The organism is Streptomyces sp. NBC_01003, assembly GCF_045162695.1.
GTDB lineage: Bacteria > Actinomycetota > Actinomycetes > Streptomycetales > Streptomycetaceae > Streptomyces.
Genome location: NZ_CP108708.1, coordinates 113,771 through 169,507, shown reverse-complemented (window position 1 = coordinate 169,507; position 55,737 = coordinate 113,771). Strand labels below are relative to the sequence as shown.

Sequence of the window (55,737 nt, the reverse complement as noted above, 5' to 3'; positions counted from 1 at the left end):
GGGACAGCACGGCGGTCAGGGGTACCGAGGAGCGGGCGAACTCCTCGAGCACGGTGTGCAGTTGCTGCATCTTGTCGGCCAACGGCACGACCAGGCTGGTGCGGTCGATGCCGGTGGACAGTGAACCCGCCTTGGGCCGGGCGACCTTCACGAAGCGGGTCACCGCGTCCTGCCTGTCTCCGATGTCGGACGCGACGATGTCCAGCCCGTAGCGCCGGAGTGTGTTCGGTGCGGCGATGGCGGCACGACCGGGCACGGCTGTGGCGCCGACGTCCCGGGCGGCCTGTGCGGTGGAGGCGGCGGTGACCACTTCGGCCTGCGGCAGGTTGTCGTTGAGCCAGGTGCGGCACTGCGCGTGCGCGACCGGATGCGTCAGCACCTGCCGGATGGAGGCGAGGGCGCCGGTCGGGGGAACGGCGAGCGCGAATTCCACCCGCAGCAGCGTCTCGCCGGTGATGCACAGGTCCCTTCCGGCGGCGAGCGAGTCGACGGACTCGGTGACAGACCCTTCGACCGAGTTCTCCCACGGGACGACGCCGGCCGCTGCCTCGCCACGGCGAACGGCGTCGAGCGCCTGTCGGACCGTCGGATACGGCACCGCTGAGTCGTGCGGTACGTCCAGCCCGCTCAGAGCTGCTTCGGTGAACGAGCCCGGTGGGCCCAGATAGGCGATGGACATCAGGGAATACCTCCGGGCTCGACCGGTCAGACGGCGCTCCAGGCCCCGGCGACGGCGACGGCCTGTCGGGGGTTGAGCCGCGGGTCGCACAGCGTGGTGTAGCGCCTGCCGACGTCGGCCGACTGGACCTGGCTCCAGGCGCATTCGGTCACGTCGTCCGGCGTGGTCTCGAGGTGGAGTCCGGCCGCGATCCCACCGGCTCCGGCGACCGCCTGCTCGAAGGCCACCACCTCCTCGATGATGGTCTCCACCGACCGGGTCTTCAGCCCGATGGGCGTCTTGATCGTGTTGCCGTGCATCGGGTCGCACAGCCAGGACACCGGATGTCCGGCCTCGCGCACTGCCGTGACCAGGGCCGGTAGCCGTGCGGCGACGTGGTCGACTCCCATGCGTGCGATCAGCGTGAGACGGCCGGGCTCCCTGCCCGGATCGAGCCTGGCGCACAGATCCACCAGTTCCGCGGGGGGCATGGTGGGACCGACCTTGCAGGCAACGGGGTTGGCGACCTGAGCGAGCAGCCTGACGTGGGAGCCCTCCGGATTCCGGGTGCGTTCGCCGATCCAGGGCAGGTGGGTGGAGGCCAGGTAGCTCTGATCGCCCGCCGTGCGGCGCAGCAACGGCCGCTCGTAGTCCAGGACCAGCGCCTCGTGACTGGTCCACACGGGTGCTCCGGTCGGCGGCATCCAGGCGCCGGTGCGCTGGCGCAGGAGCGTGGTGGCCCGGTCCGCTGCCGCGTAGCAGGCGAGCATGCGCTCGGGATCGGCACGGCGCGCCTCGGGTGTGGCGGCGGGTCCGTTGACCAGATGGCCGCGGTAGACCGGCAGTTCGCGCCCGTCGACGACCTCGGTGGGGGAGCTGCGCGGCTTGGCGAACTGGCCGGCTATGCGGCCGATCCGGATGACCGGCCTGCCGGTGTTGATCTTCATGACGCCCGCCAGCGCGTCGATCAGACCGATCTTGCGGTTCACCGCCTGCGGTCCGCACTCGGCAGGGTCCTCCGCGCAGTCCCCGGCCTGGATGATCTGGTAAGTGCCGCCGGCCGCCTCTGCCATCAGCATGCGCAGCATCTGCACCTCCTCCCAGCCCACCAGGCCGGGCAGGGCGGCGAGTTCGGCCCGCACGGCGGCCGCACGCTCCGGGTCTGCCCACACGGGTTGCTGTTCCGGAGCGACGAGCCGGCCCGGGTCGACGCCGGTGGCTGCCGGCGGCCGGAGATCGCGGTCGCGAACGGGTGATGCGAGAGGCATCGCGGACATGATCAGGCTCCTTGGGGCAGAGGGGAGTCAGTTCCCCGGGCCGGGGCACTCAGGTCGGGGCGCAGCGCCGCCGCGGCACCGAGATAGACGTGGTGCATGGCGTCGCGGGGCCGCGGGCTGTGCACATGCGCCAGAATCCGGATGACGCGATTCAGGGAGCCCGGGACCGCGATCTCGGCGGTGCACAACAGCGGCACATCGGTCAGGCCCAGCTTCCTGGCCGCGGCCGCCGGAAAGGCGGAGCGCAGGTCGTGGGTGGTGGTGAAGACGATGCTGATCAGGTCCGCATCGCTCAGTTCGTTGCGCCGCAGGATCTCGCCGAGGAGTTCGCTGGTGGCCTGTTCGATGAGTGCGGGGTCGTCGGAGGCGACCTGAGTGGCACCGCGCACGGCACGCACGGCGAGAGCGCGCGGCTCGTTCGCCTGGCTGGTCGGGGTCGTCACTGGCTGGCTCCTGTGTCTCCGGAAAGGGCCGATTGGGCCGGGTGATCAGGCCGCCTGCCGGCTCAGCAGGTCGTACAAGGCGGAGATGGTGCGCGCCTGCGGCAGTTCGTCCAGGGGCAGCACCACCTGGTACTGCTTCTCCACCTGCGCGACGATCTCGATGAGGTTGAGCGAGTCGGCCTCGTAATGGTTGAAGAGGTCCGCGGTGTCGTCGATCTCGTCCGGACTCAGCACCAGGATCTCCGCCACGATCGCGCGGAGCTTCGAGGCCGAGTTGTCGGTGTCGTTCATCTGCCGTCCTTCTCTTGAAGTGGTGCCGGTGCGGTGGGGAGCAGACTCGCGGCAGGGCGCGAGACGACGAGGATCGAGCCCACGGTGAGGACCGTTCGGTCGGCCGTCCGCGTCTCGCCGGTGAACTCACCGACCGCGCCGGAATGGTGGCTGAGCCGTACGTGGTGTTCCAGGACGTCGCCGGGCACGGCCGGCGCGGCGTACGCCAGGTCGCGGATGCCGACCATCAGCGGGACCTCGTCCGGCGGGCTGAGCCCGGCGAGCGACCACAGGAGGGAGACGGCCTGGCCGAACGATTCGAGCAGGAGCACCGACGGGTAGGCGAAGCCGTCGATGCCGGTTCCGTCCGCCATGTCCCGGTAGCAGTCCTCCCCGCCGGTGATCGCCTTGGTGGCGACGAGCGAGTCGGGCGGCGAGAACTCCCGCACCGTGTCGAGCAGGAGCATGGGAGGGCGCTGGCGGAGCCGGCCGCGTACCTGGCTGTGGTCAAGCATCGGCCACCACCGGTTCGAGCGTGACGGACAGCTCCGCCGCCATCTGGCCGTCGGCACGCGCGCCTCGAGCCCGGACTCCGACCAGGCTGTTCGTCCCGGGAGTCACCAGCAGGGAGAGCTCCAGTTCGTCGCCCGGAAGCAACGGGCGGGCGAAGCGAGCGCGGTCGATGCGGCGCAGCCGAAGCTCGGTACCGAGGGCGGCACCGGCAGCCTGGCGCACACAGTCGATCAGGAGAACCCCCGGCAGGATCGGGAAGCCCGGATAGTGGCCGGCCATCTGCGTGGTGGCCCGCTCCACGGGCAGCCGCACCGTGACCCGGGTGCCCTCGGGGGTCTGCTCGGTCTGCGGTGGGCGGTGCAGCGCGTCGAACACCTTCGCTGTTCGGGACGAGGCAGGCACGGCGCTCCTCAGCCCAGGCCCGGCTCGGAGAGGAGACGCTTGGCGAGCTCTTCCACGTAGTCGGTGATCGTCACGTCGTGGTCGAGGTACGGGACCACCTCGCGCGTCGCCTCGTACAGCCGCCGGGTCGCGGGTGACAGACCCTCCGTGCCCCGGATGTCGACGGCCTGGGCGGCGCAGAGCAGCTCGAAGGCGACCACGTAGGCGACGTTCTCCAGGACCTCCGCGGCGCGCCTGGCCGCGACGAAGCCGAAGGACACGATGTCCTGGAAGTCCCCGGTCGAAGTCAGCGACTGGATGGACATGGGCATGCACTTCGCCCTGGTCTCCGCGGTCAGCGAGGCGGTCATGAACTGGCCGCCCATCAGCCCCAGGCGCAGGCCCGGGTTCTCCTGGCACAGGAACGCCGGAAGCCCCTCGCTGTTGCTCTTGTCGAGGAACCGGTCGATGCGGCGGTTGGACAGGTTCATCAGTGTGGTCATCGCGATCGCCAGGTGGTCCATCGCCATGGCGACGTACTGCCCGTGGAAGTGCCCGTTGTGGAACACCTCGGCCTCGTCGGGGTCGATCAGCGGGTTGTCGTTGGACGAGTTGAGCTCGTCCTCGACGACCTGCGTGAGCGAGGCGAGGCTGTCCACGACCGGCCCGAGGATCTGCGGTGTGCACCGGACCGAGTAGGCGTCCTCGATGGACTGGGATCCCGCCTTCGCGGTGTCGCCCATCTCGCCCGACAGGAGGTGCTCGGTGTTGAGCTCGTCGACCGCCAGAGTGGACTCGGCCAGCGTCTCCCACAGGAACTTGGCGACCGCCTGCTGTCCCTTGTGCGGCTTGAGCGCGTGGACCCGCGGGTCGAACGGCTTGGTCTTGCCGGCGAGGCCTTCCACGGACAGCGCCGAGACCAGCAGGTACGTCTGCAGCAGCCGCTGGGCCTTCGCGATGTTGAGGCTGCCCAGACCCACCATGCCGGAGGTGCCGTTGATCAGCGCCAGGCCCTCCTTGAAACTGAGTTCCATCGGCTCGATGCCGACCCGTCGCAGTGCCTCGGCACCCGGGAGGACCTCACCGTTCAGCCGCGCCTTCCACTGGCCGATGCAGACCAGGGCGATCGCGGCCAGCGGCCCGAGGTCGCCGCTGGTGCCCAGCGACCCCTTCTCCGGCACGCACGGTATGACCCCCGAGTTGCGTACCGCGATCAGCTTGTCCAGGTTCGTCAGGGAGATGGCCGAGTTGCCGCGGGACAGTGACACGATGCGGGACGTCATGATCGCGCGGACCGTGACGTCGTCGAGGTGGTCGCCGACGTTGGTCGCCACGGCGTTGAGCAGATTCTCCTGGAGCTGCCGGGCCATGGTGACCGGCACCAGGTAGTTGACGAACCCGCCCATGCTGGTGTTGACGCCGTAGATGACCCGCTCCTCGGCGACGAACTTCTCCAGCGTTCGCCGAGAGGCCTGTACGCGTGCGCGAACCGTGTCGTCGATGGCCACGGGGTCGGCTGAGACCGCGGTCGACTCGACGTCGGTCAGCCGCACCCGCTGGCCGATGGACAAGGTGTAAGTCACGTGTGGCTCCTAAGCGTTCGTAGCGTGTCGTAGATGCGATGTCCCCCGGGGGGAGGCCAGCTTCTGCGTGAGCAAAGTGCGATCGACCTTGCCGTTCTCGGTCAGGGGAAGCTCCGGCAAGGTGTGGACCGACCGAGGCACCATGTAGGCGGGCAGTTCTCGCGCGCAGAACGCGAGTGCCGCACCGACGTCGAGGTCTCCCGGGCCGTCCAGGACGACGGCCGCCATCAGCACGTGGTCCCCCGATCGCGGAACCAGGGTGGCCGCGGCCGCCGTCACGCCGGGAAGGCGGGTCAGGGTGCCCTCGATCTCGCCCAGCTCCACCCGGTTCCCGCGGATCTGCACCTGGTAGTCGGACCGGCCCACGAAGGAGAGGTCGCCCCCTGTGCCCAGGCGGGCCAGGTCGCCCGTGCGGAGCACCTTCTGCCCGTGCCGCGGCTCGACCGGGTCGGGCACCAGCACGGCGGCCGTCGCCTCGGGGTCGTTCCAGTAGCCGGTGAACAGCGCCGGGCTGCGCAGGTAGATCTCCCCGATCCGGCCCGGCTGGGTGACCACTTCGCCCCGGTGGTCCACGAGGGTCATCTCGGCGCCGGCGTGGGCGTGACCGATCGACAGTCGTTCCTGCTCGGCCGGCAGCGGATTGGGGACGTCGGTGAACGAGGCGGCCATCGACTCCGTCGCCCCGTACCCGTTGACGACGCGGGCGCCGGGAAGCATCTCCTGCAGCCGGCGAAGTTCGGGGATCGGGAATTCCTCTCCCGCGAAGACGACCGAGCGCAGACGCTCCAACTCCTTGAGCAGGTCCGGGTCGTGGCGCAGGACCGGGCGCCACAGCGACGGGACGCCGTGCACCTGGGTGACCTCGGCATCGCGCAGGAAACCGATCATGCGCCGCGGCGAGGTGAGATCCTCCCGCCGAACCGGGACGAGGGTGGCGCCGCTGCTGAGGGCCACACCGATCCCGAACAGCGCGAAGTCGAACTGGAGCGGTGACGTGCTGGCCACCCGGTCGTCGGGTCCGGCCAATCCGTCCTCCAGCATCGCGCGGAGGAACGTCACGATCGCCCGGTGGCTCATCACCACGCCCTTGGGACGGCCGGTCGACCCGGAGGTGAAGACGATGTACGCGGTGTCGGTGGCGAGCACGTTCTGTCGTCGGCGCACCCGGGGCGTCGGCGGGCGCTCGACCACCAGGCCGCCCGGGCCGAAGTGCGCGCTGCCGTCCGCTTCCACCAGCTCCCTGCGCGCGAGGCCGTCGGCCCGGGCGTGGAGTGCGGGTTCGACCGAACGCAGGATCGACAGCAGACGGGTGTCCGGCGTCTGCGGGCTCACCGTCACGAACGGCAGGCCCAGCATGGAGCAGGCGAGCAGCATGGCCACCGCCGGCGCCGAGGTGTCCGCCTCGACCACCACGCGGTCACCGACATCGAGGCCGAGGCCGTCCAGAACGGCCGCGTACTCCTGGGTCAGGAGGTCGAGGCGGTGGTAGGAGATCTCGTGGAGGACTCCGTGCGCGTCCGCCTCCACCACCGCGGGCTTGTCCGGTGTGACGGCCGCGGGCCCCATGAGCAGCCGATAGAGGTTGTCCGCCGAAGGCCGCGGGCGTTCCATAGCGTCTCCCTTGTCAGTTGAGTGACGGCGGCGAGCGGAGCCGCCGGTGCCGCCGTGTCGCTTCGGGGCCTTGGCACCAACCCTGGGACACCGCGATGGGCGTGGGACTGGAGCGTGTCTTGAGCGGCGGTGTACAGGCAGGTCGGCGCCCTTGTACGGACAGCTGCACGAAGGGAACGGGCTTCCACGCCGACCGCCGGTCGCGCACCGGCGGTGCTCGGCTCCAGCGGGGTGCGAGGGACAGGCGAGGGGAGACGCCTAGCGTCGCCTCCCGAACCGAACCAGCCGATGTCTAAAGGAGCCCCGCATGTCCACCGAGGAGCACGAGTTCAAGCTGCCCGGCGCGGATCTTCCGCAGCCCGACGCCGAACTGCGCAAGCGGCGCGAGGCGGTCGTCGCGGAACACACCATCGCCGAGTCCGCCTGGGACATCGACGGGGTGCTCGCCACGTTCCCGCGCGGCGGCGTCTACCGGGTCATGGCGTACGAGGAGAGCCCCTTCATCGGTGAACAGGCCATCAAGCAGGGCTACTTCGCCGAACTGCAGAAGGCCTTCCCGAACCCCGAGCACGACCTGTTCCACGTCCACCACACGCCGACCGCGGTGATCCTGGAGGCGCAGATGCGCGCCAAGCAGGAGGCGGACTGGCGCGGCATACCCAACCGTGGCAAGACCGTCGAGGCCCCCGTGGCCGTCTTCTTCCACTTCGACGGCGATGTCCTGATCGACGAGACCCTCTACTTCGACATGGCCACCTTCGCCCGTCAGCTCGCCTGAGCCCGAAGTGCCGGGGCGCGCGGATCCGGGCACCCCGGCAGCCGGCTCAGTCCACCGCGACCGACAAGGACCACCACTCATGAGCGTGTCCAGGACGGGCCGGAAGGCGCCGTCGCAGACCTACTCGGCCGGGGTGCGCCCGATCCTCCTCGAGTCCGCGGGCTTCACCTTGTCCGGTCTGCTGGCGGAGCCGCCCGACGGGCCGCCTCGGGCGACCGTCGTGGCCGTGCACGGCGGCGGCATGCGGGCGGGTTACTTCGACGGGCAGGCCGATGCCGATCTGTCTCTGCTCACGCTGGGCGCGCGGCTCGGTTTCACGGTGCTGGCGCTGGACCGGCCCGGCTACGGCCGGTCCGCGGCGCAGGTGCCCGCCGGCCTGACCCTCGAGGAGCAGTCCGCCGTCCTGTCCGGGGCGCTCGACGCCTTCGCCGACCGGCACACCGTCGGCAGGGGGTTTTTGCTGCTGGCCCATTCCTACGGCGGCAAGCTCGCCCTCACGACCGTCGCGCGTACCCCCGGCCTGCTCGCCCTGGACGCCTCCGGTGTCGGTCACCGTTACGCCGTGGAGTCGGCCGAACGGCCGCGCTTGCGCCGTCACTTGGAGTGGGAGCGTAACTGGGGTCCGTTGGGGCTTTACCCGCCGGGCACGTTCCGCGCGGCCGAGGCTCTGGTCGCCCCCATCCCTGCCCGTGAGGCCGCCGAGGTGCCTCTGTGGCCGGAGATGTTCGAGGAGCTGGCGCCGCGGATCGACATCCCGCTGCGGCTGACCTTCGCCGAGCACGAGGCCTGGTGGCTGCACGAGGAGCCGGACATCGCCGATATGACCTCCCGGCTGGCCAAGGCACCCGTCCTCCGGGTCGAGCGCCAGTCCGGCGCGGGCCACAACATCAGCCTCGGCCGGGCCGCCCGCTCCTATCACCTGCGCGCGCTCGCCTTCTTCGAGGAATGCCTGCAATCCGCCGAGGCCGACTCGGCCGGTGTGCGTCCCACGCCCTCTCGCGGCTGAAGAACGGGAAGGTCCCGTGGGACTGCCGGGCTCAAGAGCAACGGCGGTTACCGGGCCACGTTCGGCATCGCCCGGCTCCGCAGCCCGGCCCTCACCGGACAACTCACACCCCCGTACGGGACAACCTCCACGACGCTCCCCTCGCCCGTCCTTCGCACCCCGCCGGTGCGCGAGCGGCGGACGGCGGGAGGTTCGTTCCCTTCGTGCGGCCGTCCGTACAAGGGCGCCGACCTGCCTGTACACCGCCGCTCAAGACACGCTCCAGTCCCACGCCCATCCCGGTGTCCCACGGTTGGTCCCGAAGCGACACGGCGGTAGCGGCGGCGTCGCACGCCGCCGTCGCTCGACCGACAAGGGAGACGCTATGGAACGCCCGTGTCCTTCGGCGGACCACCTCTACGCCATCGCGAGCCGCGGCGAAGCCGGGATCGTCACCGTGTGCCCGGACGCCACCGGTGAGTTGCCGGCGAGGCTTCGGAGGTGCGCTGGATTCGCGATCTTCAGAGTCAATGCCCGGGTGTGAGGACTTCTACGGCCTCGGGCGTTCAGAACGAGGATCCCGTCCAGGAGTTCACGGCGTACAGCCACCCAGCGTTCCACGATCGCGTTCATCCGTGGAGCCTGCGGACCGGTGAGCACGAACTCGCCATACGGACGCGGCGCCTGGCCTGCTCGACGACAGCGAAGCAGTACAGCCGGGCCAGGGTGGTGTGAGCAGTGCCTGCATTCCGCCGCGCAGACCACGACTCGGCCGACGTGCACCCCGGGAGAGGCAACATGACCAAGCCGTACGAACCGATGCCGGAGGACTGGCAGCGTGCGCTGTGCGTCGTCGCGCATCCCGACGACCTGGAGTACGGGCCCGCTTGCGCGGTCGCCGAATGGACCGCGCGGGGCAAGTTCGTCGCCTACGCCGTCGCGAGCCGCGGCGAAGCCGGGATCGCCACCATGCACCCGGACGCCACCGGTGAGTTGCGTGCCGAGGAGCAACTGCGGGCCGCGGCCGCGGTCGGGGTGCGGGACGTGGACTTCCTCGGCCACCCGGACGGCATCATCGAGTACGGCTTGCCGCTGCGCCGTGACATCGCGCGTTCGATCCGCAAGTACCGCCCGGACATACTCGTCACCATCAACTTCTACGACCGGTGGCGCAGCGGAGACTGGAACACCCCCGACCACCGCAACGTCGGCGTCGCACTGCTCGACGCGGCAAGCGACGCCGGCAACCCCTGGATCTTCCCCGAACTCCTCGACGAGGGTTTCGAGCCGTGGGCCGGCGTGCGCTGTCTTGCGGTCGGCGGTTCCCCGGAGTCCGGGCACGCCGTCGATTGCACCGATGGCATCGCCGCCGGTATCGAGGCGCTGGCCGCGCACGACGGCTATCTGGCGTCGCTGCCGCCGGACAACCCGATGTCCGATGCCGCCGGCTACCTCACCACCAAGCTCACGCGCTTCGGCGTGCGCTTCGACAACGTGCCGACCATGCCGTTCGAGATCATCGGCGTCTGACCCGAATCCGCCGGCGTGCCGCTTGCGTGACTGACCAGCGGATCCCAGGCGCCCCGGACCGGCCAGGCCCGGGGCGTCCGGTGTTTCCGCCGTCGTGCCTGAAGGCTCCGCGGTCAACTCAGATCCTCAAGGAGACACGTACGCCTTTTCCGTTCGGCTGTTCAGGAGATGCTTATGGAGCATGCTGTGGAACAGGCCGTACGGATCATCCGGGAGCGATACGCGGAACCGCTCAGCCTCGACGCCATCGCCTGTGCGGTCCTGGTGAGCAAATTTCATCTTCTGCGTGTGTTCAGGCAGGTCACCGGAGTGACCCCGGGGCGCTTTCTCAGTGCGGTGCGCATCAGTGAAGCCAAGCGCCTGCTACAGAATTCCGATCTCGCTGTGGCCGTCATATCCGCCATGGTCGGATACGACAGTACAGGTAGCTTCACCAGTCGCTTCACCGAATCTGTGGGAATCCCGCCCACGCGATACCGACAGCTGAGCCGGGGCGAGGGCGAGTTCACCGCGCGCTCCTCGGCCGAGGGTCAGGTCGAGTTGACGCGCTGCCAGTTGCGCGGTGTGGTCCGGGCCGTGGCGAAGCCCGTCTCCTCGATCTACATCGGTGCCTTCGGCGGCCCCATACTCCAGGGGCATCCGTCCAGTTGGACCACGGCCGAGCACCTCGGCCCCTTTGTGCTGCAGCAGGTGCCGCGTGGGATCTGCTACCTGCACGCGACGATGCTCGCGGCGCGGGAGAAGTCGCTGGAGACCATGCTGCTGACGGCCACGCTGGGGCCCATGCGTATCGACCCGTACGTCAGCTCCGAGGTGGAACTGGTGCTGTGTCCGCAGGTCTGGTCCGATCCGCCCGTCCTGTTCGTGGCCCCCGGTTTCGAGATGCTCACCGAGGGGGCTCCTCAGCCCGGATTCAAGCGATTGTCGAGCGGGTTCAAGTAATTTTTCCGCGACTTCAATCGGATTTCAAGGACTAGATCTCCACGCTCCTTCGGAAGGTTAGCAATTAGGGAGAAGACAGGTCGTGACTCCGGCTGCAACGCTCCTTGATGAGCGCGGTGAGGGCCGCGTCTCGGCGGTCCTACGGATCGCCTTCTGTGCACCTCCCGAAGGGATATCGCATGAGCGATGTAGAGGTAATCCGAGTGGAGTCGGCCGACGAGTCCCGGGTGTGGGACCTGGCGGTCTGGGACCGGGCCGGCGAGGACCTGTCCGTGTGGGACCGGGCCGGCGAGGACCTGTCCGTGTGGGACCGGGCTGTGTGGGACCAGGCGCCGGTCTGGGACCGGGCTGTGTGGGACCAGGCGCCGGTCTGGGACCGGGCCGTGTGGGACCAGGCACCGGTCTGGGACCGAGTGATGGAACCACAGGCGGCCTGACGATCGTTCGACAGCCCCTTCGGCCCGGTAGCCGCGTGCACTGCCGGGCCGGACGGGCTTCGTGCATGTCCGGAAGGGAGTTGCCGTGACGACATACCGCCCCGAACCGGCGCTGGGCGCCGCCGGGTTGCTGGTGCGCACCGATATCCCCGAGAGCTGGGACGGCTGGGTCGGCAGGGCGCCGGTCACCCTGCGCCGGCGCTGGATCTCTCTCGCCGAGGGCAGGATCCCCGGCGGCGTCCGCACCTTCGGGCTGCCGGGGCCCCAGGGGGAGCAAGTGGCCCTGGTCGGCGGCGTGATGGAGGCCCCCACGGGACATGTGCGGTTCGACCCGCAGCGGGTGCTGTCGGGCGGATCGGTCGCGGACGGCGTGGCCGCCGAAGGACCGCACCCGTGGAAGGGGCGCTCCGCCGACGAACTGTTCCCGACCTGTCTCCTGATGGGCCCCAACTACGAGTCGGCGCCGGTCGGTCCGGGTGCCCGCGATCCGCGGCTGCTGGGGGAGTATCTGGACGCCCTGCTCGACTGGTGCCGTGACCAGGGGATGCGCAGTGTCTCGGCGCTGTTCCTGCGCCCCGACCACCCCGAGTTCCTGGACGTGCTGCGCGGCGCGGGCTTCGATGTGGTCCCCATGGTGGACCGCAGCGACATGGAGGTCACCTGGGACGATCTGGACGGCTACATAGCCGGGCTGCGGCGCAACCAGCGCTTCACGGTGCGGCGCGAGCTGCGCGAGATCGCGGCCCGCGGAATCGAGATCAGCGAACGCCCGATCGGCGACGAAGAGCCCGAACTTCTCCCGCTGCGGGGCCAACTGATGACCAAGTACGGCGCCGTACCCGATGCGCAGCGCGAGGCGGCCTCGTTCCGGCATCTGCGCGAGCACTTCGGTCCGGAGAACGTCTGGATCGTCGAGGCCCGCCAGCGAGGTGCTCTGCTCTCCTTCACGATGCTGGTGCGGGACGGCGACCAGTGGACCGCGCTGATGAGCGGCACCGACTACGAGCATCCCGACGCCTCGTTCACGTACTTCGCCACGATGTTCTACCGCCCTGCCGAGCTGGCTCCGGGGCAGGGGATCACCACGATCTCCTACGGGCTCGGGACCATGCAGGCCAAGAAGCTGCGTGGCTGCACCGTCAGCACGCTGTCCGCCGCGGGCCTGGTGCTCGACTGATCTGACAGAACCCGACCGAACCGGCTCAAGGAGTATGCCCATGTCGCCCGACACAGCCACCCCGGCCCCCCGGCACGACGGGAAGGTACTTCTTGTCGCCGACCAGGGCCTGCAGTCCGGCGAGCGGATGAGTGCCGCCCAGGTCGACCGGAAGGTCTCCGACTTCTGGACCGGCATCGGCGGCGCCGAGTTCTTCCAGGCGCTCACCACCCGCTTCTACGAGCTCGTCGCGCAGGACGAGCTGCTGTCGCCCCTCTTCGCCGTCCCCGACTGGAGCCGCCACGCCGCACGGCTGAACGAACACTTCTGCCGGATCTACGGCGAGAACGACCTGACCGCGGCATGGGACCCGAAAATGCACCAGGCGCACGCGCACTTCCTGATCTCGCGTGAGCAACGGCTGCGGTGGCTCGCTCTGATGAAGGAGGCGGGCACCCAACTCGACGCGCCCGAACCGCACTTCACCGAGTTCCTCACCATCATGAAGATAGCGAGCGGTGAGATGACCGCGGTGTCCCGGGGCGCCGCGCTGGCCCGCGGTGAGCGGTTCCACTGGGACGGGACCCCGGCATGAGCGGCACCCCTGTCCGTTCGGTGGCCGTGGTGGGCGGAGGCCCCGCCGGAGCCTTCTGCGCGCTGGAGCTGGCCCGGCTGCTGCCCGACACGGCCATCGAGCTCTACGACCGTGACGACCGGGGGCCGGGGGCCGGCATCGTGCTGACGGACGAGTTCGCCGCGCGCCTCCGGGCCGACCACCCCGACGCGTTGCGGCTGCCGGAGTCCGCGTACGCCTCATGGGACAAGACGGTCACGGTGATCGACGGCGAACGGATCCCGTCCGGTGCCTTCGGCATGTCGGGGATCTCCCGGCAGGTGTTCCACGCGCATGTCCGCGAGCTGGCCGCGCGGAACGCCAATGTGCGGCTGATCAGACGCACCGTCACGGACCTGCCGGAGCAGGCCGATCTGGTGGTGCTGGCGGACGGTGCGGGCAGCGAGCTGCGCCGGGGACGGGCCGACCGGTTCGGCACGTCCGTCTCCGCGGGCCGCACCCGCTATCTGTGGATGAGCACGCCCTCGGTTCTCGAACCGTGCTTCCTCCTCAAGGACCTGGGACCGGGCCCCCTGGTGGTGCACGCCTATCCGCATGCGGCCGACGAGAGCACCTTCATCGTCGAGGCCGATCCGGACACCCTGTCCGCTCTCGGCCTGCTCGACCTGTCGGCGGCCGAGGCGGAGCAGAGGCTCGCCGCGGTGTTCCGCAGCGAGCTGGGCGGTGCTCCCTTGAGGGCCCGGACCGCGGGCTGGCAGCCGTTCCGTACCGTCGTCAACCGTCACTGGTCCGACGGGCGGACGGTGCTGGCCGGGGACGCCGCCCACACGGTTCACTTCTCGACCGGCTCGGGCACCGCGCTGGCCATCGACGACGCACTGTGTCTCGCCCGATGTATCGCCGGACACGACGATCCGCTCCGGGCGGTGGCCGAGTACGAGAGCGTCCGGCGGCCGGTCGCCGAGCAGGCACAGGCGGAGGCGGCGGAGAGCACCGCGTGGTTCGAGCAACTGTGCAGCGGTGGGCGGCTGGAGGGGCACCAGACGGTGTTCGCGCTGCGCAGCCGCCGGGCGATGAACACCTACAGCCGACTGCGGGAACGTGACCCGGAGTTCGTCGCGCGCACCGTGGCGCGGCTGGCCGGGCGTCCCACCGACGCGGAGCCCGTCGACGTGCCGCTGACAGTGGGCCGGGTGCGCCTGGACCACCGGCTGGTCAAGGTGGAACGCCGGGACGGCCGGTGTGTGCTGCGCGGCGCGGACGGCACGCGGGCGGTGGGGCTGGTCGTCGACCAAGTCCCCGATCGGCCGCTGCCGGGGATCGATTTCCTCGCGGTGCGGGCCCGGCCGGAGGGCGGCCGGGTGACCAGGTGTGCTGCCGCCGCGCGGATCCGCAGCGCGGCGACGCTCCCGGTCGCGCTGCTGGTCGACGAGGAGTTGTCCCGGGACGAGGCCAACACCCTGATCGCCTCCGCGCGTACGGACCTGGTGGCCGTGCCATGAGCCGCGGCGGCCCGACGGACTCAGAAGTAGGCGCGCATCAGCTCGCTGGACCAGGCCGGCCCCCGCACCTCACCGCGCGGGGCGAACTCGGGCAGATACGGTTTGACGTCGAGTACCGGGGAGCCGTCGATGGCGTCGAGGCCGTGCACGGTGAGCGTCAGCCCGTCGACGGCCGCAAGGCCGCACACGGACACCCCGAGGTGGTTGGGCCGGTTGGGGGCGCGCTGCGCCAGGATGCCGGAGAGCGGCCAGTCGGTGTTGCCCCGGGGGTGCTGGACCGCGGTGCAGGTCCGCGTCGCCAGATGAAACGCGAAGATCACTTCGATGTGTGAGTAGTCGTCGAGACCGGAGGTCGCCGACTCGTCGAACACGGCCGGGTCCAGTTCGATGCGCGAGACCACCGCCCCCCATCCGTCCTCGTGCACCTGGCTGCGTCCGCCGCGTACCACCCCGATCGGGCTGATCGGATTCATTCCACCCCCGCTTCCCGTCCACTGGGTCCAGTTCGTCCGGAACCCACGCAGCATGTCCGCCCGCCCACCGTGGCGTCAACCGCCACCCACCGAGTGAGGTGCCCACCATGGCCCGTGTGATGTCCCGCCTGCTTCCCGAACCCGGCGCCGGTCGGCTGCTGGTCCTGTGCACCGCCGTGGCCAGCCTCGGGAACGGCCTCTATGTCACCGGCGGTGCCGTGTACTTCGTTCATGTCGTGGGGCTGTCGCCGGGCCAGGTGGGCCTGGGCATGTCGCTCGCCGGGGTCCTGGCGCTGGCTCTGGGGGTGCCGACCGGGCAGCTCGCCGACCGGTTCGGGCCGCGGGGAACCACCGCGGTGTTCGCCCTGGGGAAGGCGGCGGCGCTGGTCGCTGCGACCTTCGTGCATTCCTTCCCGACCTACCTGGCGATGGCCGTGGCCCTGGGGCTGGCCGAGCAGAGCGGTCATATAGCCCGGGGCGCACTGGTGTCGGGGGTGATGGGCAGGGAGGGCCGGGTCCGGCTCTCGGCGTACATGCGCAGCGTGTTCAACGGCGGATTCTCGCTGGCCTCGCTGGCGGCCGGCCTGGTCATCGCCGCCGACTCGAAGACCGCCTACCTCTCGCTGTTCTGGGGCAATGCCCTTGCCATGGTGCTGGTGGCCGCGCTGTACATGCGGCTGCCCAAGGTCCCGGGCACCCCGCGCGAACCCCGGGGCGAGCGACCGCGCGGCGCCGTGCGCGACGTCCCCTATCTGGTGGTCGCCCAGGTTTCCGGGATCGTCAGGATCGGGCCGACCGCGCTGGCGGTGGGACTGCCGCTCTGGTTGGTGGTGCACACCGACGCCCCTCGTGCGCTGGCGGCATGGATCATGCTGGTCAACACGCTGATGGTGGTGTTCCTGCAGGTGCGCCTGGCACGCGACGCGGACACCGTGCGTGGGGCGGCACGACTTCAGCGGGTCACCGCTGTGGTCCTGGCGGTCGCCTGTGCTGTCACCGCTCTGACCGGTTGGATGCCCACCTGGGCGGCCGCCACCGTCCTCCTGGCCGTCGCGGTGATCTTCACGTTGGGTGAGATCTGGGGGGAGGCCGCCCGATGGGGGCTGCGGTACGAGCTGGCGCCCGCGAACGCGCAGGGACAGTACGGGGGCGTCTTCGCGACCGGCGACGCCCTCGCGCTGATCGCCGGGCCGACCCTGGTCACCGCGGTGCCCGACCGGTTCGGCGCCCTCGGCTGGCTGCTGATCTCCGTCCTGTTCCTCGGCGTTCTGTGCGCCGGCGGCCCCGCCGTCCGCTGGGCGGAACGGACCCGGGTGCCGGAGCGGGAGGCCGCGGGCGTTCCGGGGGATGCGGTGAAGGCCCCATGATTTCCTCATGTTTTCGGTGTGAGTCCCTCGCTGCTGAAACGCAGTACGCGGTTTCATACTGAAGGGAGCGTGTCAACGGGGGAGGAGCACGGGGGAGGAGCCGCCCTTCGGCCGGCTCCAGTAGCCCGAGGAGGTCTGCTGTTCGTGATTCCAGCCGCGGAAGACTCCCCCCTGCGCCTGCACCACCTGTGGTCCCTGCGAGAGGACACGGCGGTCGGGTGGGACGAGGAGGGCCAGGCGCTCGTGCTCAGCGGTCCGCAGGGTACCGAGCGGATCGAGGCTCCCACGACCGTCGTGGCCGAGGCGCTGCACCGGATGGAACTGGGTCCCGTCCGGCTCGCGAACCTGTTGCAGCCGAAGGACGAAGCCGCCGGGCAGGACAGCTACATGGTGGTGCTGTCGGTGCTCCGCGCGATCTCCCACTTGGTGATCAGGACGCTGGCCCTGGAAGACCTCAAGGGGCCGGTGCTGTCGGTGGTGCCGGCGGGTCGAACCGCCCGCTTCGCCCTGGCCCGGGTGCCGTCGCAGCGCAGGGTGCGGCTGAGGCCCAACGTGACGATCACGGTGCAAGGGAACGCGTTCCTGTTGGAGTGCGGCGCCCTGGAACACCGGGTGCAGATCCACCGCCCCGAGGCGATGTGGGTGGTGTCTCTGCTGGCCTGGCCCACGACACCGGACGCGTTGGTCGAAGTGGCCCCGCTGCCCGCCGAATTGACCCTGGCGATCCTCGGTCACCTGGCGGGGGCCGGCATGACGGTGGCCGTGGGCTGACCGGTCACAGCAGCCAGCCCGACTCGCGGGCGATGCGTATGGCGTCGACCCGGTTACGCGCGTTCAGCTTGGTCACGACCGTGGTGAGGTAGTTGCGTACTGTGCCCACCGAAAGGTGGAGTTGCGCAGCCATCTCCTGTGGTTCCGAGCCCTGAGCGGCCATGTGCAGTACCTCGGTCTCACGGATGGTCAGCGGGCTCTCGCTGCCGCCCCAGGCGGCCAGGGCCAGTTGCGGGTCGATCACCCGCTGGCCGGTGACGATCCGGCGGACGGCCTGGGCGAGATCGCTGGGTGGTGCGTCCTTGAGAAGGAAACCTGAGACGTGCGCGGACATCGCCCGACGCAGCGTGCCCGGGCGGCCGAGGCTGGTGAGGATCAGGGTCCGGCACTCAGGGAGTCGCTCGTGCAGGAGTTCGGCCGCGCTGAGTCCGTCCAGACCGGGCAGGTCGATGTCGATGATGGCCACGTCCGGCCGGTGTTCGCGTGCCTGGCTCAGGATCTGGTCGCCGCGCTCGAGCTCGGCGACCACTTCCAGGTCGTCCTCCAGATTGAGCAGAGCCACCAGTGCGCCGCGGACCATGTGCATGTCTTCGGCCAGGAGGATCCGAATCATCGTCGCCGTTCACCGTTCTCCCGCATACGGGGATCCTGTTGGATCCTGCCCAGCGCCTCGCCCGTTGGAGTTTCGTCAGCGGGAGAGCTGGTACCAAGGTTGCCTACGCTTCGTTTTCTGTCCGGCCGTACGGCTGGTCTTTGTTCGTGATCACCCTTGTGCGCGGGTGGTCGGCTCGTGTTCCCTCATCGGTGTCTCGGCCATGAGTCGGAAGAGGTCCGTGTCGGAAGCGTCGGGGAGGCGTTGTGCGATCAGCCGGCCACCGATGTCTTCCAGTCGTCGTTCGAGGTTGCCCAGGCCGCTGCCGCTGTGCGGCGACCGGAGATGAGAGCCGAGTACCAGGCCGTCGTTGGCGATCGCGAGACGGACGACATCGCCCTCGATCCGGGCGGAGATCCAGCAGCGCGAGGCCTTGGAGTGCCGCAGCAGGTTGGTGACGCCCTCGCGCAGCACCGTGGCCAGCACGGTGGATGTCGTCAGCCCGAGGCGCTCGATGTCGTCCTGGGTGTCGACGGTGACCGAGACGTCGGCGGCGGTCAGCACCGATTCGGCGGAGGTGAGTTCGGAACTGAGGGACATCTCCCGGTACCCGCTCGCGACGCGGCGCACATCGGCCAGTGCCTGGCGGGAGATGACGAGTACCTCGTCGACCTCTTCGCAGGCCCGGTGCGGATTGGTCGGGATGAGGCGGCGGATCAGCTCGTTCTTCAGGGATACGGCGGAGAGGCTGTACCCGAGCAGGTCGTGCAGATCCCTGGAGAATCGTAACTGCTCGTTGCTGACGGCCAGTCGGGCCAGGTCGGTGCGGGCCTTGTGCAACTGGTCGACCAGGCTGGTCAAGCGGCTCAGACCGTAGACGACGAGACCTGTGAGCGCGGTCGTCTGGGCCAGGTACACCGTGTCGATGGCACCCCGGCCGTCCAGGACGCCGGGGATGATCATGCTGAGCGCCGTCAGTCCGTACAGCGTCCAGCCCACCGCGGGCGGCAGGACAAGCAGGAGGGAGCCGGCGAAGAAGCCGGCCATGGAGCCCCAGAACACCCCGAACCAGATCAACGGCAGGTAGGACAGGAGGCCCTGGGCGGCCAGGGTGAGCATCTTGGTGCGAATCCGCGCCTTGGAGATGCCGGGTGCCGAGTGCACGAGTTGCAGCAGGAACACCAACATCAAGCAGACCACGGCGCGGGTCAGGTCGTACGCGTCGAGCGACAGGGAAAGGATGTTGAGGAAGGTGATGCCCAGATAACAGACCAGCGCGGCCAACAGAATGCCCCGGGCGGTTCTGGTGGCCACGCTCCCGTAGTCCTGCGATTGGCTGGCACGCGATGGGGATCTGTTCGGACCGGTGCAGTCCATCTCTCGTCTCCCAGCTCCCCTCGTGTCTCGATGCCGGCTCGAACAACTGGGCCTCATTCTAAGCAGGTTGGCTGATGTGCGGTGGTCGTCTTTGGAACCGGGCGTCACTGCAGCATCGCCTCGTCGAGGGCGTCGACGCTGGTCTGGAGAGGGCGGGCGCTCCCACGGGACGACCTGTGCGGGGCCGTCGTCGGTGGCCGACGGGGAGGCTGTGGAAGCTGTCGAAGGAGCGGCCTGGCTGGATCTGCCCGAGCGCCGCGGTCCGTGGAAGACGGATCGGGCGCGGCGACAGCGGATGCCGACTCGGCCGGGCGGCCCACTGTCGGCGAGCTGTCGTCGAATGCCGCTTCGACCAGCACATGACCCGGTGCCCGGCGCCGGACCGGCTCGACCCCGACCCGGGCGAGCGGAGGCGAGCGCCCTCGGAGCGGCATCCTCTTCCCGGGTGTCCTGCCGGAAGTCGTCGCGGCGCGGCAGTTCCGCCGGCCGGTGCGCTTCGGGCAGAGCGGCCGACTCGCCCTGCCCGAAGCGCTGGACCGGCACACGCAGTCGCGTCAGACGAACAGCGGGATCGGGTTGAGCTGCTCGTACGGGGTGGGCTGGGAGAGGCGTCCGAGCGTGACAGGTACATCGAACAGTCGGCCTGGCGCGTACCGGGCCCAGAAGTGCCGGAGCCCCGGCACGATCACCTTGACCACCGGCATTCCGACGTCCGGCCGGGTCTGGTCGAGGGCGAGCAGCTCCAGGCCCTTGGCGGCGGTGAGTTCGGTGATGGCCCTGACGTCGTCGAGCAGATCGTTGCGGACCACGTAGTTCCAGTGGCCGGGAGTCCGCGGTCGGGCGGCCGGGTCCGGCGCCAGATAGGGCTGGTTGGCCAGAGTCGCCTGCCGCCACCAGCGGACCGGGAGCGGATCCGTGATGCCGTAGCCGCCGCCGGGGCGGTCCGTGCTCACGGCCGGCAGCAGCTGCCCCGTCTCGGTGAGCGCGCGGCGCAGCGCGATGGCCGGGTCGAAGTGTGCGCCGAAGCCGAAGATGATGTCCTCGGTGGGTCCCTCCGTACGCCGTGACACTGCCACGACCGCGGGGATGCCGAGGTCCGAGGTGAGGTCCAGTGCCCACAGATCCCGGCCCAGCTTCCGGTATCCGTCAAGCAGCCGCCCTATGTACGGCTCGTGGAACGAGTCCAGGTCTATCGCCGGCTGCCGGGTGCGGTTGTACCACCACAGGGCGACGGCGTCCCGTTCCACCAGCTCCAGGAAACCCTGCAGCAGGGCGTCCTCCGGGCTGCTGCCCGCCGCGTTGCCGTTGGAGTCGGCGTACGGCCCTCGCGCACAACGGGTGGAGGAGAAGTAGAGCATCGAGGTGGGCAGCAGCCGCTGGCGCTGCTCGGTCAGGGACCACACGGGTGTCCACTCCACCGGCCGGTTCTCGTCGAAGGGCTCGGGCACATGGTGGAAGGGCGAGCCCGAGCGGTTCCAGCGGTCCCGGTCGCGGAACTGCTGGTCCGCGTACAGCTGGCAACCGTTGGGGTGGACACCCTGGTCGCCGAGGGCCTGCAGGGTGTCCACCACGACCGCTTCGTCGCCGTGCCGGGTGCCGCAGTAGCGCTCCACCGCCTCGCACAGGGCGCTGGTGCGGGCCTCCGTGTCGGTCAGGCCCTTGCCGCCGCTCTGCGAGCGCAATCCGGCAGGACCGCGGTCCCGCATCGCCAGGTTGTGCCCCGATACGTAGGTGGTGGCGAACTCCGGTGCTCCGGGGGAGGGTTCGAGCACCGGAACGATTCCGGTGATCGGGCTCACCAGGTGGGCGTGGCGCTTGAGCAGCTGGTCGGGGCTGAGTGCCCGGTGGTCTCCGTTCCCGGCCTTGGTCCGCGACACCGGGACGAACGGCGCGAGCACGCGCCGGCGCGTCAGGCCGGGTTCGCCGCAGGAGGGGCACTGGGGGATCCGGGACACGGCGTGGACGCGGGTGCGCAGGTTGAGGGTGTCGACCGTGCGGATGGAGCCCTGGTCTGCGTAGCGCAGGCCGGCCAGCCACTTGGCGGCCTCCAGGACCGCGCTCTGCGCGGCCATGACGCGCCCGGCCGAAAGCGAAGCGATCGGCCGGACGAGCGGACGGTCGAGGCCCAGGGCCTGCTGGAGCGATCCTTCGTACCCGCGGTGCTGCTCCAGCCGGTAGGCCAGGCATGACCAGCAGGGTCCCTCGTCCGGCCGGAAGAACGGGCCGATCCAGGGTTCGTAGCCACACAGCCGGGTGAGCAGCCACGGCCTGCCCGCCGCCCGGTGCTCGGCGTCGACCCGCTCCAGCTCGGGGGAGAGGTAGTCGTCGCACAGGACCAGCGTGAGGTCCGTGTCCGAGTCGGTCACACTGAGGCCGGACTCCACGCCCGCCGCGAGCACCGGTCCGGCGTCGACGCCGGCGAGCGGCAGGACCCGCAGCCGGGAGCAGGTCAGGCCCGCCGCGGCCCGGGCGCCGTCCAGGCCGGCCAGGTCCCAGTACGCCTCGGCGACCGGGTCGGTGTCCGTCGCCGCCAGGGCGGGATTGCGGAAGCGGAGCAGCCCGGCTTCGCTGAGCAGGCGCAGCCCGTCCTCGGCCTCCTCGGTGGTGAGGGCGGGCGAGGCAGCGTGCAGGATCTCGGCGAGTGACCGGTTGCCGTCGAGCAGCGGGACCAGCACATCGGCGAGGAGGCCGTGCAGGGTGGTCACGCCCTGGCGGGACACCAGATAGGTCGCCTCGCCGGGGACGGTCGCCGGGCGCAGGTGGTGCCTGAAACCCACGAGGGTCGAGCCGTCCTGTAGGGCGGCCGGTCCGGATCTCCGGGGGACGGACGACTCAGAGGTCATATCCAGGCCCCCGCGACTGCATCACCCTCGACGGCCACGGGGGCCGTGGTGGGGGAGAAGTTCGCGGGGGGCGGACCTGCGCAGAGGGTGAACGCGGCGGCGTTCGGCTCCCCGGGGCCCGCGCAGAGGGTGAACATCACGGTGGAGCTGACGGTGTGGTCAAGGTGTTCGACCACCAGGAGCGGACGTGCGGGAGCTGCCTCGGTGATGCGCGCCGAGAGGGTGGCGGTGACACTGGCGTGGCTCATCGGAGAAGGTCCTCACTTACGTGGTGGGCTGGTGCTCCAATGACCAGGATTCTTCGCGAGTGAGGGATGTGACGGACAGTGTCGCCTTCACCGGTGGAGGGTGAAGTTCTCACTCAACTGGAGGCCCCACCTCCGTCGGCCGCCGCTTTGAGCGGTTCCCACCAACTGCGGTTGTCGCGGTACCACTTGACGGTTTCGGCCAGCCCCTCCTCGAAGTTTCTGCGAGGTTCGTACCCCAGCTCCTTGCGGATCTTCGTGCAGTCGACGGAATAGCGCTGGTCGTGCCCCTTGCGGTCCTCGACGTGTTCGACGCTTACCCCCCAGGTCGCGCCGCACGCCTTCAACAGCATGGCGGTGAGCTCCTTGTTGGAGAGCTCGGTGCCGCCTCCGATGTTGTAGACCTCGCCCGCGCGGCCCTTGGTGCGGACCAGTTCGATGCCCTGCACGTGGTCGTCGATGTGCAGCCAGTCGCGGACGTTGCGGCCGTCGCCGTACAGCGGGACCTTCCCGCCGTCGAGGAGGTTGGTCACGAAAAGCGGGATGACCTTCTCGGGGAAGTGGTGATGACCGTAATTGTTCGAACAACGGGTGACCCGGACGTCCAGGCCGTGGGTGCGGTGGTACGACAGCGCGATCAGGTCGCTCGAGGCCTTGGAGGAGGAGTACGGCGAGTTGGGCCGCAGAGGGTGGCTCTCGGGCCAGGAGCCCTCGTCGATCGAGCCGTACACCTCGTCGGTGGAGATGTGGACGAAGACCCTGATGCCGGCCCGGTGCGCCGCGTCGACGAGCGTGTGCGTGCCGACCACGTTCGTGCGCACGAACTCGGCGCCGCCGTCGATCGAGCGGTCGACGTGCGACTCGGCGGCGAAGTGCACCACCTGGTCGTGCTCGGCCATCAGCTTGCCGACCAGCTCGGGGTCGCAGATGTCGCCCTGCACGAAGGAGAACTGCGGGTGCGCCCGGACCTCGTCGAGGTTGGCGGGATTGCCCGCGTACGTCAGCTTGTCCAGGACGGTGATCGAGACATCGCCGGGACCGTCGGGGCCGAGCACCGTACGGACGTAGTGCGAGCCGATGAATCCGGCCCCGCCGGTCACCAGAACACGGGTGGTCATGACGGACGTTCTCCTTCTCAGGCTACGCGGGCGGTCGGTATCGGGCGTTGGCGGGCGGCGACCTCGGTGACGTAGGCGCCGTAAGCCGTGCCCGCCATTTCCTCGCCGAGGCGCCGGCACTGTTCGGCGGTGATGAAGCCGCGGTTGAGTGCCACCTCCTCGACGCAGGCGATCCAATCGCCCTGTCGCTGCTCGATCAGCTGGACGTACTGCGCCGCCTGCAGCAGCGAGTCGTGGGTGCCCATGTCCAGCCAGGCGAAGCCGCGGCCGAGCTCGGTGAGCCGGGCCCGGCCCTGCGCCAGGTAGGCGAGGTTGACGTCGGTGATCTCCAGCTCGCCCCGCGCCGACGGGGAGAGGTTCTTGGCGATCCCGACCACGTCGCTGTCGTAGAGGTACAGCCCGGTCACCGCGATGTTGGAGCGCGGGTTGGTGGGCTTCTCCTCCAGAGACAGCAGTCGGCCGTCGGCGTCGACCTCCCCGATCCCGTAGCGGTGCGGATCGCTCACCCGGTAGCCGAACAGCGCGGCACCGTCGAGCCGGCGCAGCGCGTCGTCCAGGAGCAGCGAGAACCGCGGCCCGTGGAAGATGTTGTCGCCCAGCACCAGCGCGACCTGGTCGTCCCCGATGAAGTCGGCGCCGATGACCAGGGCTTCGGCTATGCCGCGCGGCTGGTCCTGCTCGGCATACTCGATGTTCAGGCCGAGCCGGGAGCCGTCTCCGAGGAGGGTGCGGAAGCTGTCCGAGTGGTCCCTGGACGAGATCAGCAGGATGTCCCGGATGCCGGCCAGCATCAGCACGGAGAGCGGGTAGTAGATCATGGGCTTGTCGTAGACCGGCAGGATCTGTTTGGACAGCGCGCCGGTCAGCGGGCGCAGCCGGGTGCCGCTGCCGCCGGCGAGGATGATGCCCTTCATCTCAGCTTTCCTTACGTTGTCGGTGGGTTGATTCCGGTCGTTCGGAGGATCGGGAGACCCACCAGGGGCGGTCAGTCGGTTCCGTTGTCATGAGGCTGTCTCTCATGGCGGCGGGTGGATGCGGTGCAGCCGGGACGCGGGGGCGCCTGTGGCGGTGCGGGCCCACGGCCTGCCCGAGTCCCGCTGCCCGATGGTGCTGCGGTCCGATCGAGTGCGGGCCGAGAAGTGCTGGAGGCAGGCGTGGCCCCCAGGGCCGTGGGTCGGGACTCAACCGGCGCTCGAGCACGGCTGCCTAGCCTCGACGTGATGCCCTGCGCCGTCCGCATCGGGTCGGCGCTTCGGCACCGACCGCGCGACCGAAACCGCGGCCCCCCCATGGTGGAATCGGAAGGAAATCCCTGAATGAGTACTGACAAGGTCGCCGCCGGCGGCGGTGCGGCTGGGGCGGGGAAGTCCCCAGGCATGGCCACACTGATCACGGCCCTGGCCACCTTCATGGCGGGGCTCGACAATCTGGTGGTCCTCGTTGCGCTGCCCACCATCAGGGACGAACTCGGTGGCAGCCTGGAGGACCTGGAATGGACGGTGAACGCCTACACGCTGTCGTTCGCCGTGCTGATGATGTTCGGTGCCGCCCTCGGCGACCGGTTCGGGCGCCGCCGGGTGTTCATCGCCGGTCTGCTGGTGTTCACGGCCGCGTCGGCCGGGGCCGCTCTGGCACCGGGCATCGGCGAGCTGATCGCCGCCCGCGTGGTCCAGGGCGCCGGTGCCGCCGTCGTCATGCCGCTCTCCCTCACCTTGCTCACCAGCGCCGTGCCCGCCGCGAAGCGGGGCGCCGCCCTCGGCATTTACAGCGCGGTCGGCGGACTGGCCATCGCGGGCGGCCCGCTGGTGGGCGGAGTCGTAACGGAAAACCTGTCGTGGCACTGGATCTTCTGGATCAATGTGCCGGTGGGCCTGCTGCTCGTCCCGGCCGCCTGGCGCGGTCTGGCCGAGAGCCGTGGTCCGAACAACCGCCTGGACGTGCCGGGTACGCTCCTGGTCAGCCTCGGCCTCCTCGGCTTCGTCTACGGCCTGATCCGGGCCAACGGTCACGACGGCTGGGGCGCCCCGCTGGTCGCGGGCCCCATGGTGGCCGGTGCCCTGCTGGTCGCCGTGTTCGTGCAGTGGGAGCGGCGCAGCAGCGCGCCGATGCTGCCCATGCGCATGTTCCGCAATCGGGCCTTCAGCGCCGTCAACGCCGGCGGCCTGCTGCAGGCCTTCGCCATGTACGGCGTGGTCTTCCTCATCACGCAGTTCATGCAGAACATCCAGCACATGTCGCCGACGGAGGCGGGCGTGCGGATGCTGCCGTGGACGGCGATGCCGCTCCTGATCGCGCCCGTCGCGGGCATCATGTCGGACAAGATCGGCGGACGTCCCGTGGCGGTCTTCGGACTCGCGCTGCTTGCCGCCGGGTTCGCCTACTGGGCGCTGGTGATGAGCCCCGACGCGTCCTACGTCGAGCAACTGCCCGGCTATCTCCTGGGCGGCGTAGGCGTCGCCTGCTTCTTCGCCCCGCTCATCAACCTGACGATGAGCTCCGTCGACGTCTCCGAGCAGGGCATCGCCTCCGGCTCGACGTCGGCCATGCGCGAGCTGGGCGCGGCGCTCGGCGTGGCCGTCCTCACCAGCGTCTTCACCCACAACGGCGGCTACGCATCGGGCCGGAATTTCGTCGACGGCTTCGTACCCGCCCTGTGGGTCGGCGCGGCGGCCATGGCGCTCGCCGCCGTCGTGATGCTCTTCGCCACCCGGCCCGCCGGTGCGGAGAAGCAGCACAGTGCCGGATCGGCCCAGGACGCGGTCGCACCGACCCCCTCGGCCTCCCGCTGACACCTCGTACGCCGACCCGCGGCCCGACACGACGACATCGCGTCGGGCCGCGGGAATTCGGCATCACGCCATCTCTCATCACGCCACCGGCAGAAAGGCCGCGCGCGACATGAAGGTTCTCTTCGCAAGCCTCGGAAACTACGGACACATATTCCCCCTGATGCCGCTCGCCCAGGCGGCACGTGCGGCCGGGCACGAGGTCTGGTTCGCCACCAGCGAGCAGTTCCACCCGATCCTCGAGAAGGCGGAGCTGCGCCCGGTCACCGCCGGGCTCACCGTCCCCGAGGCGTTCATCGAGGCGGCCGGCGGCCAGGCATTCCTGGAGGCCAACGGCGGTGCCGCACAGGCCAGTGACCTTCCGCCCGAGGTGCTGGCGAGCCTGGCCGTGAAGGCGTTCGGCTCGGTGCTGCCACGCAGCGTCTTCACGGACCTCACCCCCGTCCTCGACTCGGTCGAGCCGGACCTGGTCGTCTACGAGATCCTCAACCCGGGCGCCGCCTTCGCGGCCGCGGCGGCGGGCGTACCCGCCGTGTGCCACGGCATCGGCCGGGTCTCGTCCGACCCCACCATGGACCCGCTGATCCAGCAGGAACTGTTCGCCACGGCGAGCGACCTGGCAGTGGCCGACAAGCTCGGCCACAGCCAGACCCTGGGCAACCCGTACATCGACATCTGCCCTCCCTCCCTGCAGAACCAGGAGTTCCTGGCCTCGGGCGTCCAGGTGATCCCGCAGCGGCCCGTCTCCTTCGCCGAACCGGGCGAGCTGCCCGCGCGCGTCACCCAGGGGGAGGGCCCCCTGGTCTACCTGAGCTTCGGCACCGTGGTCACCTCCGCGGAGCTGCTGCGCACCGCGATCGACGGCCTGCTGCCGCTGGACGCGCGGGTCCTCGTCGCGACGAGCGCTGTGGTGGACCCGGCCGCGCTGGGCGACCTGCCGGACCGAGTCGTCGCGCTCCCCTGGGTGCCGCAGCCCGAGGCACTGCGGCACGCCACCGCCGTCGTCCACCACGGCGGCCACGGCACCACGCTGGCCTCGCTGGCCGCGGGACTGCCCCAGCTGATCCTGCCGGCGGAGGGTGACGGCTTCGGCAACGCACCCGCGGTGAGCGCGGCCGGAGCGGGCCGCCTGCTGATCGGCGAGGCCGTGTCCGCCGAGGCGGTGGAGGCCGAGGTGCGCACCCTGCTGACCGACGGCGCATACCGGGAGGCCGCCCGCAAGGTCGCCCACGAGATCGAGGCCATGCCCGAGCCGGCCGAGACGGTCGCGAGGTTCCCCGAGTTCGTCAGCTGACGGGCCCCGGTACGCACCGCGCCCCGCGCTCACCGGTGAGCGCGGGGCCTGCGAGACGCGGGCGCTCCCCCGTCGATGAGCAGACGGCGGGCGGCGGCGATGTCCTGATCGACGAGACCCTCTACTTCGACATGGCCACCTTCGCCCGTCAGCTCGCCTGAGCCACAAGTCGCCGGGGCGCGCGGATCCGGGCACCCCGGCAGCCGGCTCAGTCCACCGCGACCGACAAGGACCACCACTCATGAGCGTGTCCAGGACGGGCCGGAAGGCGCCGTCGCAGACCTACTCGGCCGGGGTGCGCCCGATCCTCCTCGATGTCGCGGGCCTCACCTTGTCCGGTCTGCTGGCGGAGCCGCCCGACGGGCCGCCTCGGGCGACCGTCGTGGCCGTGCACGGCGGCGGCATGCGGGCGGGCTACTTCGACGGGCAGGCCGATGCCGACCTGTCTCTGCTCACGCTGGGCGTCCGGCTCGGGTTCACGGTGCTGGCGCTGGACCGGCCCGGCTACGGCCGGTCCGCGGCGCAGGTGCCCGCCGGCCTGACCCTCGAGGAGCAGTCCGCCGTCCTGTCCGGGGCGCTCGACGCGTTCGCCGACCGGCACACCGTCGGCAGGGGGTTCTTGCTGCTGGCCCACTCCTACGGCGGCATGCTCGCCCTCACGACCGTCGCGCGTACCCCCGGCCTGCTCGCCCTGGACGCCTCTGGTGTCGGTCACCGCTACGCCGTGGAGTCGGCTGAACGGCCGCGCTTGCGCCGTCACTTGGAGTGGGAGCGCAACTGGGGTCCGTTGGGGCTTTACCCGCCGGGCACGTTCCGCGCGGCCGAGGCCCTGGTCGCCCCCATCCCTGCCCGTGAGGCCGCCGAGGTGCCTCTGTGGCCGGAGATGTTCGAGGAGCTGGCGCCGCGGATCGACATCCCGCTGCGGCTGACTTTCGCCGAGCACGAGGCATGGTGGCTGCACGAGGAGCCGGACGTCGCCGATATGACCTCCCGGCTGGCCAAGGCACCCGTCCTCCGGGTCGAGCGCCAGTCCGGCGCGGGCCACAACATCAGCCTCGGCCGGGCCGCCCGTTCCTACCACCTGCGCGCGCTCGCCTTCTTCGAGGAGTGCCTGCATTCCGCCGAGGAGACCACGTCTCGCCCGACGTGCATCCCGGGAGAGGCAACATGACCAAGCCGTACGAACCGATGCCGGAGGACTGGCAGCGTGCGCTGTGCGTCGTCGCGCATCCCGACGACCTGGAGTACGGGCCCGCTTGCGCGGTCGCCGAATGGACCGCGCGGGGCAAGTTCGTCGCCTACGCCGTCGCGAGCCGTGGCGAAGCCGGGATCGCCACCATGCACCCGGACGCCACCGGTGAGTTGCGTGCCGAGGAGCAACTGCGGGCCGCGGCCGCGGTCGGGGTGCGGGACGTGGACTTCCTCGGCCACCCGGACGGCATCATCGAGTACGGCTTGCCGCTGCGCCGTGACATCGCGCGTTCGATCCGCAAGTACCGCCCGGACATTCAAGTCACCGTCAACTTCCACGACCGGTGGCGCAGCGGAGACTGGAACACCCCCGACCACCGCAACGTCGGCAACCCCTGGATCTTCCCCGAACTCCTCGACGAGGGCTTCAAGCCGTGGGCCGGCTGGGGCCTATCACGACGTAGGTGTTTTCCATCCATTTGGTCTGGCGAGCCGCTCGGCTCGGCCGCCGGTGTGGCAGTCATGGCCCATGAAGTTGAAAGGAAGTAGCAGGATGCAGCCTGAGGCGTACGGTGCCGACGACTTCTTGGCGTCGGCGATGGTGTCGAAGTCCCGGCTGACCCCCGACGCAGGCGCCTTCCTCACGGAACGGGAGTTGTCCGCCTCGTACGAGGTCGAGCGGGTGCCACTGGCCACTCTCCCGAACTGGCACCACGGTGACCGGCTCAGCCGCGCGGACGGCAAGTTCTTCACGGTGGAAGGGCTCTCCATACGGACGGATTTCGGCCCCGTGCCGCAGTGGACCCAGCCGATCATCGTCCAGCCGGAGATCGGCATCCTGGGGATCCTCGCCAAGCGGTTCGACGGCGTGCTCCACTTCCTCATGCAGGCGAAGATGGAGCCGGGGAACACCACCTTCGTCCAGTACGCGGCGACCGTCCAGGCGACCCAGAGCAACTACCAGCGCGTCCACGGCGGCAGAGCCACCCCGTATCTGGACTACTTCTTGGAGGGCACGCGGCGACGTGTCCTGTTCGACCAACTCCTCTCCGAGCACGGCTTCTGGTACCTGTACAAGCGGAACCGCAACATGATCGTCGAGGTGCCCGAGGACGAGGAAGTACCTGTCGAGGACGATTTCACCTGGCTCACTCTGGGGCAGGTGCGTCAGCAGCTCACGCAGGGCAACGGCGTCAACATGAATGCCCGTACCGTGCTTTCCGGAATCACCTACGGTGCTGCCGGCAGCGACCGGCTGCTCCACGATGAGCAGCCCGACGGATTCCACGCCGAGCTCGTGGAGTCGCACCGGACGCCGTCTTCGGCGGCCGACCTCTCCGGTGCGCTGACGTGGCTCATCGACCAGAAGGCGAAGTTCAGCCTGGACGTCAGGCGGATCAGCCTGCGGGACATGGACGAATGGATCTGCGATGACGACAGCATCCGCCATCGCGACGGCCGCATCTTCGACATCATCGGCATGTCGGTCCAGGCGACAAGCCGGGAGGTCGGCACGTGGTGGCAGCCCATGCTCGAGCCCCGCCCCGGAAACGTCGTGGCCCTGATCTGCCAACGGCGGGCCGGGGTACTGCAGTTCCTGGTCCAGGCCCAGGTTCAGCCCGGCCTGACGGACCGTCTCGAACTCGCACCCACCGTGCAGTTCTCTCCGGGCTACCACCGCGGCCCTCAGGACTTCCCGCCGCTGACGGAATACCTCGACGCACCCGAATCCTGGATCCGGCTGAAAGCCATCCAGTCGGAGGACGGCGGCCGCTTTTCCAAGGCGGACACACTCCACCAGGTCGTTCAACTCCCCGAGGATCACGAGATCGAGGCGCCGGACAACTACCGGTGGATGACCCTCGCTCAGCTCAACCGCATGACTCGTTTCGGATACCACGTCAACGTCGAGGCTCGGAGCCTGGCCGCATGTCTTCTCTGACAACCGGCGGGTGAGGTGGGGGTGGGTGGCGAGCGGGCCGGCGACGTCGTGCCACGGATCTCTCGCCGGCTCTCGCCCGCCACAGCTGCCCGTTGCCCACGCCACACAAGCCCCGCGCCCGGATGTACGTTCGGTGCGGGCGGCTGAACCCCCGATCGAGAATCCTGAGGGTGATATGGACCTCCTTCTGATAGGCATGTCCAAGTTCGCGCAGCGGCGTATCCTGCCGGCCGCGTCAGCCACGGCCGGGATCGCGGCAGTAGACATCGCCAGCGCCCACGCCGACGCCGAGTCCGTCGGGCCGCTCGCGAAACTGGGCCGCATCCACCGGGACTGGCGAGTGGCGCTGGACACCGTACGCCCCGGCCTGGTCTACGTGTCGCTGGTCAACAGCGAGCACGCGGCTGCGGTACGGCATGCGCTGAATGCGGGACACCACGTCATCGTCGACAAACCGGCCCTGCTGGACGCGGATACGGCGCAGGAGATGGTGTCGCTGGCCCGGTCCTCGTCCCTCGTGCTCGCCGAGGCCGTGTGCTACAGCTTCCACCCGATGTTCGCGGAGGCCCAGGCGATCACTGAGCGTCTCGGCAGCGACATCACCAAGGCGGTCGCGGTCTTCACACCGCCGGTTCCCCGCGACGATTTCCGCTACGACCGCGCCCGCGGCGGTGGCGCGTTCTTCGACACCGGCCCCTACATGGCGTCCTTGGGCAGGGTGCTCTGGCAGGCCGAACCCGAGCAGCTGAGCGTGCTGGTGAGCGAGCGCACTGAGGATGGCCTCGAGACCGCGTACAGCGTGCTGGCAAGTTATCCAGGCGGCAGAACGGCCGTCGGGCACTTCGGGTTCACGACGGTGTACCAGAACACGCTGCGGCTGCTGGGCGAGGGCTGCGCAATCGAGTTCGAGCGCCCCTTCTCGATGCCCCCCGCCCCGGCGCCCGGCATCCGGGTCCAGACCAAAGATCAGCAGTACGTCCATCAGGTAGACCCGGCCGACAGCATGCAGCTGTTCCTGACGCAGGTTCTGAATGCTGTGAAGACGGGATCGCGGGAGTTCGACGCCCCACTGATAAGCGACGCGAGAACGCTCGGCCGCCTCATCGCCGCCGGCGGCCGTGGCAAGCCTTAGGCGTGCGGCCGATCAAGTCCAGGCCGATGGCCACCGGAAATCCAGGGGGACGGCCTGCGGTTCCTGATCGCTCCCTTGTCTGATGAAGACCTCCCTGTCCGGTTTGCTGTGTTTGCGGGCATCAGCAACCGGCCGGAAAGGTCCTGTGACGAAGTACCGGTCGTTCGGGTCGAGAACCAGGACGGTGGCACCGAGGTGAAGCTGACGCCCGACGACCAGGTGACGGACACCGTCGCGGCCTTCGCAGCCGCGGTGCCCGCTGCCGCTCCGCTGGACGAAGCAGCAGTGGAACAGGCGCGCCTGCTGGACGAGATACGCCGAACGGCGCACTGAGCACCGGCCGACCGAACCGGCACACCAGGAACCATGGTTCCTGGACCACACAAACTCTCATGGAGGTATGGGCGTGAAAGGAATCACCCTGGCCGGCGGCCTGCTCCCCGAACTGAACCCCGCCCGGACGCTGGAGGCAGCGCTGTGACCGTGGACTCCCCGCTCGTCGTGGTGCTGGGCGCCGCCGGGTTCGTCGGATCCGCCGTGTTCCGCGAGCTGGCGCAGCACCCGGTCCGGATACGGGCCGTCTCCCGCAGGAAGTTCCCTGTCCCCAAGAACGCCCGTGCCGAGATCGAGGTGCTCTCCGCGGATCTGACCGAGCCCGGCCAGATGGCCGTCGCCGTCGCCGGCGCCGATGTTGTCATCCACTCGCTGGCGTACATCGCAGGGGCATCCACCTGGCGCATAGCGGATGGCGACACAGTCGCCGAACGCGTCAACGTGGGCCTGATGCAAGACTTGCTGCACGCTCTTCGCGACCGATCCGATTCCCAGGCGCCCCCGACCGTCCTGTTCACGGGATCGGTCACGGCGGCCGGCCCCTCGGACAAGGAGGTCCTGGACGGCACCGAACCCGACCGGCCGAAGGGCGAGTACGAACGACAGAAACTTGCGGCGGAGCGACTGCTGCTGGCGGCCGACACAGCGGGAACGGTGCGTGGTGCCTGCCTGCGCCTCACCACGGTGTACGGCTACGGCGCCGCCGGGTCCACCACCCGGGACAAGGGCATCGTCTCCACGATGGCGCGCCGCGCTGTGGCGGGCGAACCCCTGACCATGTGGCACGACGGAACCGTCCGCCGGGACCTGCTCCACGTCGAGGATGTCGCCCGCGCTTTCTGGGCCGCCATCCCCTGCATGGACGTGCTCGCGGGAAAGCGCTGGCTGCTTGGCACTGGCCAAGGGGCCCCGCTCGGGGCCGTGTTCAGCACGGTCTCCGCGCTGGTCGCCGGACAGACGGGCAAGGAACCAGTGCCGGTGGTCTCCGTGGCGCCGCCGGAGTACGCCGAGGTCCGCGACTTTCGGAGTGTGATCATCGACTCCTCCGCGTTCCAGGCCGCCACCGGCTGGAAGCCGCAGGTGTCCCTCGAGGACGGCCTGCGCCTGACGACAGAGTTCTGCTCCAGCGGCCGCGAGGCAGAACTGCCCTGAGCCTGTTGTCGCGTAAGCGTTCAGGAGGAACGCGGTTGACCCGAGCCGCATGGACGTGTTCAAGATCCGGAGTCAAGGCCCCCTCACCGAAACACCACGAGCCAGCGCCCGCACCAGCCACTTCGCAGCACTCGGCCCCGCCGAGCCGATGCTCGGTGGGGCCGAGTAGCGCCACCCCCGAATTGACCAGCGGTGTCGCACCGGTGAGCGCGGGGCGCGGTGTGTGGTGTGTACGGACGTCAGGCCGTGGCGCGGACCTGGCGCAGGGTGCGGGCGTACAGCGACGGACCCAGGACGCGCCACATCAGGCGGATGGGCGCGGGCAGGTTGCCGAGCAGGATCGCGCGCTCGCGCTCGTCGGCCTCCTCCATGACCATGCCGAAGTATTTGAACAGCTTGGTCTTGGGGGTGTTCTGCACGAAGTGCTCGCCCAGTGCGCCGAACTCCTCGGCGGTGAGGAATCGCTCGGCGAGGGGCAGCAGGTGTGCCTCCTCGTCGTCGAGGTGCTCGACGAGTACCGTGCGGTGCTCCTCGAGCGCGGCCACGAGATGGTCGCGGGTCTCCGCGTCCGCGGTGGGCGCCCACCGGGTGACCAGCGCGTCGACTGCGGTGAGGGTCTCGACGACCCGCTCGTGCTGGGCGTGTTCCCTTGCGTGGGGGCTACCGGACTCGAGAACCGGGACTGTCTCCAGCTTGACCAGGAAGCACTCGAACCCCGCTCGAGCCGCCGGCGGTGGGCGTGCTCGAGGGTGGCTCGACCGCCGGCCGCGATGCTCTGACCAAACGTTCCCTCCGACACCCAGCCGAGAGAGGCCAGCATGTCGAATAACCCCCACGCTCTCATCCAGAGCTTCGTGGACATGATCAACAACCATGACGTCAGCACGATGGAGGAGCACACGGCGCCCGGACACATCGACCACAACCCGGGGGTGGCCGACGGCATCGAGGCCAACCGGGCTTTCTGGACCCAGGTGTTCACCGCCTTCCCCGACCTGAAGGCCGTGCTGCACGACGTCATCGCGGAAGGGAACCGGGTGGCCGCCCGCCTGGAGTACAGCGCGACCCACCAGGGCACGTTCCTCGGCATACCGGCGACCGGACGTCCGGTGAACTTCCAGTCCATCGACATCTGGAGGGTGGCGGACGGGCTGCTCGCCGAGCACTGGGACCAGCTGAACATGGACGACCTCTTCCGGCAGCTGGGTGCCACCCCGGCGGCGGCCGCACAGGCCTAGGCGCGCCCCGGTTCCCGCTCGACGTGCCCGAGGATCTCATCTGGGTGTCCGAAGACCAGCTCGGGCGGGCTGCTGCGGCACGGCAACTACGTGCATATGGAGGCCCGACTCGTCGCCGGCCTTCACCAGCAGGCAGCGGTTGGCAGCGGCGGCCTTCCTCGGACTGCACCGAGTCGAAGACCACCCGCTCCCGCGGTGCACCGAGGACCAGGTCCAGATAGCGCGGCCGCGACTTGGCCGGCAGGGACTGCGCCTGGCCCGGCCGGCACTGCACGGTCGGAGCGAGCTCCGCCACGTTCCTCCGACCTTGGCGTGCGCCAGCAGGTGGGGGACGCCGGCGACTTGGCGTACCAGGAAGGCGGCCGGCCCCTGCTCGGCAGGGGCGAGCAGGGGCCGGGACCAGCGGGTCACCCTCGTGCCCGGGTATCTCGCCGACCGCCTCGACGACCACGTTTCCGGTTTCGCTTGCGAAGGAACCAGGCCCCCTGCTCCGACTGCAGCGAGTCGAACAGCACGCGGCCGCCCCGGTTCGGGGGCACGAAGTGCTCCAGGTAGCGCACCGCCGAACCCCCGTGCCGTTGCTGCGGGTGGCCCGCACGGTAGGTGACAACTGCACCGTGTCGAGACTGCCCGGCTCCATCTCGGCCTGCATCAGGCAGTGCAGAACGCCGTCGAACTCCTTGACCACGATGCCCGGGATGCCGATCTCGGGCTGGTTGGTGATCGGCTGCGTCCGGCTGTCCTCCTGTCCGTTCCAGGAGGTGCGCACGTGCAACCCCTCGACCGAGAAGATCCGTCCGCTCTCGTGGCGGCCTCCGCCCCGGACCCCGCCGGCCGGCTGCTGCTCGGCCTGGCGCTCGTGCTCGCTCTGTGTCGATGGGCGAGGTGGGCCGCCACCCGCGTGCGCCGGCCCGCTGAGCCATGGTCAAGTTCCGGTACCAGAAGGGTTGTTGATGCTCCGGAGACCGTGCATCGGCACAGCTCCAGCCGGTCTTGAGCAGCGGTGGCTACCTTCGTGGGCATGGAACGCAGCAGCCTGGAAATCAGCGAACTCGCCCTGCCGGGCACGTTCCTGCTTTCGCCCCGGGCCGTTGGGGACGAGGTCGTGGTCCGCTACGAGACGTTTCGTCAGGACGACGTCGAGGACGCGATCGGACGGCCCTTCGCGATCCGGTACAGCGGCCTGTCGGCCGCGCAACGCCTGGTACTGCGTGGCATCCACGGCACTGCCGGCGAGGACGGCCGTGCCCGGCTGTTCGACTGTGTGAGGGGCTCCGCCGTCCACGTCGTGGTGGACCTGCGTGTCGGGTCCCCGGACTACGGTCGGCACGAGATGGTCTGGCTGAACCACCGCGACGCGTCCGGGGTGTTCGTCTCCGAGGGCCTCGGCCACGCCTGGCTCGCGCTCGAGGACGATACGGTGATCGCCTGTCACAGCTCCCGGCCGGACACGCCCGGCGCCGGCTACACGGTCAGCGCGCTCGACCCCGCTCTGGCCCTGCCGTGGGGGCTCACCGGGGCGCCGGTGATGTCCGACGAGGACCTGGCCGCGCCCACCGCGGCGGAGGCACTGGCGAAAGGGCTCCTGCCGGCGTACGAGGACTGCCTCGCGCTGTACGACCGCCCCGCGCTCACCGGAGACTGAACCACCGCGGGTCCGGCTCTCCTCCCCTTCCAGCCGGACCACAGGCCCCGCGTGCCGTGAAGGCGGGCGGGGCCTCAGTCATGTCCGGCACGGTCCCGCGGCCCATGAATCGGTCACACCCTGAGCAGGACAAACACACCCGGACGAGCGGGAGCGACGCACTGTCCGCGTGATGCGGCCGCGTGGGAGGTTCAGGGTCCGATGACAGAGACATAAGGGGGCCGCATGCGAATCTCCGTTCTGGGGTCGTTGGATGCCGAGCTGAAGGGCATTCCGATCCTGCCCACAGCGGCGAAGCCGCGGCAGATCCTGGCGCTGCTCGCCATCTACGCGAACCAGGTTCTGCCGGTTTCCGCGCTGATGGAGGAGATCTGGGGCGATGCCCCGCCGCGCAGCGCGCTCACCACGCTGCAGACCTACATCCTGCAGATCCGGCGTTGCATGGAGAAGGCGCTGGACGGAGAGCCCGGCGGCTCCAAGGAACTGCTGCTGACCCGGCACGGGGGATATCTCCTGCACACCGAGCCGGGCAGCATCGACGCGCACGAGCACGACCGGCTGTCCTCCCTCGGTCAGCGCGCCTTCGACCGCGGTGAGCACCGGCAGGCCGCGGAGCTGTTCCGGGAGGCCCTCGGCCTGTGGCGGGGCCCGGCCCTGGTCGACGTACGCACCGGCCCGCTGCTCGAGATCGAGGCGATGCGGCTGGAGGAGAGCCGTCTGGGGGTGCTGGAGCGGCGCATCGACGTCGAGCTTCGGCTCGGCCGTCACGGCGAACTGCTCACCGAGCTCACCGCACTAGCCGCCCGCCACCCGCTGCACGAGGGGCTGCACGCCCAGTCCATGGTGGCCTTCTACCGGGCGGGGCGGCCCTCCGCGGCGCTCGATGTCTTCCAGAATCTGCGGACCCGTCTCGTGGAGGAACTGGGCATCGAGCCCTCGCAGCGTCTGCAGCATCTGCAGCGGGCCGTGCTCGGAAGCGATCCGGCGCTGGACGTCGACGCCGGGACCGGGCGGGTGCTCGACCGCTTCGCCAGGTAACGGCCCAGGGAGGAACTGTGCGTGTGCTCTTCTCGGCGGGCCTCGGCATGCCGGCGGCGCTGCGCCTGGTGCTGCTCGCGAGGGAATTGCAGGCGGCCGGGCACGAGGTTCGTTTCTCCTGTCCGGCCCGGGCCCGCCACCGTGTGGTCCGGGCCGGGCTCGTCCCGGTGCTGGCCGGTCCGCAGCAGTTCAGCCGAGCCTGGCGGCCCGACCTGGTGGTCCATGACCCGCTGTGCCCCGACTCGACTGCCATGGCGGCCGAGTCCGGGGTGCCCACCATCGGCTATCTTCCGTATGCCCACCCGCCGTTGTCGCCGCGGCCGACCGTCTGGATCGACCCTTGTCCGCCGCTGCTGCGGGAACGACCGGAGCCCGATGCCTGGCAAGTGCGCTGTGATGCCTACGAATTGCCCGGACAGCCGGCGCCCTGGCTCACCGAGCTGTCGCTGCTTCCGCGCGTCTGTATCACCGGGGTGCCGACCGGGACCCGGCCCGAGGACCGGCGCCGCGCACAGCTCTTCCGCCGTGTCGCCGAGGGCGTCGAAAGCCTCGGCCTGCAACTCCTCGTGCTGACGGGCGACGACCACCCTTGGAGCGTGGCGCTGCAGGGCAGTGTCGTCGTCGTGCATGGCGGGGACGAAGGGATCGTGTACGCGGCCGCCCGGTACGGAGTCTCCCAGCTGGTGCTGCCGGCGGGGGAGGAGGAACGGCAGGCGGGCAAGCGCCTGGAGCGGGCCGGCATCGGCCGTTGCCTGACCGACGACGAACTGGCGGGCGCCCCCAGCATGCTGCGGCTGCGCTTCCACATCGCTGATCTGGTCAACGGCGGTCGGGTGCTTCCCGCGGCCGCGAAACTGGGCCGGACCATCGCCCGTATGCCGCGGCCCGCCGACCTCGTCCCCGGTATCGAGGCGCTGCTGCGACAGCAGGAGAACTGACGGGCCCGCGCCGCCGGGGGATGTACGGCGTGGGCCCGTCGTCGGGGGGAGATTCCAGTCTGCCGACCTGATCTGGAGGACGGCTGGAACGCTGGTCGGCAGACCGTGCGCAGGTCAGCGGGATCCGTCGGGTCGGTCCGGGGTGAGTTGCGGCGGCGCCGTCCAGGCGAGACCGGCCGACTCGCAGGAGGTGGGGGGACCGAGCCAGGGATCCTCGCCGTGGATGTCGAGGATCTGCTCGCGCAGCCACTGGTCGAAGGGGTGTTTCGACTCTGCCCAGCGCTTCCTGGTCCGCTCCGGGTCCGCGGTCTCGAAGTGCACGATCACGTGGTCCTGGTCGGGCCGCGGGTCGATGCGCAGCACCTCGCCGGTGATGCCCAGCCTTCGCCGGGAAGCCTCGTACTCGCGCCGGCGCGGCCCCTGCAACTCGGCGGTGAGCTGCTGCCAGGCCAGGGGCTTGCCGGGCCTGAGCGGCACGGTCCGGGTCACGGAACGGGCACCCTCCACGGTGGGCCGGCGGCCCTTGCGCGGCGCCAGCATGCGCATGCCGAGCGCGGCGAACATGTTGGACGCCACGCCGTGCTCCCAGCGTTCAGCGATCCTGCCCTCCTCGTCGAACCGCCAGATGACGATGCCGACGGAAAGGAACGAACGGCCGGTGGGTGCCATGCCGAGCAGTTCGCCCTGATGGGTGCCGCGCCAGGTGTTGTGGATGACGACCAGATCGTCGTGTGCGCTGATGTCCTCGATGGTGACGTGGAAGTCGGGGAACGCCTCACGCAGTCCGGCGATGGTGTACTTCACGCCCTCGGCGCCCTCGGGCGCGCCGGGCAGGCCCGCGTGGTCGACGATGTCCGGCCGGTAGAGCTCGTCCACGATCGAGGCGTCGCCCTGGTTGACGAACTCGGTGAAGACGCGCCGGATGGTCGCCTTGTTTCGTTCCTCGGCGCTTTCCCACAGTGTTCGCGCCGGGTTGGTGGTGGCCGCAGTGGTCACAACAGCAGTCCTCTCATCGTGGGCGGGTACGAACGTGCTCACACCGTGGTGGCGGCGCCGGAGTTCCACCGCGTGCCGTAGGCGACGTGATCGCGTTCCGTGGACTGGAAGGTCTTGTTCCAGGTCAGTCCCATAACCCGGTCGCGCAGCCAGACGGCGACCGGGTTCTGCAGGGAGCCGAGCACGCCGATGCGGTGCGCCAGCAACTGCATCGGCCGGGTGCGCTCCTGCCGCTCGGCCTCGTAGGCGCGCAGGGCCTGGGTGACGGTGACACCGGGCGAGACGAGGTGTCCGGCCAGGACGAGGCCGTCCTCGATGGCCTGGCAGGCGCCCTGCCCGATGTTGAAGCTCATGGCGTGCGCGGCGTCGCCGAGCAGGGTGACCCGGCCCTGTCCCCAGACGGAGTCGGGCTTGCGGTCCAGGACATCGCCACGCAGGATGCTCTCCGGCGTGGTGGCGTCGAGGATCCGCCGCACCGGGTCGGTCCAGCCGGCGTGCCGGGCGCGCAGCATGTCCAGGGTCTGCTCGGGCGTGCCCTCGTCGCGGCCGCCGGCGGGGCCGTCGGCGACACTCATCCAGTGCACGACGCCGGGGGCGATGTCGTAGCACGTGAAGCGGGTCCCCGGACCGAACAGGGCCTGGAAGGTGCCGGGCGGGAACTCCTCGGGGCTCATCTCGGCGTGCCCGCGCCAGGCGATGTAGCCGGTGTAGTCGGGAGGCTGGGGGCCGAGCAGCTGGGCGCGAACGGCGGAGCGGACACCGTCGGCGCCGATCAGCAGGTCGCCCTCCTCGGAGGTGCCGTCGGCGAAGTGGAGGCTCACCCCGTCGGGATGCTCGGTGTACCCGGTGACCTCGGCGCCGGTGACGACGGGCGCGGTCACGGCGTCACGCAGGATGCCGTGCAGGTCGGAGCGGCCGATGGCGACCGTGGGCTGCCCGTAGCGCTCGACGAACTCGCCCACCGGCCACATGCCGATGGGCCGGCCGGTCGAGGTCGCGAAGTGGCACTCGGACTGAGCTGGGGCGATCGCGGAGACCTGGTCGGCAACTCCGAGGTGGGCCAGGGCGAGCATGCCGTTGGTCCAGATGTGCAGTCCGGCGCCGCCGTCGCGCAGTTGGGGCGCGCGTTCGAAGACGACGGAGTCGATGCCCTGTTGCTGCAGGGCCAGGGCGGTGGCGATGCCGCCGATCCCGCCGCCGGCGATGAGAACGCGGCGTATCGGGCGAGGCGTCTGGGCGGACATGTCTTTCTCCCGGGGGCTCGGAACGGATGGCTTGGGAACGGGGCTCAGCGGCTCAGCGAGGACATCTCCGCGTCCGGATAACGGTTGCCGGCGGTGACGCCGTACGGGGCGATGGCATCGATCGCCGCCAGGACGTCGGCGGAGAGCTCGAGGTCGGCCGCGGAGACGTTCTCCTCGAGGTACGTGCGCCGCTTGGTGCCGGGGATGGCGACGACGTCCTCGCCGCGGGAGAGCACCCAGGCGAGCGCGAGCCGGACGACGGTGGTGTCGGCCGCGGCGGCGAGATCGCTGAGCTGGTCGACGACGGGCAGGTTCCGGCGGATGTTCTCGTCCTTGAAACGCGGAGCGATGCGCCGGAAGTCGATGCCCTCGGGAATGTCGGAGGTGTCGCGGATCGTGCCGGTCAGGAACCCGCGGCCGAGCGGGCTGTAGGCCACGAAACCGATGCCCAGCTCGCGCACGGTATCCAGCACGCCGTTGACCTCGACGTCCCGGGTGAACAGCGAGTACTCGGTCTGTACGGCGGTCAGCGGATGCACTGCGTGAGCGCGCCGAATGGTCGCCGGTCCTGCCTCGGAGATCCCGAGGTGCCTGACGAGCCCGGCCTCCACGAGTTCGGCGAGCGCGCCGAAGCTCTCCTCCACGGGGACGTCGGGGTCGACCCGGTGCAGGTAGTAGAGATCGAGGTGGTCGGTGCCCAGGCGGCGCAGAGTGCCCTCGATCGACCGGCGGATGTAATCGGGGCGGCCGTTGATCCGCCACGTCAGCTGGCCGTCGGGGCTGATCTCGTTGCCCACCTTGGAGGCGAGCACGACCTCGTCGCGGCGCCCGGCGACGGCACGGCCGATCAGCTCCTCATTGGTGTGCGGGCCGTACATGTCGGCGCTGTCCAGCAAGGTGACACCGAGCTCCAGCGCCCGGTCGATGGTGGCACGTGCCTCGGTCTCGTCCGCCTCGCCGTAGCCGAACGTCATGCCCATGCAGCCGAGGCCCTGAGCCGGGACGTCCAGTCCGGGTGTCCCCAACTTGCGGTGCTTGATCGCCACGTGATGCCTCCTGGAATTGCGCCTCATGACGGAGGCGACGTGAAATGAATCGAGATGACTTGACAGGGCGGGGGACGGCAGCTGCTCAGGCCGGGAGCGGTGCCTGCCAGGTCAGCGACAGGCCGGTGTAGACGTACCGGCTGGCCTCGATGCCGAGCAGCACGATCCGGTCGCCGGGCCGGATGCGCCCCGAGGTCCAGCCCGCGTCCAGCGACAGCGGCACCGCGGCCGAACCGGTGGCCCCCACATCGGCCAGGTTCTCCACGATCCGCCCGTTGAGCGCCTGGATGTCCTCGGTGGACAGTCCGGCGGACTCGAACTCGTCGGCGAAATAGTCCGCGTTGCCCTCCGGCAGCACGATCGCGTCGAACTCCCCGAGCGTCCGGCCGTCCTTCTGAGCCATCTCCTGGATCGCACGGACGAACACCTGCGGCCCGAACGTGGAGGTGCCGGGCACGTCGATCTTCATCTGGATCAACTGGCGTCGGCGCAGCTGCTCCGCCTGCGGCACGTCCGTACCGCCCCCGATGATCTCCATGCCGGGCTTGCGCAGGCCACCCACGCACGCGTTGACGAAGGCGAACTCGTCCGCCGATTCGCCTGCGGGCTCGGCCCGCATCACCACGGCCCCCGCACCGTCACCGAACGTGTACAGCGTCAGCCGGTCCCGCATCCGCACGCGCGCCGGGTCCTTGTCCAGGAAGTGCGGCGCCAGCACCGGCGATCCGGCCTCGCTGCCCACCACGAGGGCGGTGCGCGCCGTTCCGTCGGCCAGCTGCCGCCGGGCCAGGTCCAGCGCCTGCACCCAGCCCGCGCAGGCCCCGCGGATCTCGATCGCGGCAACGCTCTCCAGGCCCAGGTAGTGCTGCAGGGTGGTGGCGACGTTGGGCAGTGTGTACTCCGGCGTCGCCGTGCACACCACGATCAGGTCGAGCTCGTCGGGCTCCACACCGGCCCGTTCCAGGGCCTGCCGGGACGCACGCTCGGCCATCCGGCTGTTGTTGATCCGGTGCTCGCCCGTGGCCGGGTCGATCATCCAGTAGCGGGTCTTGACCTGGATGCCTTCGAGGACGTCGTCCGGCAGCGGCCCGACGAACTTCTCCAGCGTGGGGTTGTCCAGCGGCTCGCCGGGCACGTAGGCGCCGGTGGAGAGGATCTTCACGTCGTACGCGGTGGTCATCGGCCGGACTCCGTTGCGGGGAGGGGGACGGGGGACAGGACGAGCGAGGTGTGGGTGCCGCCGAGGGAGGAGCTGTTCACCAGGACGGGGCGGCGGTCCCCGCCCTCGCGCCAGGCGCCGACGGCGAGGACCGCCGACAGGTGGGCACCCGCGCCGACCGGCTCGCCGAGCACCCGTTTCGGAGCCTCGATCCGCACCCGGCCGGTGTCGAACACCCGCTCCACAGCGGCCTGTTCGGGACGGTCGGCGGCGGCCAGACCCGCCGCGCTCGCCCAGACCGCCGCTACGTGGTCCGGCCTGAGCCCGGCGTTGCGCAGTGCCTTGCGCATCGCCCGCTCCACGCCGTCGCCGGTCGGGTCCCAGCGGCCGATGCCGCATGCGTCCGACGCGGTCGCGTGTCCCAGGACCACGGCGTGGATCGGGGCGCCGCGCCGCTCGGCACTCGCCCGGCGCTCCAGCACCAGGGCGATGCCGGCCTCGGCGAGCGTGTACCGGCGCCCGGCCGCCGAACCGAACAGCGGGAGGCTGCGGTACGCGGCCAACGTGGCCGGTGAGAGCGCCTCCACCGCCGGCACCAGCAGGCGCTCGGCGCGCCCGGCACGCAGCATGTCGTACGCGACACCCAGGGCGGCGGCACCCGCCGCGTGCCCCGATGTCAGCGTCGATGTCGGCCCTTTGGTCCCCAGGGCCATCGCGACCTGGCCGGCCGCGCCGCTGTACACGGTGTTCGTGAACACGGCCGGGTTCGCTTCCTGCGCGCCCCCGGACAGCACCGGGACGGTGAATCGTTCGCTGCTCTCCATCGGCCCGATCGCGGTGCCGAGCACCACGCCGGTCGCGGCGACGGCATCCGCGTCGCCGTCCGCCCTCGCGGCGCCCAGGGCGGCCCGGCACGAGGCGATGGCGAGCTGGGAGACCTTGTCCATGCGCCGGCGCTCCTTGGGAGTGCCGGCTACCGAGCGGTCGAACTCGACCCGGGCCACGCGCAGTCCGTTCTCCGGCGCACCCTGCCGGCAACCTGCCGCGTACGCGTCCCAGAGCGCCTCGGCCCCCTCGCCGGCCGAGGTGATCACGCCGAACCCGGTCACCACGACGTCGTCCGGGCCGACGGCCGAAGCCGGCGCACCAGGGCCGCCGGGGCGGGCGAAGGCGATGGTGGCGTTGGCGCCGGCGAACCCGAAGTTGTTGGACAGCGCGGTGTCCAGCACCATCGGGCGGCCCGTCCCCGCCACCGGGTCGAGACCGCACTGCGGGTCCAGCTCGGTGAAGGAGGCGGTGGGCGGCGCCACTTGGTCGCGCAGGGCCAGCACGGTGACGATCCCCTCCACCGCGCCGGCCGCGCCGAGCAGATGGCCGATCATCGACTTGGTGCTGGACAGCGAGATCTTCTCGGCGGCTTCGCCCAGAGCGGCACGCACGGCGTTGCTCTCCGCCGAGTCGTTCTTCTCCGTACCCGTGCCGTGCCCGTTGATGTACCGGACGTCGTCGGGGGTCAGGCCCGAGGTGGTCAGGGCCGAGCGGATCGCCCGGGCCGCGCCCTCGCCCTCGGGGTGCGGTGCCGTCGGGTGGTGGCCGTCGGCGGACAGGCCGTAGCCGAGCATCTCGGCGACGACCGGGGCGCCGGTCCGCTCGGCCGCCTCCCGCGACAGCAGCACAAGCATCCCGCCGCCCTCGCCCAGAGTCAGACCCGACCGGTCCTTGGAGTAGGGGGCCGCGGGCTTCGGGGAGAGCGACCACAGGCTGCTGAACCCGGCGAACGCCGACTCCGTGAAGGCGTCACTGCCACCGACGAGCATCGCGTCGGCCGCACCCGCCCGGATCACCTCCAGCGCGTGCGCCAGCGCATGGGCGCTGGCGGCGCAGGCCGTGTTGGCACTGAGCACCGGGCCCTTGAGGCCGAAGGCCGCCGACAGCGCCTCCGCGCCGGCCTGCGGCGGCACGAACGTGTAGCGGTGCCAGTCCGGCGTGCCACCCTCCTCCACCTCGCGCAGGGCGAGTTCGGCGCTGCGCCAGCCGGCGTGGCAGGTGCCGTACGCGACCCCCCAGCGCTCGGCCGGGATGTCCGTGCCGACCCGCAGGCCCGAGCCGGCCATGGCCTCCTCGGCGGCGGCCAGCGCGAAGTCGATCGACCGGTCACGGGCCTCGGAGTCCGGAGCGTAGTCGTACCCGGGCGAGCAGGGCTCGGTGATCTCGCCGCCCAAGCCGGTCTGGTAGTGGTCCATGGGCAGGCGGCGCACGGGCGAGATCGCCACCCGCCCGGCGCGCACCCCGTCCCACAGGGCCTCGGCCGAACCGCCGTGCGGGGTGATCGCACCCACTGCGGCGATCACGACGCCGACGGTCTGGTCAGGAACGTCAGTCATGCCTCTGCTTCCTTCTGTGGACTGGGCTGCTCAGCCGCTCACACGGGCCTGGACAGGGTCAGGGCCACGGCCTGTCCCTCGATGCCCCGGGCCAGCGCCATCGCATGGGACGGCCTGGTCTCCCGGGCGCTGCCGCGGACGTGGTCCAGGGCGCACACCGGGTCGGGATGGTCGAGGTTGAGGGTCGCGGGCACGACCCCGTGGTGCAGCGCCAGCGCGGCCACGGCGGCGTTCAGCGCACCGCCGCCGCCGACGAGGTGGCCGGTCTGCGGCTTGGGCGTGCTGACCGGCACCGACGGAGCTGCCGTGCCCAGCGCGGCCCGCAGGGCGATGGCCTCGCTCGCGTCCCCCAGGCGGGTCCCGGAGCCGTCCGAGGCGATGTAGCCGAGGTCGCCGGCGGCCAGCCGGGCGTCCTCGAGCGAGCGCCGCACCGCCCGGGCCAGGCCGCGGCCCTCGGGGTCCGCCGCCGGCGGCGTACGGGCGTCGTGGCCGGCGCCGTAGCCGGTCACCTCGGCGTAGATACGAGCACCACGCCGCAGCGCCGCCTGCTTCTCCTCCAGCACCAGCAGCGCGGCGCCCTCGCCGGGGAGCCCGCCGCTGCGGTCCCGGTCGTAGGGCCGGTACGCCTCCTGCCCGCGGTCGTTGCGGGTGGTCAGGATGCCGAGCCGGTCCAGCAGCGTCATCGACCACCAGCTGGTGGCGTCGTCGTAGCCGCCGGCGATCGCCACGTCCGCGTCCCCGCGGCGCACCGCGCGCATGGCCCGGCCGATCGCGGTGGCGCCGGCGTCCGCGTAGCCCGCGAAGAAGGTGCTGGAGCCTCTGATGCCGTACGTCTGCGAGATGTTGAACACCGCGCCGGCCGGCAGCCCCTCGACGAAGAACAGCGGCGGCATGATGGCGTCGCCGTGCCGGGCGAGGTGCGCCATGTCGGCCGTGCCGTCCGGGCGGCGGATCACCTTCAGTTCCTCGATGAGCTGCTCCATGCGGCCCAGCGACTTGTTGCCGCCGAGGTACAGGCCCGCCCGGTGGCCGAGCTCGTCGCCGCCGGCCTGCTTGTGCGGCAGACCCGCGTCGTCGAGGGCGAGCCGGGCGGCGGCCAGCGCGAGGCGGTCACCGCGGTTGACGGTGCGCAGCTGGCGCTTGGTGGCGAACCGGGTGGCGTCGAACTCGGCGATCTCGCCGCCGAGCCGGGTCTGCAGCGGCTCCGGGTCGTACGCCCGGATCGGGCCGATCCCGCTCTCGCCGGCCGCCAGCGCCTTCCAGTTGGCCTCGGGGCCTTCGCCCAGTGCGGTCAGCAGGCCGATGCCACTGATGACGACCTGACGTCCGCTGCCGCTCATCGCGCTCCTCCGTGTCGCTGTCGGGTGGTCATCGCTTCTCCTCGTAGCGCCCCACGACCAGCCCGACGTTGGTGCCGCCGAAGGCGAACGCGTTGACGAGGGCGTGCCGTACCTCCTGCTTGCGCGCCGTGTTCGGGACGAAGTCGAGGCCGAGCCGGCGGTCGGGCGTCTCCTGGTTGATGGTCGGCGGCACCAGCCCGTGGTTGATCGCCCCGATCGCGGTGAGCAGGCTCAACGCCGCGGACGCGGCGGTCAGATGACCGGTCATCGACTTCGGCGAGCTGATCAGCAGCCGCTCGGCGGCGTCGCCGAACACCTTCCTGATCGCCGTGGTCTCCGACAGGTCGTTGCCCGGGGTGCTGGTGCCGTGCGCCACGACGTAGTCGATGTCGCCCGGTTCGAGGCCGGCGTCCGCGATCGACGTCTCGATGGACTCGATGGCGCCGCTGCCGTCCGGCGGCGAGTCGGTCATCCGCCAGGCGTTCAGGCTGGTGCCGTAGCCCAGGACCTCGGCGAGAATCCGCGCCCCGCGGGCACGGGCCGCCTCCAGCTCCTCCAGTACGAGGACGATGCCGCCCTCGCCGAGGACGAACCCGGAGCGCTTGTCGTCGAAGGGGCGGCTGGCCCGCTGCGGATCGTCGTTGTACTCCTTCGTCAGCGCCCCCAGCAGGCCGAAGCACAGCACGTCGAGCCAGGTCGTCAGCGAGTCGTAGCCGCCCGCGAGCATGAGTGTGGCGTCGCCCTCCTGCAGGGTGCGAAAGGCCTCACCGACGGCGTGCCCGGAGGCCGAGCAGGCGGTGGACACGCCCAGCATCGGGCCGGTCGCGTCCAGCATCCGGGCCATCGCCGCGGACGCGATGTTCTGGCTGTAGGCGAGGGAGTCCGAGGGCGCGTAGGTGGAGAACGCGTCGTCCCGGCCGGTCTTGTCGCGCAGCGCCCCGACGTCCACCAGCCACTGCAGGTCCGGCCGGTCCACACACGCGCCCATGGCCACGCCCATGTCCGCGCCGTCGTACGTGTCCTTGTCCACCCCCGCGTCGCGCAGCGCCTCCCAGGCCGCGCCCACGCCGAAGGTGCCCGGCCGCAGCAGATGCCGCAGGCCGACCGAGCCGGGCACGGCGTCCTCCAGCCGATAGTCCTTGACCTCGCCGGCGATCGTCACGTCGAAGCCGGTGGTGTCGATCGTGGTCAACCGGCCTACTCCGCTGCGCCCTTCGACCAGTCCCTGCCATGTGCTCGGCGCGTCGTTGCCCAGCGGCGTGACGGCGCCCACGCCGGTGATGACCACCCTGCGGCTCATCGCGGCGCCTCCGTCTCGTCAGGCCTCATGCCGTTCGTCTCCTTCTGCCGTGTGCGTGGTGTGGGCTGGTGGGTCGTGCGGCGCCGTGGGCTGGCACACCATGACGGCGTGCGCGACGGCGAGACCTGCGCTGTGGCTCAAGGAGAGGTCGATGGAGTGCATGCCGAGGGACCGGGCGACCACCTCGACCTCGCCGTACAGCCGCACCCGGGGACGGCCGGCGCGGTCGTTGACGACCTCGATGTCCGTCCACTCCATGCGCGGGCCCATGCCGGTCCCCAGACTCTTCAGCACGGCCTCCTTGGCGGCCCAGCGGCCGGCGAGGTGCTCACCGGCCCGCTTGCGCCGGTAGCAGTAGGCCAGTTCGCGAGCGGTGAACACCCGCTCCCGGAGCTCGGGTTGCGAGGTCATCAGCTCCTCGACCCGGGACACCTCGGCCAGGTCCATGCCGGTCCGTACCCGCAGCGGCGGCGGGGCGGGGCCGTCCGGTGACCGCCCCGCGCCCCGCTCACGCAGCGGCCGCGGCGAGGGTGGCACGCTCGGTCACCAGATCCGTCAGGTTCTGCACGGTGAACAGGGACAGCACCTCGTCCGCCGTGAGCTTGCCGGCCAGCTCCTGCACGTCGATCTGCGGCAGCGACTTCTTCAGCTGGGCCAGTCCGACCTCGTTGATGATGTCGTCCTCGTCGGCGAACTCCTCGTCGGGTATCCCGCCCTGGAGCAGCTCGGCGATGTCCGAGACCTTGATCTTCACGTCCGCCGCCTTCTCGATGCGGAACAGGACGTCGAGCAGGTCGATGGACTCGGCGTCCAGATCGCCCAGCAGCGTGGCCTCGGGCACAGCCTCCTCGACATCGATGCCGAGCGCGTCGGCGACCGCCTCCTGGACGATGGTGCCGAAGTCTTTACCGTCGTACGACATGTGTCCTTTACCCTTCGTAGAATTGCTGGAGATGGACGAACCGGTGCGGTGCGGCCGGCGGTTCGGGCGGCGTCAGGACGCCACCGGCTCCTGCCACTTCTCCGGTGCCAGTTCGCCGTGCAGCGCCGTGAGCCGACGCGGGTCTCCGGTGGAGCGGGTGCGGGCCTCCCCGAGGGTGCGGCGGGCGAGCCCGCTGAGCACCCGGCCGGGCCCGATCTCGGTGTACGCGCCCACCGGGTGCCGGGCGGCCGTGCGCAGCACCTCGACCCAGCGGACGGGGCCGGTGAGCTGACGCCGCAGCAGTTGCCTGGCCTCCTCGCCCGAGCCGACGTAGGTGCCGGTGACCGAACTGATCACGGGCAGCACGGGATCGGCGAACGGGTGGGCGGCGAGCGCCTCGGTGAACTCCTCCTCCACCGCCGACATCAGCGAGCAGTGGAAGGGCGCCCCCACGTCCAGCGGCACGACCTGGTCGGCGCCGGCGTCCAGCGCCGCCTTGCCGGCCACCTCGACGGCGTACGCGTGCCCCGAGATGACCGTCTGCAACGGCTCGTTGTAGTTCGCGACCTGGACCAGGCCGAGGCCGAGGCCCTCGGCGCTGCCGCAGGCGGCCAGCACCTCCTCCGCGGGCAGCCCCAGCACGGCCGCCATCGCGCCGGGCACCTCGCGGGCCACTTCGCCCATCAGCTGGCCGCGCAGCCGCACCAGCTTCAGGGCCGACTCCAGGGACAGCACCCCGGCGGCCACCAGCGCCGGGTACTCGCCCAGGCTGTGGCCCGCGGTCGCCGCCGGCCGGTAGCCGGCGGACCGCAGCAGTTCCCATACGGCGAGGCTGGTGGTGGCGATCGCGGGCTGGGTGATCTCGGTGCGGCCGAGCTCCCCGGCACTGCCGGTCACGCAGATCTGTGACAGCGGCAGACCCAGGATCTCGTCGGCCCGGGCGAACAGCTGCCGGGCCGAGGGATAGGTGTCGAGAAGGTGCTTGGCCATGCCGGGCCGCTGCGAGCCCTGTCCGGGGAACATGGCCAGGCAGCCGGTCGTCGTACCGTCGCTGCCGGGGCCGGTCCAACCGGTCATCGGGTAGTCCTTTCATGGGTCGGTGCGGGGGTGCGCTGCCAGCCGGCCGCGTCCGGTGCGGCGCCGGGCTGCGGGCGGTGCCAGCCGGCCGGCCGGCCCCAGCGGCGCTCGGCGGCCGGCGGCGGATCCGGCTCGTCGGTGGCGCCGAGCAGGGCGGTGAGCAAGACCAGCAGCCCGGCCAGTTCCTCCGGCGTGGGGTTGCCCCGCAGCACCGTCAGCGGGGCGGTCCCCGGCGCGCTCACAGCGGCTCGTTCCCGTGCTTGCGGACGGGCTGCCGGGCCCGTTTGGTGCGCAGCATGTCCAGGGACTTGATCAGCACCCGCCGGGTGTCCGCCGGGTCGATGACGTCGTCGACGTGTCCGCGCTGTGCGGCGACGAAGGGGTTCATCAGCTGCTCGGTGTATTCGGCGATCAGCTCCCGGCGCAGCTTCTCCGGCTCCGCCGCCGCGCGCAGCTGCCGGCGGAAGATGATGTTGGCCGCGCCGTCGGCGCCCATCACGGCCGTCTGGTTGGACGGCCAGGCGAACGACAGGTCGGAGCCGATCGACTTGGAGTCCATGACGATGTACGCGCCGCCGAACGCCTTGCGCAGGATGACCTGCACGCGCGGCACGGTCGCCTCGCAGTACGCGTACAGGAGCTTCGCGCCGCGCCTGATGATCGCGTTGTGCTCCTGGTCGGTGCCGGGCATGAACCCCGGCACGTCGACCAGCGTCACGAGCGGGATGTTGAACGCGTCGCAGGTGCGCACGAACCTGGCGGCCTTCTCCGAGGAGTCGATGTCCAGCACCCCCGCCATGGCCGCGGGCTGGTTGCCCACGATGCCGACCGTGTGGCCGTCCAGGCGGGCCAGGGCGCACACGATGTTCTGCGCCCAGTTCTCCTGGACCTCCAGGTAGTCGCCGTCGTCGACGATGTGGGCGATGACCGTCCTGATGTCGTACGGCGTCCGGTCGTCGACCGGCACCAGCCGCAGCAGTTCCTCGCAACGCCGGTTCGGATCGTCCACGGGCCTGGTGTACGGCGGCGTCTCGGCGTTGTTCGACGGCAGGTAGGAGAGCAGTTCCCGTACGCCCTCGAAGCAGAACTCCTCGTCCGGCGCCACGAAGCTCGCCACGCCGGTTCGGGTGCCGTGGGTGTACGCGCCGCCCAGTTCCTCGTGCGTGACCTTCTCGCCGGTCACCGCGTGCACCACGTCGGGCCCGGTGATGAACATGTTGGCCATGCCCTCGACCATGAACGTGAAGTCGGTCAGCGCCGGCGAGTAGACGGCGCCGCCCGCGCAGGAGCCGAGCACGACGCTGATCTGCGGCACCACGCCCGAGGCGCGGACGTTACGGGCGAAGAGCTTGCCGAAGCCGGCCAGCGCGTCGATGCCTTCCTGGATCCGTGCGCCGCCGCCGTCGTTGAGGCCGACGACCGGGGCACCGACGGAGTCGGCGAAGTCGAGCAGCTGGTGGATCTTCGCGGCGAACGTCGCGCCCAGCGCGCCGCCGCGCACCCGGGCGTCGTGAGCGAAGACGAAGACCGTACGGCCGTCGACCTCGCCCCAGCCCGTGATCACACCGTCGCCCTCGGGATGCGAGTCCTCCATGCCGAAGCCCACCGCCCGGTGCTCGGCGAACAGCCCCAGCTCGGTGAACGTGCCCGGGTCGACCAGCGCCTCGATGCGCTGGCGGGCCAGCAACTTGCCCTTGGAGAGGTGGCGGGCGTCGGCGTCCGGGTCGTGCCCGAAGTGGGCCTGCGCCCTTCGGGTGGTGAGATCGTCGGCCAGATCGGCCATCGTGGGCGCGCGCGCCGGTGTCGGTGGCCGGGGTTCCGTGTCGGTCCTGCCGAGGTCCGGCACCACGGCCTGGGGAGTGTCCGGAGGCGTCATTGCGGTCCCACTCCTTCCTGCCCTGTCGCGTAGGTGGCTTCGGAAATGACTCTCCGACACCGGGATGGGCGCTGGACTGGAGGGCGTCTTGACCGCGGGTGTATCCCCAGGTGGGCCGCGTCAGATGGACAGATGGACGGCTTCGTCCAGGGCACCCGACCGGCCGGAACTGAGTTCCTGGGCGAAGCTGCGTTGCAGGCCGTCGAGGCGGTAGCGGGTGGGGAGGTCGGCCCCCGCGGGTTCGGCCACGCTCAGGAAGTGGGCCTCCACCAGCTGCTCGCAGGCGTCCTCGACGGTGGCGAAGTCCTTGCCGAGCACCGGGCAGGCCAGATGGGCGTCGAACTCGGGCACCTCCAGGCGGGCCAGGCAGCGGAGCGCCTCGCGGGCGTCCTTGGGCAGCGCGTTGTACGACGCCGTGAAGCTGGCCCGCACGCTCAGCGAGCTGTGCGCCAGCTCGTCCAGCCGCCGGCCCTCGTCGCTGAGCCGCTCCGCGTAGCGGCTCAGCGACCAGTGGGGGCGGGTGTTGAGCCGTACGGCCGCGGCACGCAGGGCGAGGGGCAGCCCGCCGCAGTACCGCGCGATCGCGGCCGCCGCGGCCGGCTCCCGGCTGACCCGTTCCGGGCCCAGCATCCGGGCCAGCAGCCGCACACTGTGGCCGTGCGGCAGGTCCGGCAGCTGCAGAACGCGGGCGCCGAGCGGCGTGCTGAGCCGGCCTCTGCTGGTGATCAGCACCGCGATGTCCGCGCTGCCCGGCAGCAGCGGCTGCACCTGCTCGTCGTCGACCGCGTCGTCGAGGGTGAGCAGCAGCCGGCGCCCGGCGAGCGCCAGCCGGTAGACCTCGGCGCGCTCATCGGGGTCGGCCGGGAGCCGGTCGGGGTCCGTACCCAGCACGCGCAGCAGCCGGCCCATCACCGCGTGCGGGTCCGCCGACCGGGTGCCGCTACCGCGCAGCGCCGCGTACAGCTGCCCGTCGGGGAAGGCGGACCGCAGCCGGTGCCCCAGGCGCACGGCCAGCGCGGTCTTGCCGACGCCGCCGCCGCCGACCAGCACGACCGCGGACGGCTGCGAGTCGGTGGGCTGGGTCAGGGTCCGCTGGATCACGTCGAGTTCGCGTTCGCGCCCCGTGAAGTCGGGGAGGTCGAGCGGGAGCATCTGCGGGATGTGCGGGGTGGGCCGGGGGTGGGCGAGGACCGGGAACGTGCCGACGCCCTGCGTGACGGCGCCGTGCGGGTCACCGCCGCCGCGCTCGGGCGGCGGTGCGGGGTCGGCCACTTCGCCGCGCAGGATCGTCTCGTACAGCCGCTGCAGCCGCCGCGACGGATCCGTGCCGAGTTCCTTGGCGATCAGCCGGCGCATCGACTGGTAGTACTCGAGGGCGTCGACGCTGCGCCCCTCCAGGTAGAGCGCGAGCATCAGTCGCTCGCAGAGCTGTTCGGAGAGCGGGTCGGTCAGCAGCGCGGCGCGTAGTTCCGCGAGGACGGCGCCGGGGCGCTCGAGGCGGATCTCGGCGTCCGCCCACTGGCTGAGCGCCTCGTGGTGCAGCTGCCGCAGCGACTCCCGGAGCCGGGCCGCCCAGTCGCTCTGCATGCCGCCGAGCGGGTCGCCCCGCCACATGTGCAGCGCCTGCTGGAGCAGCGTGCTGCGTTCCTGGTTGTCGAGGCCCTCCTGCCGGGCGCTTTTGAGCAGCCGGCGGAAACGTACCAGGTCCACGGTGCCGGGATCGGTCGAGACCTGGTAGCCGGCCGGGGTCCGGACCAGGCCGATCGGCTCGGGCAGCTCGGCCGAGGCGCGGGCGAGCGCCCGGCGCAGCCGGGTGATGTAGGTGTGGACGACGTTGCGGACCCCCGCGGGCGGCCGGTCTCCCCATACACGGTCGACGAGGGACTCCAGCGGCACCGGCCGTTCCGGATCGACCAGCAGGACGCCGAGGATGCTGCGTTGCCGTGCGGGGCCGAGATCGGCCAGGGCGCTGCCCGTCCAGAGTTCTATAGATCCCAGTATCCGGAGCTCCATCGAAGATCACCCGTATCCCTTCAGTGGCCGGAAAGCTAACTCCGGCCGGTGCAGCGCCCCTTGATTTCCGCTCTGCCGCGCCGGCCCCGGTCGGCGGGCAGCGCGCGTCACCCGCCCTGGGAGCGACTCCACGGTGGCGGGTGACGGATGCTGCGTGCTGGGCTTTCGGGCGGGGCGGCGGACTCAGGCCGCCGCCGGCTCCTTGCGCTGCGGGGTGTAGTCGGCGTGGTCGATGGCGCGTTCCCAGACCGCCTCGAACGCCTCCTTGCACTGGCGGATCAGCTTGGGGTCCTCGGAGAACTCGTGCGGGCCCCAGGAGCCGTCGCCGTGGAAGGTCGTCCAGCGCAGCAGGGTGTCGTCGAACACCCAGAAGTCGTTGCCCGGCAGCAGCAGCTCCGAGGCCCGCTGCCGCGGCAGCCAGCGCACCTTCTCGCCGGCGGGCACGTTGACGATCGTGGTGGTCTCCCACTCGTACTGGATGAAGTCGGTCACCGGCTCGGACACGATCCGCGCGCGCCGCCAGTCGACGCCGCGCCCGACCGCGTCCTGCACCAGATCGACCCAGTCGAGGTGCCGGTCGTACTCGATCGGGCGGCCCTTCTGCCAGTCGACGAAGACCGGGCCCTTGGGGGTGTAGACGTCACGCATCTCCAGGTGCACGGCGGAGTGCTTGGTCTGCGCGATCAGTTCGGCGAAGGCCGGGAAGTTGCTTGACATGCGAATCTCCAATCCGAGAACAGATCAGGCCGCGGCTGAGTCGTCGGACGACCCTGCGGAGCCGACTTCCAGGCCTTGCCCCCAGTTGAGCGGTCCGGCCTCGAACCGGGCTCGAGGACCGGTCCGGCAGGAGCCGCGCGGCCCTTCTCGCGCTCACCGGACCAGGTGTGCGCACCTCACCTGTGGGTACTCAGGCCCGCACCGCCGACTCCTGGAAGCCGTCTGTGAGCCACACCCCGAGAACGTCTTCGTCCTCGGCTGTCGGCTGTTCGTGCAGTCGAGGTACGGCAAGGGGTGCTGACCGGCTGTGCTGCGGGTCGCCGAGACAGTTCGACCTTGCTGGGTGGTATCGCGTGTGAGCTGGAGTGGTGTCTGGACGGGGATTTCCGTGCCGCACGTGTGCTCTTGAGGTGGTGGGGCTCGTGGTGGTGCGTTGGCGGCCCCGCGGAGGTGTTGGTCGGGGTGGGGCGGTGCCCGTCCTCTGCGCTGCGGCGAGGTGCGCGCAGCGTCGGCGGGTGTTTGTCGCGGACGGACGCGTCAGGCGCGGCCGTTGATGCTCCAGCCTCCCGGGGCAGGGGTCAGTTGGGCCGCCGGGCCGCAAGACCCTGCCCTGCCCGGACGGTGCGTCAGATCATGGCGAGCCGGTCCAGCAGCAGCTCCACCCGCCGCTCGGTGTCTTCCGGCGGCAGCCGTCCCGCCCGGGTCAGGGTCGCCAGCCCGTGCAGGGCCGCCCAGAACACCTCGGTGAACAGTCCCGGGTGGACGCCGTCCCCGGCGGCCTCGCCGAGGTTCTCCAGCAGGGCGGCGAAGGCATCCTTCAGAGGCTCCGGGGTGTCCTCCTTCGCGAACGCCAGGCCGCCGTCGAGCTGGAACATGGCGTCGTAGACCGCCGGGTTGCGTTCGGCGAAGTCGAGGTAGGCGCGGGCGAGGGTGGTGACCCGGGCGCGCGGGCCGTCCGCGGCGGAGGCCGCGGCCCGCAGCGCCGCGGCCATCTCGGCGGCGCCCTCGCGGGCGACGGCGCCGATGATCTCGCGCTTGCCGCGAAAGTGGCTGTAGAGGACGGGTTGGCTGTACTCGATGCGCTCGGCGAGCCGGCGGGTGGTGACCGCGTCCCAGCCCTGCACCTCGGCGAGTTCGCGGGCCGTCGCCAAGATGAGACGTTCGCGGCCCGCCCGTTCGCGCTCCTTGCGTTCCTGTACCGACATGATGCGATCCTAGCACTGCTAGACAATCGAGCGGCAGTAATGCTAGCGTTGCCTCACCATCTAGCACCGCTAGATCCCAGAAGGGGTCATCATGCTCAACGCACTCGAGGTCCTCACCACCGTGATCGTCGGCGTGATGGTGGGGGTGGAGTTCTCCGTCGCCTTCGTCATCAACCCGATCCTCAACGCACTCCCCGGCGACAGTGGCCAACTCGGCCGCGCCCACGGGGGCCGGATGCTCGGTGCCGTGATGCCGGTCTGGTACATCACCTCGCTCATCCTCGTCGCGGTCTGGGCCATCGCCGGACGGCCCCACCACGGCACCGGCCTCGTCGTCACCGCC

Annotated in this window: 55 protein-coding genes and 2 pseudogenes (2 of these 57 only partly in view); 24 read left to right on the top strand and 33 right to left on the bottom strand. The window is 70.6% G+C overall.

Features of this window, described 5'->3' with window-relative positions:
* The 8 genes in view from pheA to OG698_RS48540 are tightly spaced (at most 45 nt apart) and all read right to left on the bottom strand, a layout consistent with a single transcriptional unit that may run on beyond the window.
* Positions 1-679 carry the 5' portion of a prephenate dehydratase gene (pheA, locus tag OG698_RS48575; protein WP_331729521.1) on the bottom strand. 170 nt of this gene lie to the left of the window's left edge, so the window shows 679 of its 849 coding nt (coding positions 1-679); it begins with the start codon at positions 677-679; its stop codon lies beyond the left edge, outside the window.
* A 26-nt stretch (positions 680-705) separates the two neighbouring features.
* Positions 706-1,926, bottom strand: a complete 1,221-nt coding sequence (locus OG698_RS48570) for a 3-deoxy-7-phosphoheptulonate synthase (RefSeq protein ID WP_331729584.1) — start codon at positions 1,924-1,926, stop codon at positions 706-708.
* A gap of 11 nt (positions 1,927-1,937) precedes the next feature.
* Complete coding sequence (gene aroH / locus OG698_RS48565) at positions 1,938-2,378, bottom strand: chorismate mutase (protein WP_331729518.1); 441 nt, start codon at positions 2,376-2,378, stop codon at positions 1,938-1,940.
* 45 nt (positions 2,379-2,423) lie between these two features.
* Positions 2,424-2,669, bottom strand: coding sequence for an acyl carrier protein (locus tag OG698_RS48560; protein WP_331729516.1), 246 nt, complete (start codon positions 2,667-2,669; stop codon positions 2,424-2,426).
* Positions 2,666-3,163 (bottom strand): hypothetical protein, encoded by a 498-nt coding sequence (locus OG698_RS48555; RefSeq protein WP_331729514.1) that lies wholly within the window; start codon positions 3,161-3,163, stop codon positions 2,666-2,668. The genes OG698_RS48560 and OG698_RS48555 overlap by 4 nt, the downstream gene beginning before the upstream one ends.
* Positions 3,156-3,563, bottom strand: coding sequence for a hypothetical protein (locus OG698_RS48550; RefSeq protein ID WP_331729511.1), 408 nt, complete (start codon positions 3,561-3,563; stop codon positions 3,156-3,158). Before OG698_RS48550 ends, OG698_RS48555 begins: the two co-directional genes overlap by 8 nt.
* A gap of 8 nt (positions 3,564-3,571) precedes the next feature.
* Entirely contained in the window at positions 3,572-5,125 is a 1,554-nt protein-coding gene (locus OG698_RS48545) for a phenylalanine aminomutase (D-beta-phenylalanine forming) (RefSeq protein WP_331729509.1), read from the bottom strand.
* A gap of 9 nt (positions 5,126-5,134) precedes the next feature.
* Positions 5,135-6,736: an AMP-binding protein gene (locus OG698_RS48540; RefSeq protein ID WP_331729507.1), complete on the bottom strand. Its 1,602-nt coding sequence runs from the start codon at positions 6,734-6,736 to the stop codon at positions 5,135-5,137.
* A gap of 307 nt (positions 6,737-7,043) precedes the next feature.
* Here OG698_RS48540 and OG698_RS48535 point away from each other — a divergent pair, with 307 nt between their 5' ends.
* The 8 genes from OG698_RS48535 (at position 7,044) to OG698_RS48500 (ending at position 14,640) form a co-directional block, all read left to right on the top strand.
* Positions 7,044-7,514 (top strand): ester cyclase, encoded by a 471-nt coding sequence (locus tag OG698_RS48535; protein WP_331729504.1) that lies wholly within the window; start codon positions 7,044-7,046, stop codon positions 7,512-7,514.
* 79 nt (positions 7,515-7,593) lie between these two features.
* The gene (locus tag OG698_RS48530; RefSeq protein ID WP_331729502.1) at positions 7,594-8,520 is read left to right on the top strand and encodes an alpha/beta fold hydrolase; all 927 of its coding nucleotides are present in this window, start codon (positions 7,594-7,596) and stop codon (positions 8,518-8,520) included.
* 777 nt (positions 8,521-9,297) lie between these two features.
* The gene (locus OG698_RS48525) at positions 9,298-10,029 is read left to right on the top strand and encodes a PIG-L deacetylase family protein (RefSeq protein WP_331729498.1); all 732 of its coding nucleotides are present in this window, start codon (positions 9,298-9,300) and stop codon (positions 10,027-10,029) included.
* A gap of 186 nt (positions 10,030-10,215) precedes the next feature.
* On the top strand, positions 10,216-10,971 hold the full coding sequence (locus OG698_RS48520; RefSeq protein WP_406111905.1) for a helix-turn-helix domain-containing protein: 756 nt from the start codon (positions 10,216-10,218) through the stop codon (positions 10,969-10,971).
* A gap of 179 nt (positions 10,972-11,150) precedes the next feature.
* The gene (locus tag OG698_RS48515; RefSeq protein WP_331729494.1) at positions 11,151-11,408 is read left to right on the top strand and encodes a hypothetical protein; all 258 of its coding nucleotides are present in this window, start codon (positions 11,151-11,153) and stop codon (positions 11,406-11,408) included.
* An 85-nt stretch (positions 11,409-11,493) separates the two neighbouring features.
* Complete coding sequence (locus tag OG698_RS48510; RefSeq protein ID WP_331729492.1) at positions 11,494-12,585, top strand: GNAT family N-acetyltransferase; 1,092 nt, start codon at positions 11,494-11,496, stop codon at positions 12,583-12,585.
* Positions 12,586-12,625: 40 nt separating this feature from the next.
* Positions 12,626-13,159: a hypothetical protein gene (locus tag OG698_RS48505; protein ID WP_331729489.1), complete on the top strand. Its 534-nt coding sequence runs from the start codon at positions 12,626-12,628 to the stop codon at positions 13,157-13,159.
* Complete coding sequence (locus OG698_RS48500; RefSeq protein WP_331729487.1) at positions 13,156-14,640, top strand: FAD-dependent monooxygenase; 1,485 nt, start codon at positions 13,156-13,158, stop codon at positions 14,638-14,640. The genes OG698_RS48505 and OG698_RS48500 overlap by 4 nt, the downstream gene beginning before the upstream one ends.
* A gap of 20 nt (positions 14,641-14,660) precedes the next feature.
* Here OG698_RS48500 and OG698_RS48495 read toward each other — a convergent pair whose 3' ends face one another.
* The gene (locus OG698_RS48495) at positions 14,661-15,113 is read right to left on the bottom strand and encodes an SAM-dependent methyltransferase (RefSeq protein WP_331729485.1); all 453 of its coding nucleotides are present in this window, start codon (positions 15,111-15,113) and stop codon (positions 14,661-14,663) included.
* Between the two features lie 107 nt (positions 15,114-15,220).
* Here OG698_RS48495 and OG698_RS48490 point away from each other — a divergent pair, with 107 nt between their 5' ends.
* On the top strand, positions 15,221-16,480 hold the full coding sequence (locus tag OG698_RS48490; RefSeq protein WP_331729483.1) for an MFS transporter: 1,260 nt from the start codon (positions 15,221-15,223) through the stop codon (positions 16,478-16,480).
* Positions 16,481-16,624: 144 nt separating this feature from the next.
* The gene (locus OG698_RS48485; RefSeq protein ID WP_331729481.1) at positions 16,625-17,251 is read left to right on the top strand and encodes a hypothetical protein; all 627 of its coding nucleotides are present in this window, start codon (positions 16,625-16,627) and stop codon (positions 17,249-17,251) included.
* 4 nt (positions 17,252-17,255) lie between these two features.
* Here OG698_RS48485 and OG698_RS48480 read toward each other — a convergent pair whose 3' ends face one another.
* The 6 genes from OG698_RS48480 to rfbA all read right to left on the bottom strand — a co-directional run bounded on the left by OG698_RS48480 (position 17,256) and on the right by rfbA (position 24,340).
* A complete protein-coding gene (locus tag OG698_RS48480) occupies positions 17,256-17,864 on the bottom strand; it encodes a response regulator transcription factor (protein ID WP_331729479.1) in 609 nt (202 codons plus the stop codon).
* 150 nt (positions 17,865-18,014) lie between these two features.
* The gene (locus OG698_RS48475; protein WP_406111901.1) at positions 18,015-19,157 is read right to left on the bottom strand and encodes a sensor histidine kinase; all 1,143 of its coding nucleotides are present in this window, start codon (positions 19,155-19,157) and stop codon (positions 18,015-18,017) included.
* A gap of 617 nt (positions 19,158-19,774) precedes the next feature.
* Entirely contained in the window at positions 19,775-22,063 is a 2,289-nt protein-coding gene (locus OG698_RS48470; protein WP_406111900.1) for a TOMM precursor leader peptide-binding protein, read from the bottom strand.
* On the bottom strand, positions 22,060-22,311 hold the full coding sequence (locus OG698_RS48465; RefSeq protein WP_331729472.1) for a hypothetical protein: 252 nt from the start codon (positions 22,309-22,311) through the stop codon (positions 22,060-22,062). Before OG698_RS48465 ends, OG698_RS48470 begins: the two co-directional genes overlap by 4 nt.
* Before the next feature lie 113 nt (positions 22,312-22,424).
* The gene (gene rfbB, locus OG698_RS48460) at positions 22,425-23,426 is read right to left on the bottom strand and encodes a dTDP-glucose 4,6-dehydratase (protein ID WP_331729470.1); all 1,002 of its coding nucleotides are present in this window, start codon (positions 23,424-23,426) and stop codon (positions 22,425-22,427) included.
* Between the two features lie 17 nt (positions 23,427-23,443).
* Positions 23,444-24,340: a glucose-1-phosphate thymidylyltransferase RfbA gene (gene rfbA / locus OG698_RS48455; protein WP_331729468.1), complete on the bottom strand. Its 897-nt coding sequence runs from the start codon at positions 24,338-24,340 to the stop codon at positions 23,444-23,446.
* A 402-nt stretch (positions 24,341-24,742) separates the two neighbouring features.
* Between rfbA and OG698_RS48450 the strand changes: the two genes are divergently transcribed.
* The 9 genes from OG698_RS48450 (at position 24,743) to OG698_RS48410 (ending at position 33,256) form a co-directional block, all read left to right on the top strand.
* On the top strand, positions 24,743-26,215 hold the full coding sequence (locus tag OG698_RS48450) for a DHA2 family efflux MFS transporter permease subunit (RefSeq protein WP_406111897.1): 1,473 nt from the start codon (positions 24,743-24,745) through the stop codon (positions 26,213-26,215).
* 160 nt (positions 26,216-26,375) lie between these two features.
* Entirely contained in the window at positions 26,376-27,506 is a 1,131-nt protein-coding gene (locus tag OG698_RS48445; protein ID WP_406111895.1) for a glycosyltransferase, read from the top strand.
* Positions 27,507-27,541: 35 nt separating this feature from the next.
* On the top strand, positions 27,542-27,667 hold the full coding sequence (locus OG698_RS48440; RefSeq protein WP_331729464.1) for a hypothetical protein: 126 nt from the start codon (positions 27,542-27,544) through the stop codon (positions 27,665-27,667).
* A gap of 80 nt (positions 27,668-27,747) precedes the next feature.
* Positions 27,748-28,677, top strand: a complete 930-nt coding sequence (locus tag OG698_RS48435; protein WP_331729461.1) for an alpha/beta fold hydrolase — start codon at positions 27,748-27,750, stop codon at positions 28,675-28,677.
* The gene (locus tag OG698_RS48430; protein ID WP_331729459.1) at positions 28,674-29,246 is read left to right on the top strand and encodes a PIG-L family deacetylase; all 573 of its coding nucleotides are present in this window, start codon (positions 28,674-28,676) and stop codon (positions 29,244-29,246) included. Before OG698_RS48435 ends, OG698_RS48430 begins: the two co-directional genes overlap by 4 nt.
* Before the next feature lie 4 nt (positions 29,247-29,250).
* On the top strand, positions 29,251-30,639 hold the full coding sequence (locus OG698_RS48425; protein WP_331729457.1) for an NDP-hexose 2,3-dehydratase family protein: 1,389 nt from the start codon (positions 29,251-29,253) through the stop codon (positions 30,637-30,639).
* Positions 30,640-30,835: 196 nt separating this feature from the next.
* Positions 30,836-31,771 carry a Gfo/Idh/MocA family oxidoreductase gene (locus tag OG698_RS48420; protein ID WP_331729455.1) on the top strand — a complete coding sequence of 312 codons (936 nt, stop codon included), beginning with the start codon at positions 30,836-30,838 and terminating at the stop codon, positions 31,769-31,771.
* A gap of 75 nt (positions 31,772-31,846) precedes the next feature.
* Positions 31,847-32,104, top strand: coding sequence for a hypothetical protein (locus OG698_RS48415; protein ID WP_406111892.1), 258 nt, complete (start codon positions 31,847-31,849; stop codon positions 32,102-32,104).
* A 144-nt stretch (positions 32,105-32,248) separates the two neighbouring features.
* On the top strand, positions 32,249-33,256 hold the full coding sequence (locus OG698_RS48410) for an NAD-dependent epimerase/dehydratase (protein WP_331729449.1): 1,008 nt from the start codon (positions 32,249-32,251) through the stop codon (positions 33,254-33,256).
* Positions 33,257-33,495: 239 nt separating this feature from the next.
* Here OG698_RS48410 and OG698_RS48405 read toward each other — a convergent pair whose 3' ends face one another.
* Positions 33,496-33,801: a hypothetical protein gene (locus OG698_RS48405; protein WP_331729446.1), complete on the bottom strand. Its 306-nt coding sequence runs from the start codon at positions 33,799-33,801 to the stop codon at positions 33,496-33,498.
* A 273-nt stretch (positions 33,802-34,074) separates the two neighbouring features.
* Here OG698_RS48405 and OG698_RS48400 point away from each other — a divergent pair, with 273 nt between their 5' ends.
* Entirely contained in the window at positions 34,075-34,494 is a 420-nt protein-coding gene (locus tag OG698_RS48400) for an ester cyclase (protein ID WP_331729443.1), read from the top strand.
* 205 nt (positions 34,495-34,699) lie between these two features.
* Here the strand turns inward: OG698_RS48400 and OG698_RS48395 are convergent.
* Together OG698_RS48395 and OG698_RS48390 are read right to left on the bottom strand one after the other, a co-directional pair.
* Positions 34,700-34,905 (bottom strand): annotated as a pseudogene (locus tag OG698_RS48395) (NDP-hexose 2,3-dehydratase family protein); the annotation flags it as partial.
* Positions 34,902-35,263: pseudogene (locus tag OG698_RS48390) on the bottom strand (NDP-hexose 2,3-dehydratase family protein). The pseudogenes OG698_RS48390 and OG698_RS48395, both read right to left, overlap by 4 nt.
* 252 nt (positions 35,264-35,515) lie before the next feature.
* On the opposite strand from OG698_RS48390, the gene OG698_RS48385 reads away from it, so the two are divergent.
* The 3 genes from OG698_RS48385 to OG698_RS48375 all read left to right on the top strand — a co-directional run bounded on the left by OG698_RS48385 (position 35,516) and on the right by OG698_RS48375 (position 38,115).
* Positions 35,516-36,139 (top strand): dTDP-4-dehydrorhamnose 3,5-epimerase family protein, encoded by a 624-nt coding sequence (locus OG698_RS48385; protein WP_331729439.1) that lies wholly within the window; start codon positions 35,516-35,518, stop codon positions 36,137-36,139.
* A 225-nt stretch (positions 36,140-36,364) separates the two neighbouring features.
* The gene (locus OG698_RS48380; protein WP_331729436.1) at positions 36,365-37,177 is read left to right on the top strand and encodes an AfsR/SARP family transcriptional regulator; all 813 of its coding nucleotides are present in this window, start codon (positions 36,365-36,367) and stop codon (positions 37,175-37,177) included.
* Positions 37,178-37,194: 17 nt separating this feature from the next.
* Complete coding sequence (locus OG698_RS48375; protein WP_406111888.1) at positions 37,195-38,115, top strand: glycosyltransferase; 921 nt, start codon at positions 37,195-37,197, stop codon at positions 38,113-38,115.
* Positions 38,116-38,229: 114 nt separating this feature from the next.
* Here the strand turns inward: OG698_RS48375 and OG698_RS48370 are convergent, their stop codons facing one another.
* The 15 genes from OG698_RS48370 to OG698_RS48300 form a co-directional block, all read right to left on the bottom strand.
* A complete protein-coding gene (locus OG698_RS48370) occupies positions 38,230-39,111 on the bottom strand; it encodes an ester cyclase (protein ID WP_331729429.1) in 882 nt (293 codons plus the stop codon).
* Between the two features lie 38 nt (positions 39,112-39,149).
* Positions 39,150-40,355 carry an FAD-dependent monooxygenase gene (locus OG698_RS48365; protein WP_331729426.1) on the bottom strand — a complete coding sequence of 402 codons (1,206 nt, stop codon included), beginning with the start codon at positions 40,353-40,355 and terminating at the stop codon, positions 39,150-39,152.
* Between the two features lie 44 nt (positions 40,356-40,399).
* Positions 40,400-41,395 (bottom strand): aldo/keto reductase, encoded by a 996-nt coding sequence (locus OG698_RS48360; protein ID WP_331729581.1) that lies wholly within the window; start codon positions 41,393-41,395, stop codon positions 40,400-40,402.
* Positions 41,396-41,486: 91 nt separating this feature from the next.
* On the bottom strand, positions 41,487-42,581 hold the full coding sequence (locus OG698_RS48355) for a 3-oxoacyl-[acyl-carrier-protein] synthase III C-terminal domain-containing protein (RefSeq protein WP_331729423.1): 1,095 nt from the start codon (positions 42,579-42,581) through the stop codon (positions 41,487-41,489).
* Positions 42,578-44,944 carry a beta-ketoacyl-[acyl-carrier-protein] synthase family protein gene (locus OG698_RS48350; protein WP_331729419.1) on the bottom strand — a complete coding sequence of 789 codons (2,367 nt, stop codon included), beginning with the start codon at positions 44,942-44,944 and terminating at the stop codon, positions 42,578-42,580. Before OG698_RS48350 ends, OG698_RS48355 begins: the two co-directional genes overlap by 4 nt.
* 38 nt (positions 44,945-44,982) lie before the next feature.
* Complete coding sequence (locus OG698_RS48345) at positions 44,983-46,284, bottom strand: beta-ketoacyl-[acyl-carrier-protein] synthase family protein (RefSeq protein WP_331729416.1); 1,302 nt, start codon at positions 46,282-46,284, stop codon at positions 44,983-44,985.
* A gap of 28 nt (positions 46,285-46,312) precedes the next feature.
* Entirely contained in the window at positions 46,313-47,584 is a 1,272-nt protein-coding gene (locus tag OG698_RS48340) for a beta-ketoacyl-[acyl-carrier-protein] synthase family protein (protein WP_331729413.1), read from the bottom strand.
* Positions 47,585-47,602: 18 nt separating this feature from the next.
* Positions 47,603-48,121, bottom strand: coding sequence for a holo-ACP synthase (acpS, locus tag OG698_RS48335; protein ID WP_331729410.1), 519 nt, complete (start codon positions 48,119-48,121; stop codon positions 47,603-47,605).
* Positions 48,093-48,506, bottom strand: a complete 414-nt coding sequence (locus OG698_RS48330) for a phosphopantetheine-binding protein (protein ID WP_331729407.1) — start codon at positions 48,504-48,506, stop codon at positions 48,093-48,095. Before OG698_RS48330 ends, acpS begins: the two co-directional genes overlap by 29 nt.
* 72 nt (positions 48,507-48,578) lie before the next feature.
* Complete coding sequence (gene fabD / locus OG698_RS48325; RefSeq protein WP_331729404.1) at positions 48,579-49,583, bottom strand: ACP S-malonyltransferase; 1,005 nt, start codon at positions 49,581-49,583, stop codon at positions 48,579-48,581.
* Positions 49,580-49,825 carry an acyl-CoA carboxylase epsilon subunit gene (locus tag OG698_RS48320; protein ID WP_331729401.1) on the bottom strand — a complete coding sequence of 82 codons (246 nt, stop codon included), beginning with the start codon at positions 49,823-49,825 and terminating at the stop codon, positions 49,580-49,582. Before OG698_RS48320 ends, fabD begins: the two co-directional genes overlap by 4 nt.
* Complete coding sequence (locus tag OG698_RS48315) at positions 49,822-51,459, bottom strand: acyl-CoA carboxylase subunit beta (RefSeq protein WP_406111884.1); 1,638 nt, start codon at positions 51,457-51,459, stop codon at positions 49,822-49,824. Before OG698_RS48315 ends, OG698_RS48320 begins: the two co-directional genes overlap by 4 nt.
* Before the next feature lie 120 nt (positions 51,460-51,579).
* Complete coding sequence (locus OG698_RS48310; RefSeq protein WP_331729398.1) at positions 51,580-53,472, bottom strand: BTAD domain-containing putative transcriptional regulator; 1,893 nt, start codon at positions 53,470-53,472, stop codon at positions 51,580-51,582.
* Positions 53,473-53,655: 183 nt separating this feature from the next.
* On the bottom strand, positions 53,656-54,189 hold the full coding sequence (locus tag OG698_RS48305; RefSeq protein WP_331729395.1) for a DUF6879 family protein: 534 nt from the start codon (positions 54,187-54,189) through the stop codon (positions 53,656-53,658).
* Positions 54,190-54,815: 626 nt separating this feature from the next.
* On the bottom strand, positions 54,816-55,394 hold the full coding sequence (locus OG698_RS48300) for a TetR/AcrR family transcriptional regulator (protein ID WP_331729392.1): 579 nt from the start codon (positions 55,392-55,394) through the stop codon (positions 54,816-54,818).
* A gap of 91 nt (positions 55,395-55,485) precedes the next feature.
* Here OG698_RS48300 and OG698_RS48295 point away from each other — a divergent pair, with 91 nt between their 5' ends.
* Positions 55,486-55,737: the 5' portion of a DUF1772 domain-containing protein gene (locus tag OG698_RS48295; protein WP_331729389.1), read on the top strand. It continues 195 nt past the right edge of the window; 252 of the gene's 447 nt are visible here — the first part of the coding sequence; the start codon lies at positions 55,486-55,488; its stop codon lies off the right edge, out of view.

Excerpts from the sequence above, each read along its gene's own strand:
- OG698_RS48560 (WP_331729516.1), bottom strand. The coding sequence starts at position 2,669 with ATGAACGACACCGACAACTCGGCCTCGAAGCTCCGCGCGATCGTGGCG.
- OG698_RS48330 (WP_331729407.1), bottom strand. The coding sequence starts at position 48,506 with ATGTCGTACGACGGTAAAGACTTCGGCACCATCGTCCAGGAGGCGGTC.
- OG698_RS48430 (WP_331729459.1), top strand. The coding sequence starts at position 28,674 with ATGACCAAGCCGTACGAACCGATGCCGGAGGACTGGCAGCGTGCGCTG.
- OG698_RS48355 (WP_331729423.1), bottom strand. The coding sequence starts at position 42,581 with ATGACCACCGCGTACGACGTGAAGATCCTCTCCACCGGCGCCTACGTG.
- OG698_RS48310 (WP_331729398.1), bottom strand. The coding sequence starts at position 53,472 with ATGGAGCTCCGGATACTGGGATCTATAGAACTCTGGACGGGCAGCGCC.
- OG698_RS48345 (WP_331729416.1), bottom strand. The coding sequence starts at position 46,284 with ATGAGCGGCAGCGGACGTCAGGTCGTCATCAGTGGCATCGGCCTGCTG.
- OG698_RS48490 (WP_331729483.1), top strand. The coding sequence starts at position 15,221 with ATGGCCCGTGTGATGTCCCGCCTGCTTCCCGAACCCGGCGCCGGTCGG.
- OG698_RS48540 (WP_331729507.1), bottom strand. The coding sequence starts at position 6,736 with ATGGAACGCCCGCGGCCTTCGGCGGACAACCTCTATCGGCTGCTCATG.
- fabD (WP_331729404.1), bottom strand. The coding sequence starts at position 49,583 with ATGACCGGTTGGACCGGCCCCGGCAGCGACGGTACGACGACCGGCTGC.
- OG698_RS48555 (WP_331729514.1), bottom strand. The coding sequence starts at position 3,163 with ATGCTTGACCACAGCCAGGTACGCGGCCGGCTCCGCCAGCGCCCTCCC.
- OG698_RS48515 (WP_331729494.1), top strand. The coding sequence starts at position 11,151 with ATGAGCGATGTAGAGGTAATCCGAGTGGAGTCGGCCGACGAGTCCCGG.
- OG698_RS48480 (WP_331729479.1), bottom strand. The coding sequence starts at position 17,864 with ATGATTCGGATCCTCCTGGCCGAAGACATGCACATGGTCCGCGGCGCA.
- OG698_RS48385 (WP_331729439.1), top strand. The coding sequence starts at position 35,516 with ATGGAACGCAGCAGCCTGGAAATCAGCGAACTCGCCCTGCCGGGCACG.
- OG698_RS48570 (WP_331729584.1), bottom strand. The coding sequence starts at position 1,926 with ATGCCTCTCGCATCACCCGTTCGCGACCGCGATCTCCGGCCGCCGGCA.
- OG698_RS48495 (WP_331729485.1), bottom strand. The coding sequence starts at position 15,113 with ATGAATCCGATCAGCCCGATCGGGGTGGTACGCGGCGGACGCAGCCAG.
- OG698_RS48470 (WP_406111900.1), bottom strand. The coding sequence starts at position 22,063 with ATGACCTCTGAGTCGTCCGTCCCCCGGAGATCCGGACCGGCCGCCCTA.
- OG698_RS48300 (WP_331729392.1), bottom strand. The coding sequence starts at position 55,394 with ATGTCGGTACAGGAACGCAAGGAGCGCGAACGGGCGGGCCGCGAACGT.
- OG698_RS48445 (WP_406111895.1), top strand. The coding sequence starts at position 26,376 with ATGCCGCTCGCCCAGGCGGCACGTGCGGCCGGGCACGAGGTCTGGTTC.
- OG698_RS48525 (WP_331729498.1), top strand. The coding sequence starts at position 9,298 with ATGACCAAGCCGTACGAACCGATGCCGGAGGACTGGCAGCGTGCGCTG.
- OG698_RS48400 (WP_331729443.1), top strand. The coding sequence starts at position 34,075 with ATGTCGAATAACCCCCACGCTCTCATCCAGAGCTTCGTGGACATGATC.
- OG698_RS48535 (WP_331729504.1), top strand. The coding sequence starts at position 7,044 with ATGTCCACCGAGGAGCACGAGTTCAAGCTGCCCGGCGCGGATCTTCCG.
- OG698_RS48465 (WP_331729472.1), bottom strand. The coding sequence starts at position 22,311 with ATGAGCCACGCCAGTGTCACCGCCACCCTCTCGGCGCGCATCACCGAG.
- rfbA (WP_331729468.1), bottom strand. The coding sequence starts at position 24,340 with ATGAAGGGCATCATCCTCGCCGGCGGCAGCGGCACCCGGCTGCGCCCG.
- OG698_RS48350 (WP_331729419.1), bottom strand. The coding sequence starts at position 44,944 with ATGACTGACGTTCCTGACCAGACCGTCGGCGTCGTGATCGCCGCAGTG.
- OG698_RS48435 (WP_331729461.1), top strand. The coding sequence starts at position 27,748 with ATGAGCGTGTCCAGGACGGGCCGGAAGGCGCCGTCGCAGACCTACTCG.
- OG698_RS48425 (WP_331729457.1), top strand. The coding sequence starts at position 29,251 with ATGCAGCCTGAGGCGTACGGTGCCGACGACTTCTTGGCGTCGGCGATG.
- OG698_RS48340 (WP_331729413.1), bottom strand. The coding sequence starts at position 47,584 with ATGAGCCGCAGGGTGGTCATCACCGGCGTGGGCGCCGTCACGCCGCTG.
- OG698_RS48365 (WP_331729426.1), bottom strand. The coding sequence starts at position 40,355 with ATGTCCGCCCAGACGCCTCGCCCGATACGCCGCGTTCTCATCGCCGGC.
- OG698_RS48315 (WP_406111884.1), bottom strand. The coding sequence starts at position 51,459 with ATGACGCCTCCGGACACTCCCCAGGCCGTGGTGCCGGACCTCGGCAGG.
- OG698_RS48450 (WP_406111897.1), top strand. The coding sequence starts at position 24,743 with ATGAGTACTGACAAGGTCGCCGCCGGCGGCGGTGCGGCTGGGGCGGGG.
- OG698_RS48530 (WP_331729502.1), top strand. The coding sequence starts at position 7,594 with ATGAGCGTGTCCAGGACGGGCCGGAAGGCGCCGTCGCAGACCTACTCG.
- OG698_RS48505 (WP_331729489.1), top strand. The coding sequence starts at position 12,626 with ATGTCGCCCGACACAGCCACCCCGGCCCCCCGGCACGACGGGAAGGTA.
- OG698_RS48305 (WP_331729395.1), bottom strand. The coding sequence starts at position 54,189 with ATGTCAAGCAACTTCCCGGCCTTCGCCGAACTGATCGCGCAGACCAAG.
- rfbB (WP_331729470.1), bottom strand. The coding sequence starts at position 23,426 with ATGACCACCCGTGTTCTGGTGACCGGCGGGGCCGGATTCATCGGCTCG.
- OG698_RS48420 (WP_331729455.1), top strand. The coding sequence starts at position 30,836 with ATGTCCAAGTTCGCGCAGCGGCGTATCCTGCCGGCCGCGTCAGCCACG.
- OG698_RS48380 (WP_331729436.1), top strand. The coding sequence starts at position 36,365 with ATGCGAATCTCCGTTCTGGGGTCGTTGGATGCCGAGCTGAAGGGCATT.
- OG698_RS48500 (WP_331729487.1), top strand. The coding sequence starts at position 13,156 with ATGAGCGGCACCCCTGTCCGTTCGGTGGCCGTGGTGGGCGGAGGCCCC.